The sequence below is a fragment of the Kitasatospora sp. NPDC054768 genome (genome assembly GCF_053612025.1).
Window position 1 is genome coordinate 1 of record NZ_JBSHBN010000010.1, and the last position, 50,671, is coordinate 50,671.

57 protein-coding genes are annotated in these 50,671 nt (G+C 70.7%); 46 read left to right on the plus strand and 11 right to left on the minus strand.

Going from position 1 to position 50,671, the window contains the following annotated elements; genetic code table 11:
* Positions 1 to 550 (minus strand): Scr1 family TA system antitoxin-like transcriptional regulator (locus ACWGKU_RS04785; RefSeq protein WP_452191343.1); only part of this gene is annotated, 550 nt, incomplete at its 3' end.
* Between the two features lie 354 nt (positions 551 to 904).
* Between ACWGKU_RS04785 and ACWGKU_RS04790 the strand changes: the two genes are divergently transcribed.
* The 16 genes from ACWGKU_RS04790 to ACWGKU_RS04865 all read left to right on the plus strand — a co-directional run bounded on the left by ACWGKU_RS04790 (position 905) and on the right by ACWGKU_RS04865 (position 17,267).
* Positions 905 to 1,498 (plus strand): ATP-binding protein, encoded by a 594-nt coding sequence (locus tag ACWGKU_RS04790; protein ID WP_452177129.1) that lies wholly within the window; start codon positions 905 to 907, stop codon positions 1,496 to 1,498.
* Between the two features lie 455 nt (positions 1,499 to 1,953).
* Complete coding sequence (locus tag ACWGKU_RS04795) at positions 1,954 to 2,391, plus strand: hypothetical protein (RefSeq protein ID WP_452177128.1); 438 nt, start codon at positions 1,954 to 1,956, stop codon at positions 2,389 to 2,391.
* Between the two features lie 277 nt (positions 2,392 to 2,668).
* Complete coding sequence (locus tag ACWGKU_RS04800) at positions 2,669 to 3,166, plus strand: hypothetical protein (protein WP_452177127.1); 498 nt, start codon at positions 2,669 to 2,671, stop codon at positions 3,164 to 3,166.
* A 154-nt stretch (positions 3,167 to 3,320) separates the two neighbouring features.
* Positions 3,321 to 4,754: a Scr1 family TA system antitoxin-like transcriptional regulator gene (locus ACWGKU_RS04805; protein WP_452177126.1), complete on the plus strand. Its 1,434-nt coding sequence runs from the start codon at positions 3,321 to 3,323 to the stop codon at positions 4,752 to 4,754.
* Positions 4,748 to 6,820 (plus strand): NB-ARC domain-containing protein, encoded by a 2,073-nt coding sequence (locus ACWGKU_RS04810; protein WP_452177125.1) that lies wholly within the window; start codon positions 4,748 to 4,750, stop codon positions 6,818 to 6,820. Before ACWGKU_RS04805 ends, ACWGKU_RS04810 begins: the two co-directional genes overlap by 7 nt.
* 68 nt (positions 6,821 to 6,888) lie before the next feature.
* Positions 6,889 to 7,401, plus strand: coding sequence for a hypothetical protein (locus ACWGKU_RS04815; RefSeq protein ID WP_452177124.1), 513 nt, complete (start codon positions 6,889 to 6,891; stop codon positions 7,399 to 7,401).
* A gap of 174 nt (positions 7,402 to 7,575) precedes the next feature.
* Entirely contained in the window at positions 7,576 to 8,496 is a 921-nt protein-coding gene (locus ACWGKU_RS04820) for a phosphotransferase (RefSeq protein ID WP_452177123.1), read from the plus strand.
* Complete coding sequence (locus tag ACWGKU_RS04825) at positions 8,493 to 8,786, plus strand: hypothetical protein (RefSeq protein ID WP_452177122.1); 294 nt, start codon at positions 8,493 to 8,495, stop codon at positions 8,784 to 8,786. The genes ACWGKU_RS04820 and ACWGKU_RS04825 overlap by 4 nt, the downstream gene beginning before the upstream one ends.
* A gap of 23 nt (positions 8,787 to 8,809) precedes the next feature.
* Entirely contained in the window at positions 8,810 to 9,706 is an 897-nt protein-coding gene (locus ACWGKU_RS04830) for a hypothetical protein (RefSeq protein WP_452177121.1), read from the plus strand.
* A 187-nt stretch (positions 9,707 to 9,893) separates the two neighbouring features.
* Positions 9,894 to 11,108, plus strand: a complete 1,215-nt coding sequence (locus ACWGKU_RS04835; RefSeq protein ID WP_452177120.1) for a radical SAM protein — start codon at positions 9,894 to 9,896, stop codon at positions 11,106 to 11,108.
* 23 nt (positions 11,109 to 11,131) lie between these two features.
* Complete coding sequence (locus tag ACWGKU_RS04840; protein ID WP_452177119.1) at positions 11,132 to 12,328, plus strand: SPASM domain-containing protein; 1,197 nt, start codon at positions 11,132 to 11,134, stop codon at positions 12,326 to 12,328.
* On the plus strand, positions 12,325 to 13,485 hold the full coding sequence (locus ACWGKU_RS04845) for a UDP-galactopyranose mutase (RefSeq protein WP_452177118.1): 1,161 nt from the start codon (positions 12,325 to 12,327) through the stop codon (positions 13,483 to 13,485). The genes ACWGKU_RS04840 and ACWGKU_RS04845 overlap by 4 nt, the downstream gene beginning before the upstream one ends.
* 28 nt (positions 13,486 to 13,513) lie before the next feature.
* The gene (locus ACWGKU_RS04850) at positions 13,514 to 14,245 is read left to right on the plus strand and encodes a WbqC family protein (RefSeq protein ID WP_452177117.1); all 732 of its coding nucleotides are present in this window, start codon (positions 13,514 to 13,516) and stop codon (positions 14,243 to 14,245) included.
* Positions 14,242 to 15,354 carry a DegT/DnrJ/EryC1/StrS family aminotransferase gene (locus tag ACWGKU_RS04855; protein WP_452177116.1) on the plus strand — a complete coding sequence of 371 codons (1,113 nt, stop codon included), beginning with the start codon at positions 14,242 to 14,244 and terminating at the stop codon, positions 15,352 to 15,354. Before ACWGKU_RS04850 ends, ACWGKU_RS04855 begins: the two co-directional genes overlap by 4 nt.
* A gap of 2 nt (positions 15,355 to 15,356) precedes the next feature.
* Positions 15,357 to 16,076, plus strand: a complete 720-nt coding sequence (locus ACWGKU_RS04860; RefSeq protein ID WP_452177115.1) for an NTP transferase domain-containing protein — start codon at positions 15,357 to 15,359, stop codon at positions 16,074 to 16,076.
* Positions 16,077 to 16,097: 21 nt separating this feature from the next.
* A complete protein-coding gene (locus ACWGKU_RS04865; protein WP_452177114.1) occupies positions 16,098 to 17,267 on the plus strand; it encodes a UDP-N-acetylglucosamine--N-acetylmuramyl-(pentapeptide) pyrophosphoryl-undecaprenol N-acetylglucosamine transferase in 1,170 nt (389 codons plus the stop codon).
* Between the two features lie 17 nt (positions 17,268 to 17,284).
* On the opposite strand, the gene ACWGKU_RS04870 is transcribed toward ACWGKU_RS04865, so the two are convergent.
* Complete coding sequence (locus tag ACWGKU_RS04870; protein WP_452191344.1) at positions 17,285 to 17,809, minus strand: NUDIX domain-containing protein; 525 nt, start codon at positions 17,807 to 17,809, stop codon at positions 17,285 to 17,287.
* A 146-nt stretch (positions 17,810 to 17,955) separates the two neighbouring features.
* On the opposite strand from ACWGKU_RS04870, the gene manB reads away from it, so the two are divergent.
* Positions 17,956 to 19,335, plus strand: a complete 1,380-nt coding sequence (manB, locus tag ACWGKU_RS04875; protein ID WP_452177113.1) for a phosphomannomutase/phosphoglucomutase — start codon at positions 17,956 to 17,958, stop codon at positions 19,333 to 19,335.
* A 49-nt stretch (positions 19,336 to 19,384) separates the two neighbouring features.
* Here manB and ACWGKU_RS04880 read toward each other — a convergent pair whose 3' ends face one another.
* Positions 19,385 to 20,071, minus strand: coding sequence for a nucleotidyltransferase family protein (locus ACWGKU_RS04880; protein WP_452177112.1), 687 nt, complete (start codon positions 20,069 to 20,071; stop codon positions 19,385 to 19,387).
* Positions 20,072 to 20,295: 224 nt separating this feature from the next.
* Between ACWGKU_RS04880 and ACWGKU_RS04885 the strand changes: the two genes are divergently transcribed.
* Both ACWGKU_RS04885 and ACWGKU_RS04890 read left to right on the plus strand, forming a co-directional pair.
* Positions 20,296 to 21,555, plus strand: coding sequence for a hypothetical protein (locus ACWGKU_RS04885; protein WP_452177111.1), 1,260 nt, complete (start codon positions 20,296 to 20,298; stop codon positions 21,553 to 21,555).
* A gap of 329 nt (positions 21,556 to 21,884) precedes the next feature.
* Entirely contained in the window at positions 21,885 to 22,331 is a 447-nt protein-coding gene (locus tag ACWGKU_RS04890) for a hypothetical protein (RefSeq protein ID WP_452177110.1), read from the plus strand.
* A 23-nt stretch (positions 22,332 to 22,354) separates the two neighbouring features.
* On the opposite strand, the gene ACWGKU_RS04895 is transcribed toward ACWGKU_RS04890, so the two are convergent.
* The 5 genes from ACWGKU_RS04895 to ACWGKU_RS04915 form a co-directional block, all read right to left on the minus strand.
* Positions 22,355 to 22,486 (minus strand): hypothetical protein, encoded by a 132-nt coding sequence (locus tag ACWGKU_RS04895; RefSeq protein ID WP_452177109.1) that lies wholly within the window; start codon positions 22,484 to 22,486, stop codon positions 22,355 to 22,357.
* A gap of 143 nt (positions 22,487 to 22,629) precedes the next feature.
* The gene (locus ACWGKU_RS04900; protein WP_452177108.1) at positions 22,630 to 23,175 is read right to left on the minus strand and encodes an SUKH-4 family immunity protein; all 546 of its coding nucleotides are present in this window, start codon (positions 23,173 to 23,175) and stop codon (positions 22,630 to 22,632) included.
* 38 nt (positions 23,176 to 23,213) lie between these two features.
* On the minus strand, positions 23,214 to 23,756 hold the full coding sequence (locus tag ACWGKU_RS04905; RefSeq protein ID WP_452177107.1) for a hypothetical protein: 543 nt from the start codon (positions 23,754 to 23,756) through the stop codon (positions 23,214 to 23,216).
* Positions 23,753 to 24,547: a hypothetical protein gene (locus ACWGKU_RS04910; protein WP_452177106.1), complete on the minus strand. Its 795-nt coding sequence runs from the start codon at positions 24,545 to 24,547 to the stop codon at positions 23,753 to 23,755. The genes ACWGKU_RS04905 and ACWGKU_RS04910 overlap by 4 nt, the downstream gene beginning before the upstream one ends.
* The gene (locus tag ACWGKU_RS04915) at positions 24,528 to 25,217 is read right to left on the minus strand and encodes a WXG100-like domain-containing protein (protein ID WP_452177105.1); all 690 of its coding nucleotides are present in this window, start codon (positions 25,215 to 25,217) and stop codon (positions 24,528 to 24,530) included. Before ACWGKU_RS04915 ends, ACWGKU_RS04910 begins: the two co-directional genes overlap by 20 nt.
* A gap of 199 nt (positions 25,218 to 25,416) precedes the next feature.
* Here ACWGKU_RS04915 and ACWGKU_RS04920 point away from each other — a divergent pair, with 199 nt between their 5' ends.
* Positions 25,417 to 25,863 carry a DUF6093 family protein gene (locus ACWGKU_RS04920; protein ID WP_452177104.1) on the plus strand — a complete coding sequence of 149 codons (447 nt, stop codon included), beginning with the start codon at positions 25,417 to 25,419 and terminating at the stop codon, positions 25,861 to 25,863.
* On the plus strand, positions 25,860 to 26,279 hold the full coding sequence (locus tag ACWGKU_RS04925) for a DUF6093 family protein (RefSeq protein ID WP_452177103.1): 420 nt from the start codon (positions 25,860 to 25,862) through the stop codon (positions 26,277 to 26,279). Before ACWGKU_RS04920 ends, ACWGKU_RS04925 begins: the two co-directional genes overlap by 4 nt.
* A gap of 189 nt (positions 26,280 to 26,468) precedes the next feature.
* Here the strand turns inward: ACWGKU_RS04925 and ACWGKU_RS04930 are convergent, their stop codons facing one another.
* Positions 26,469 to 26,813, minus strand: coding sequence for a hypothetical protein (locus ACWGKU_RS04930; protein WP_452177102.1), 345 nt, complete (start codon positions 26,811 to 26,813; stop codon positions 26,469 to 26,471).
* A gap of 257 nt (positions 26,814 to 27,070) precedes the next feature.
* The gene (locus ACWGKU_RS04935) at positions 27,071 to 27,676 is read right to left on the minus strand and encodes a GIY-YIG nuclease family protein (RefSeq protein ID WP_452177101.1); all 606 of its coding nucleotides are present in this window, start codon (positions 27,674 to 27,676) and stop codon (positions 27,071 to 27,073) included.
* A 118-nt stretch (positions 27,677 to 27,794) separates the two neighbouring features.
* Between ACWGKU_RS04935 and ACWGKU_RS04940 the strand changes: the two genes are divergently transcribed.
* The 13 genes from ACWGKU_RS04940 to ACWGKU_RS05000 all read left to right on the plus strand — a co-directional run bounded on the left by ACWGKU_RS04940 (position 27,795) and on the right by ACWGKU_RS05000 (position 40,574).
* A complete protein-coding gene (locus tag ACWGKU_RS04940; protein WP_452177100.1) occupies positions 27,795 to 28,202 on the plus strand; it encodes a hypothetical protein in 408 nt (135 codons plus the stop codon).
* The gene (locus ACWGKU_RS04945) at positions 28,202 to 28,606 is read left to right on the plus strand and encodes a hypothetical protein (protein WP_452177099.1); all 405 of its coding nucleotides are present in this window, start codon (positions 28,202 to 28,204) and stop codon (positions 28,604 to 28,606) included. The genes ACWGKU_RS04940 and ACWGKU_RS04945 overlap by 1 nt, the downstream gene beginning before the upstream one ends.
* Complete coding sequence (locus ACWGKU_RS04950; protein ID WP_452177098.1) at positions 28,603 to 28,875, plus strand: hypothetical protein; 273 nt, start codon at positions 28,603 to 28,605, stop codon at positions 28,873 to 28,875. Before ACWGKU_RS04945 ends, ACWGKU_RS04950 begins: the two co-directional genes overlap by 4 nt.
* Positions 28,876 to 29,313 carry a hypothetical protein gene (locus ACWGKU_RS04955; protein WP_452177097.1) on the plus strand — a complete coding sequence of 146 codons (438 nt, stop codon included), beginning with the start codon at positions 28,876 to 28,878 and terminating at the stop codon, positions 29,311 to 29,313.
* Between the two features lie 175 nt (positions 29,314 to 29,488).
* Positions 29,489 to 29,980, plus strand: coding sequence for a phage tail tube protein (locus ACWGKU_RS04960; RefSeq protein ID WP_452177096.1), 492 nt, complete (start codon positions 29,489 to 29,491; stop codon positions 29,978 to 29,980).
* Positions 29,981 to 29,991: 11 nt separating this feature from the next.
* Positions 29,992 to 30,600: a hypothetical protein gene (locus tag ACWGKU_RS04965; protein ID WP_452177095.1), complete on the plus strand. Its 609-nt coding sequence runs from the start codon at positions 29,992 to 29,994 to the stop codon at positions 30,598 to 30,600.
* A 26-nt stretch (positions 30,601 to 30,626) separates the two neighbouring features.
* The gene (locus ACWGKU_RS04970; RefSeq protein ID WP_452177094.1) at positions 30,627 to 30,932 is read left to right on the plus strand and encodes a hypothetical protein; all 306 of its coding nucleotides are present in this window, start codon (positions 30,627 to 30,629) and stop codon (positions 30,930 to 30,932) included.
* A 10-nt stretch (positions 30,933 to 30,942) separates the two neighbouring features.
* On the plus strand, positions 30,943 to 35,121 hold the full coding sequence (locus tag ACWGKU_RS04975) for a phage tail tape measure protein (RefSeq protein WP_452177093.1): 4,179 nt from the start codon (positions 30,943 to 30,945) through the stop codon (positions 35,119 to 35,121).
* Positions 35,121 to 36,029 (plus strand): hypothetical protein, encoded by a 909-nt coding sequence (locus tag ACWGKU_RS04980; RefSeq protein WP_452177092.1) that lies wholly within the window; start codon positions 35,121 to 35,123, stop codon positions 36,027 to 36,029. Before ACWGKU_RS04975 ends, ACWGKU_RS04980 begins: the two co-directional genes overlap by 1 nt.
* 27 nt (positions 36,030 to 36,056) lie before the next feature.
* Complete coding sequence (locus tag ACWGKU_RS04985) at positions 36,057 to 36,983, plus strand: hypothetical protein (protein WP_452177091.1); 927 nt, start codon at positions 36,057 to 36,059, stop codon at positions 36,981 to 36,983.
* Positions 36,983 to 38,074 (plus strand): hypothetical protein, encoded by a 1,092-nt coding sequence (locus ACWGKU_RS04990; protein ID WP_452177090.1) that lies wholly within the window; start codon positions 36,983 to 36,985, stop codon positions 38,072 to 38,074. Before ACWGKU_RS04985 ends, ACWGKU_RS04990 begins: the two co-directional genes overlap by 1 nt.
* 2 nt (positions 38,075 to 38,076) lie before the next feature.
* Positions 38,077 to 40,089, plus strand: coding sequence for a hypothetical protein (locus tag ACWGKU_RS04995; protein ID WP_452177089.1), 2,013 nt, complete (start codon positions 38,077 to 38,079; stop codon positions 40,087 to 40,089).
* 353 nt (positions 40,090 to 40,442) lie between these two features.
* Positions 40,443 to 40,574, plus strand: a complete 132-nt coding sequence (locus ACWGKU_RS05000; RefSeq protein WP_452177088.1) for a hypothetical protein — start codon at positions 40,443 to 40,445, stop codon at positions 40,572 to 40,574.
* A 59-nt stretch (positions 40,575 to 40,633) separates the two neighbouring features.
* Here ACWGKU_RS05000 and ACWGKU_RS05005 read toward each other — a convergent pair whose 3' ends face one another.
* Entirely contained in the window at positions 40,634 to 41,701 is a 1,068-nt protein-coding gene (locus tag ACWGKU_RS05005) for a trypsin-like serine peptidase (protein WP_452177087.1), read from the minus strand.
* Positions 41,702 to 42,197: 496 nt separating this feature from the next.
* Between ACWGKU_RS05005 and ACWGKU_RS05010 the strand changes: the two genes are divergently transcribed.
* From ACWGKU_RS05010 to ACWGKU_RS05065, 12 genes are all read left to right on the plus strand, one after another.
* Entirely contained in the window at positions 42,198 to 42,497 is a 300-nt protein-coding gene (locus ACWGKU_RS05010) for a hypothetical protein (protein ID WP_452177086.1), read from the plus strand.
* A gap of 59 nt (positions 42,498 to 42,556) precedes the next feature.
* Positions 42,557 to 43,411 carry a peptidoglycan-binding protein gene (locus tag ACWGKU_RS05015; RefSeq protein WP_452177085.1) on the plus strand — a complete coding sequence of 285 codons (855 nt, stop codon included), beginning with the start codon at positions 42,557 to 42,559 and terminating at the stop codon, positions 43,409 to 43,411.
* Between the two features lie 29 nt (positions 43,412 to 43,440).
* Positions 43,441 to 43,692, plus strand: a complete 252-nt coding sequence (locus tag ACWGKU_RS05020) for a hypothetical protein (RefSeq protein WP_452177084.1) — start codon at positions 43,441 to 43,443, stop codon at positions 43,690 to 43,692.
* Positions 43,693 to 43,882: 190 nt separating this feature from the next.
* Positions 43,883 to 44,473, plus strand: coding sequence for a hypothetical protein (locus ACWGKU_RS05025; RefSeq protein ID WP_452177083.1), 591 nt, complete (start codon positions 43,883 to 43,885; stop codon positions 44,471 to 44,473).
* Positions 44,474 to 44,690: 217 nt separating this feature from the next.
* Positions 44,691 to 45,056: a hypothetical protein gene (locus ACWGKU_RS05030; protein ID WP_452177082.1), complete on the plus strand. Its 366-nt coding sequence runs from the start codon at positions 44,691 to 44,693 to the stop codon at positions 45,054 to 45,056.
* A gap of 37 nt (positions 45,057 to 45,093) precedes the next feature.
* Positions 45,094 to 46,191: an AAA family ATPase gene (locus ACWGKU_RS05035; protein ID WP_452177081.1), complete on the plus strand. Its 1,098-nt coding sequence runs from the start codon at positions 45,094 to 45,096 to the stop codon at positions 46,189 to 46,191.
* Between the two features lie 175 nt (positions 46,192 to 46,366).
* The gene (locus ACWGKU_RS05040) at positions 46,367 to 47,506 is read left to right on the plus strand and encodes a PD-(D/E)XK nuclease family protein (protein WP_452177080.1); all 1,140 of its coding nucleotides are present in this window, start codon (positions 46,367 to 46,369) and stop codon (positions 47,504 to 47,506) included.
* A gap of 48 nt (positions 47,507 to 47,554) precedes the next feature.
* Positions 47,555 to 48,457 (plus strand): hypothetical protein, encoded by a 903-nt coding sequence (locus tag ACWGKU_RS05045; protein ID WP_452177079.1) that lies wholly within the window; start codon positions 47,555 to 47,557, stop codon positions 48,455 to 48,457.
* 91 nt (positions 48,458 to 48,548) lie between these two features.
* A complete protein-coding gene (locus tag ACWGKU_RS05050; protein WP_452177078.1) occupies positions 48,549 to 48,929 on the plus strand; it encodes a hypothetical protein in 381 nt (126 codons plus the stop codon).
* 90 nt (positions 48,930 to 49,019) lie between these two features.
* Positions 49,020 to 49,424 (plus strand): hypothetical protein, encoded by a 405-nt coding sequence (locus tag ACWGKU_RS05055; RefSeq protein ID WP_452177077.1) that lies wholly within the window; start codon positions 49,020 to 49,022, stop codon positions 49,422 to 49,424.
* Positions 49,425 to 49,456: 32 nt separating this feature from the next.
* The gene (locus ACWGKU_RS05060; RefSeq protein WP_452177076.1) at positions 49,457 to 50,290 is read left to right on the plus strand and encodes a hypothetical protein; all 834 of its coding nucleotides are present in this window, start codon (positions 49,457 to 49,459) and stop codon (positions 50,288 to 50,290) included.
* Positions 50,283 to 50,567, plus strand: a complete 285-nt coding sequence (locus ACWGKU_RS05065; RefSeq protein ID WP_452177075.1) for a hypothetical protein — start codon at positions 50,283 to 50,285, stop codon at positions 50,565 to 50,567. Before ACWGKU_RS05060 ends, ACWGKU_RS05065 begins: the two co-directional genes overlap by 8 nt.
* Positions 50,568 to 50,671 lie beyond the last annotated feature (104 nt).

The window sequence follows — 50,671 nt, forward strand, 5'->3', positions numbered from 1 at the left end:
CGACATTTATCGCCAGGGCCGATTCATGAACAACCGCGCACAGCTTCACCGGGTTCTCCACGCGCGTCAGCACTCGCTGCCGTGCGATGCGCACACCGACCATGGCATCCACGCCTGTGGTCACGGCGGAGAGCCTGGAGATGATCGCGGTCGCGTAGTCCGGCGTCTGGAGAAGGCCCGGGACGAAGGTGAGCTCGAAGGACTTGATCTCCACGGCCTGCGTCTCAAGGGCGATCAGGTCGGTGTAGAGCGGGTTGATGGCGTCGCTGTAGCCCTTCCACCAGCCACGCGGGTCCTTCTGCCGGGCGATCTCCAGCAGAACTTCCCGTAGTCCCTCGTCGCAGTCGTAGAGATCGAGCAGGGATTCGAGGATCTCGGGCTTGACCGATGAGCGAGCGTTCTCGTACCGGGACAGCTTCGGCAGGTTCAGGAGGTCGGGGAGCTTGCTGACGACCTGCTCGGCCGACAGCCCCGTCCGCTCACGTAGACGGCGAAGGTCAGCGGCGATGCGGCGCTGGCGCACGGTCGGTACGCGGTCGCCTGTAGCCATGGGGTGCCTCTCCTGAGTGTCAGTGGACCAGTGTGCCCGTCCGAAGAGCCTGCACGCCACCGTGGGGTGAGTCCAGGGCGCTCGGAATCAAGTTCGAAGTGAATGTTTGCATTTTGCCCATCGTATGGGTTGCGCTGAAGCCTCGTCAGACGACATCCTGTGACTGCCGGGTTACGGAGTAGCGGCTGACAGGCTTCGCATCCATGCCCGTCTTGATGTGTTTTGCATGCACTTGCGAACAAGTAAGCGGTCGTTGACGGGCCTTGAGTCGCCAACGGCCACACGGCGGCCCCTCTGCGGCCGCTTCCCCGGAACCACCTATGCCGCCTCACCGGCGCCCCGGAGGAACTTGTGATGCTCCGCGCCTTACAGATCGCGAACCCGCTGAGAACCGCTTCGGCGGACGCCGTCCGCAACCTGCTCCTCGAACGGGTGAGAAGCCTCGACGGGGTCACCCTCGATGTCGACCAGGCGTACACCGTCCGCCTGTGCACCTCGGAGTTCGTCGACAACGCGCTGAAGTACACCGACGCCGACCCCCACGCCGAGCTGACCATCGACGTCGACCTGGACCCCCGGCGGAGCCGACTCCGGATCACCATCACCGACCCCCGCCTGACGGTGCCAGACATGGGCAATCGGGACGAGAACCTGACCGCCCCCGGCGGCCGAGGGGTCACCGTGGCGATCGGCTACGCCGACGACGCCGGTTGGCACCAGCGCCGCGACGCTGGGGGGAACCCCACGGGCTGGTCCGTCTGGTTCGAGGTCGGCGTGGAGCTCGATTCACGGGTCTTCGGCGAGGTCACCGCCACCACGGCGGAAGTGCCACTGGAACCCGTCCCGGCCCCGATACCGGCCCTGCGCGTCGTCTCCCTGCTCGGCCGCGGGGGTACGACCAGGTTCCACCGGCCCGGGCGACGCCCCCGGGGGCGCACCGCCGCGTAGCCGGCGGCCGGCATGTCCGGCACGTGCCGGACATGCCGAAGCTCCCGACTGGCCTCCACCCCGCCGGTAGGCCAGTCGGGCCCGCGCCGCCCTGCCGAGGGCAGCCGCGCAGAGGATGTCCGGCCGCCCCAAGTCCTCTTCGGCAGAGGCAGCCGGGCAACCCCCGTGGGTCCTCTGGCGGAAGTACCGCGATGGTCACCCGGATCGCGTCGAGCGTGCGGGGAAGACGCTGGCTCGCCAGGGTCAACGGTACCCCGCGCATGATCACGGACCTGTGGAGGAACGGCCGCCTCGCCCAGGTGCAGCTCAGTCAGGCCCCTACACCCCCCTCGTGGATGGAACAGCCGTCCATGCCCGTGTGGCCGCCCCGGCCGCTCCGACAACTCGCGTTCGCGGAGGTCGAGATGAGATCAACGCCCGTTTCGGCCCGGCCCCTGGGCCAGGTGGTCTCGGGTATGCGGTGGCTCAGCCGCCGCACCGCCGACCCGGCGGCGACCTGGGAGGCCTGGGCGAAGGGCACGGCCGTCCCGGTGCCCGTCGGAACCGGCTTCGTCGTGGTGCGCCTCCCGAGGGGCCTGGGCGCCGACGCCTTCGCCGACCTGGCCGGCACCGTGCCGCACCTGCTCGGCCCGGTCCTGGCCAGCGCCTCCGCCGTCGAATTCTTCCTGCCGATCGCGCCGGCCGTGTGGCTGGGGCGCGGCGCGGAGCTGATCGACGGACGCAACGCGTCGGAGCGGGCCGTCAAGTGCCCGCCTGCGGGCCGGGAGGCCGACCAGCGGCGCTGGTTGTTCCCGCCGAGGGCGCTGTCCGGCGCCGATCTGGTGCTGACCGACCCCTACTGCCTGGCGATCGCCCTCGACCGGGCCCGAACACGGAACTTCGCCGGCACCTGAGAATCCCGCTGCCAGCCGCCGCTTGGCTCGCGGCCGGCAGCGGGGAACCACCGCCACCTGCGCCCACCGATCGCCACCCACACCGGCGGGCACGCCGGTCACGGCCACACCACCGAGACGGACCGGGCAGGCCACATGCCCCGATGCGGGGGAGACCATCCCCGCTCCGCGAGGACGGCCCAGACCAGCTACGCGGCTCCGAACGGGGCCTTCCCGGAAACGGCCTCCGTGCTCTCCAGCTCGGGCCGCCAACCAACTACTCGACACAGAGACCGAGATGACACCCACCCCTGTCGTTCCACAGAACCACTTGCGTCAGGTGATCGAGGGCATGCGCTGGATAGCCGGCCTCACCCGCGACCCGGAGGGCACCTGGCTGGCCTGGGCGCAGGGTCACGCAGTCCCCGTCCTGCTTGGCGCCACCGCTGCGGTCGTCCGAATACCGGAACCGCTGGGCCGAGCCGCCGTCGCCGTGCTTGCGGCCCATGCTCCCGGCCTGGTTGGGCCGGTGATTCTCGACGAGTGGGCCGGCGTCGTCGACGTCTTCGTGCCCGGTGCCCCGCTGTTGCGGCAGGGCGGTGACGTCGAGCTGATCGGCCGGTACCAGGATCCGCCGCCGGTGGTCATGTGCCCGTCGCCCGGCAGGCGTGCGGTCGGGCGCAGGTGGCTGCGTCCGCCGAGGGCGCTGCCGGGCCACTGCGCGGTGCTCACCGACCCGCACCGCCTCGCCGAAGCCCTGGCCCTCTCCCGTAGCCCGCTCGCCGCGGCCGGGTGACAGGCCCGGCCCGGTGATCTCCCGCTGCTGGTTGCCCCAGGTCGTGGCCGGCGGCGGGACAACACAGCCCGGCCCGCCCTGGGGCGGGCGAGCCATCTCCCCCTTCTCACGCTGATACAGGAGAGCATCGGTGACGACCGACAGTCCGCGCTTAGTGGTCCTTCAGCTATGGGCCGCGCAGAAGTTGGGGGACGTGCGGTTCGCGGACGGCGTGCCGTTGCTGTCGCTCGGAGCCGCGCTCGACCGGATCGCAGACGAGGTGCCGCGCCTGGGCGGTCCGCACCTGGGTGATCCGTCGGTGGAGCGGCTTGCCGAGGCACTGCAGATCACTGCCTGCCGACTGCGCCGTGACGAAGGCGACGGGCCGAGGCCCGCGCTGCTGATCATGCTGGCGCACGAACTCGAAGAGGCCGACGAGGCGTTGCGGCAAGGCGAACATCTGGTGGCGCTGGACCTGGTGCGCCGGGTGTGCGTGACGGTGGTGTGCCTGGACGAGATCGCCGCCCACACCACCGGGCCGGGCGCCGGGCGAGCGCACCTCCGCGCCGTGGAGCACCGCGTGCCGTCGATCACGCTGCCATCCCCGCCCGCACCGCAGGGAAGCGCGCCGCTTCCCGAACTTCCCTGGCGCGGCGGGACACTGGGGGACGCCGTGCTGGGCAGTCACCTGCGTCACCTGCGCGAGTGCCAGGGCCTGGCCCGGGCCGACGTCACCGCCCGGCTGCCCGCCGGCCTCCAGGGCATCGACGTCGAGGCCCTGGAGGCAGGGAGCCGCCCGGTTCTGCGAGAGGAGGCGGCGTGCGGGCGCCTGGCCGCGGTCCTGCACGCCTACGGCGCGGGGGTGATCGCCGCAACCGACTTCGAGCACTGCGTCGCGGCCAACATCCACGCCAGGCCCGGGTACTTCATGGACCGCGGCCCCGGCCGGGCACACCGCTACCAGCTCCTGGAGCAGCGGGCTTCGGCCGTGCTGCTGGCCGGATCGCTTCTGGTCCCGGCGGCCGTGCGGGTGCCCGCCTACGAGCAGGCCGTCGCGCGGAAAGAGGCCTCCCGGCTGCGCGTCGCGGACAACGTGGCGACTCGCCCGGCCGCGCCTGTGCCGGACCGGGGCTGCCCGCTGTGCCGGGCCTACCGTGCGGACCTGCTCGACCGCCCGCGGGCGGCGACGGCATGGCTTCGGCAGGTGGGTGCCGTGCGGGCCGAGGCGTTCGAGGCCCGCCTGCGCGCCCCGGAGGCGCCGCCCACGACGGTGCTCCTCTGCTCGGACCTGCTGCGCCGCCCCGACGACGACCCCGGTGTGCACGCCGCCCAGATGCTCCACCTCGCCCACCTGGCCCGCACCACCGCGCTGCGGGTGCGAGTCCTGCCCCTGGCCGCCGGCGCCGTGCTGACCTCGGACACCGCCGAACTCGCCTTCCCCGACGGCCGGATCGTGACAGCGGTCTGGGGCCTGTTCGACATCACCTACCAGCACGGCGACGACCCTCGCCCGCACACCGCACTGGAACGCGCCCTGCCCCCCGCGGAGAGCATCCGGCTGCTGGAGCGCGCCGCCGCCGCAGACCTCCCCCGGAGGGCGCCGTGGTGACCCGCAACTCGATCACCGGCGCCACGGTGCTCGGCGCGGCGGTCCAGGCCCGGACCGTGTACGGCGGCATCACCCTGCACACCCCGCCCCCGCCCCCGGTACCGCGCCAACTCCCGCGCCGCCGCCCCCTGGTCGACCGCCACGACCTCACCACCGCCCTCGCGGACCTACTCGGCCACGACGACCCGCGGCCCGTGCTGATCACCGGCCCGGCCGGCATCGGCAAGACCACCCTCGCCCTCCACCTCCTCCACCAACACGGCCACCCGCCCGGCGGGCAGCTGTATGCCGACCTCGGCGCCCACAGCACCACCAGTCCGGCGCACCCCGACGACGTCACCGCCCGCCATCTGCGCGCCCTGGGCATCACCCAGCCACCCGCCGACCCCGAGGAAGCCCGCGCTCTGCTGCGCACTCTCACCGCGTCCCGGCCGGTGGCCGTGTTGCTGGACGACGCGGCCGACGAGGACCAGGTGCGGGCGCTGCTGCCCGCCGACGGGTCGCCGGTCATCGTCACCTCCCGCCGCCCGCTGGCCGGCCTGCTGGCCGACGGCGCCCACCACCAGGTGCTCGGCCCGCTGCCACCCGACGCCGCCCACCAGCTCCTCGCAGCCACCGCCGGAGCGGCGGGCACCACCCGCGACCTCGCCGTCCTCGCCGCATCCTGCCGCGGAGTGCCGCTCGCCCTCACCCTGACCGGCGCCCGCCTGGCCACCGGCCACCCCGTCGCCCCCCTCGCCGCACCACCGACCGGCACACCCCTGGAGACCATCGTGACCACCGCCCTGGACCAGGCCTACGAAGGCCTCGCGCCGGACACCGCCGCCGTCTACCGGGCCCTCGGGGTACTGCCACTGCCCTCGACCCGGATCGACACCGCCATGGCAGGCGCCGCCACCGGCCTCGACCCGTCGGCCACGAACGGACACCTCACCGACCTCGCGGTGGCCGGGCTCATCCGGACCACCGACGACGGCGAGTACGAGTTCACCGCCGCCGACGGCCGGCGCCACGCCGCCGAACTCGGCCGCCGCACCGACAACACCGAGCAGATCGACACCACCCGCCGCCGAGCCCTGGACTGGCTGCTGGCCGAAGCCGTCCACGCCTCCCACGTCCTGCACCCCTTCCGCCCCACCGCCGAGACCCACCTCCTCCACCCGCCAATCCACCACGCCGACCTCACCACCAAAGCGACGGCCCTGGCCTGGTTCGGGCGCTGCGACACCTACCTGCGCACCGCCCTGGAGACCGCCGACCACCACCGTCTCGACGACGTCGTCACCCACCTCGCCTACGCCTGGTGGCCCTGGCTCCTGCGCCAGCGCCCCTACCAGCTCTGGGAGTGGACCTACGACCTCGCGATCCCCGCCTCCGAGAGGCTGTCCGCCACCCCGGCCCGCCCCCGCGCCAGTCGGCTCATCCAGCGCGACCTTCGCGGCACCCGCGCCACCGTACGACGCGCGCTCGGCGAACACCCCGGAGCCATCGAGGACGCAGGCGTGGCCTACGCACTCGCGCTCGCCGACGGCAACGAACGCGGCCAGGCACAGCACCTCCACGACCTCGCCGTCGCGCTCTTCGACGCCGGCAACCACCAGACCGGGCTCAACCTCCTGGAGGAGGCGCTCAAGCTGCGGGCCGGACTGGGGATCGGGCGGGACACCGGAGTCACCCGGGTGGCGCTCGCCGTCGCCCTGCACCAACGCGGCGAAACCGACCGTCCCCTCGACCAGCTGCGCACCGCCTACCAGGAGCTGACCGACGCCGACGACGGGCTGAACGCAGGCCGCGCCCGCGCCTGGGAAGGACGGATCCACGCCCGCAACGGCGAGTTCGGCCCTGCGGAGAAGGCGTACGCCGAGGCGATGAACCTGATGGTCGCCGAAGGCGCGCGGCCGTGGCAGGGACGCATGCTCCTGTGGTCCGGCGAACTGGCCGCCGCCCAAGGCCACCTGGAGCAGGCCGCCGAGCTGCTGCGCTTCGCCCAGGAGATGTACGCGGGCAGCCCGTCCGACCTGAAGGCCGTCGACGAGGCCGCCAAGCGGATCGGCGTCGACCTGTGACCGCCTCGCGCGCAGCGGTGTACGGCCGGGCCTGCCCGTCGTGCGGTGCCCGCGTGTGCGTCTCGGCGGTGCAGCACGAAGTGCTGCGCCTGATGGCGAGCGGGGCATCGAACGCGCAGATCGGACAGCACCTGCGCAAGGGCCGGGACACGACCGCGGGGAAGGACAAGGAGCGCGGGGCCTACCTCGTGCGCGGCGTGTTCGCCTGTCTTGGCGCCTCACGGCGCGCCCACGCGGTCGACATCGCCTGCCGGCTCGGTCTGGTGGACATGCCGCAGGAGGTCCGCCCGCCGGAACAGGGGATCCCTCCCTACCTGCGGACCTCGGCGGTGCTGCTGGCGAGCGGCCTGTCGTGCAGGCAGGCCGCCCAGCAGCAGGGCCGCAGCCCGTTCACCGTGAGGTCGGACCGGCACCTGCTCTACGACCGCGTCGGCGCCTCGGGCGGCGCCCACGCGGTCCACCTCCTGCACGCTCTCCAGGAACTGCCGGCAAGCCACCCCTGCGCGTGCCTCAAGCCCCCCGGAGCGGAGCAGCCCGGAGGAAGCAGCGGCGCCCCCGGCCGAAGCGGCCGGGGGCGGTGACCGCCCTCCGCTCCCACGCCCACGCGCCCTGCCTTCACGGCCGGGCCGGGCAAGGCGCCGCCCGGTGACGAATGATCACCGCCCGCCTGCCCGGTGCCGCAACCGCCACCCGCCGCAACTCCGGCTCCCGCGTCCTCGCACGCCCACTAACCCCCGACTCCGGAAGGTACAGACGTGACTCCCGACGAAAGCTGCGCCGCGGTCATCGCCACGGCCCGGCGCAACGGCCTCGACCCGCGTGGCGCAGCCCTGATCCACGCCGGCCCCCATCACACATGGCGCCTGCCGCTGTCCGGGGCTGTGGCCAAGGTCTGGGCCCCGGGCACTGCCTTCGAGGCCGCCGCGAGGGACACCCGGATCGCGCGGTGGCTGCTGAGCAACGGCATCCGGGCCCCGCGACCGGTCGGCAACTCCACCTACCCACTGACCCACTCCGGCCGGTACCACCTCCAGGTCGGCTTCGCCGAGGACCTGGGCGACGGCGAGGCCGGTTCGGCCGACCTCGCCGACGTCCTGCGGCGCCTGCACGGCCTGGCTGTGCCCCAAGGCCTGGGCCTGACGCGGTTCGACCTGTGCAGGGACCTGGCCGGGCGCCTTCGGGACCTGCCGCGGGGCACGCTCTCCCCCGAGCAGGAACGACACCTGCGCACGGTGCTGGCCGACACCCGCAAGGCGTGGCGCGCCGCATCCTGGGGCCCGCTGTGCGTGATCCACGGCGACGCGACCCCCTCGAACTGCATCGCGACGCCCGGCGGCCCGGCGCTGATCGACTTCGAGCGCACCGCGACCGGGCCCAGGCAGTGGGACCTGGCCGCTGCCGCATGGGCCCGTGACGCCTACGGCACACCGCCCGAGCGGTACGAGGAGTTCGCGCGCACCTACGGAGAGGACGTCACCGCCGCCGACGCCTACGGCCTGATGACCCCGGCCTTCGCGATCGCGGCGTGGCTCTACCTCGCCGAGTGCGCCCTCACCGAACCCGAACTGCGCGACGAGGCCGACCGGCGCCTGGCCACCGTCCTCACCTCCCCCCTCCCGTCCGCCCCCTGGGGCTGGCTGCCCGCCTCCCGGGCCACGGCACAGGTCGCGCCGTGACCGCCGGGAACCCGCAGCCTGCACCAGCCGCGGGCGACCGCGCACGAGGCCTCGCCGCCCACACCGCTCTGCCCGTACTCCTGCTGGCCGTGTGCCTGGTGGCCGACGTCGCCGACCGGCCGACCCTGACCACCGGCTTCGACGGCGACCCGCGACGCCACATCCCCACCGCGTACGAGGACGGTCAGCGTGCCGAGGTCCCTGCCTCCAGGGGCCAGGACCACGCACAGTTCGTGGCCGCCGTTTCGTCCATCGGCCGCCCCGGCCGCCCCGCCACCCCTGGCTCCTGACCGCGAAGTGGACGTGGACCACGATGACCGACTTCCAGTTCCGCAACGAAGCGCACCTCGAACCGGCCGCGTTCGGCCGGTACGCCGGCCTGATCGAGGCCGCCGCCCAGCTCGTGGCAGACCTGATCGCCGACTTTGCCCTGCCCCACCGCGTCGTCGTGTGCGCCGTCACCCCGGAGCTGTACATCGCCAGGCAGGTCGAGCACAACGTCGCCCTGACCCGCCTCGCCCTGGCCTCCCTGCCCGCCGGCTCCACCGCCACCGAACTCTCCACCAGCCTGGCCGAGATGACCCGCAACGCCTCCACAGCCGCCGCGCGCTTCTACCCGATCTGCCGCGCCACCCTCCTGCGGCGAGATACCGGAGCCCTCGACCTGACCTTCATCCCCGAGGTCTACGACCAGTACCTGCATCCCACCGGCCGCCAGCTCATCACCGTCTTCGCCCACACGCTGGCCTCCCTGGCGCAGTACGAGGCCTATCCCGAGCTGCTGTTCGCGCAGGCCGGGTGCAACATGCTGGACCGCCCCAAGATGCTCCCGGAGGCGCGGCGCCGCAGGCCCGCGGCGCTCGCCCCCGGTTACAGCCAGCACATCGAACGCCTCGTCTCCAAGGCCCTGTGCGGGCAGGCCGTGGTCGGGGCCCTGCCCGACGAGCCGCAGCCCAGCGACGTCTACCAGAAACTCCGGGCCGACCCGGCCAGCCCGACGTCCTCGCGGCAGATCGACCAGGGCGAGGACTTCGTCACGGCCCTCCTCGACGCCGGGGGGCACCCGCTGCTGCGCCAGGTCCTGGGTCGCGAGGACCTGTATCCGACCGTCTCCGATCTCCAAGACCCGACCCAGTGGCTCACCCGCCATAAGGCGGTCGTCGCGGAGGTCACATCCACGGACGGCAGGGGTACCGCAGGCGACGGGTAGCGCCCACACGCCGGCGCGGCCGCAGGCTCTGCGGCCCCGCCCGACACCGTCGGTGCCAGGGCTCTTTCCCGGACATCCACAGGCCAACCCGGCCGTGCAGCCCGGACCTGCGAGGCCGTCCAGGACGGCAGGCCAATTCCCGCACACCCGCTCATCCGATCCACACCCCTTCACATTGGAGGCCCCCGTGAACAGCAAATCCAGCTCGAACGGCACCGAGCCTGCCCGTCGCCGACGACCGCTCCCGGTCGTGTCCACCGCGGCGGTCGTCAACGAGGACGTTGCCGTGCTGACCTCCGGCGCCCGCACCGCTGCCGAGCGTCTCGGCTACCGCTACGCCGAACTCGCGAAGAACCACCAGGTCCGGCACATGTTCCACCCGCTTCGGCTGCTGCAGCAGAAGCCGGTGATCGACGCCTACCTCGCCGGCGAGGACCCGTTCCCGACCTCGGTCGAGATTGACCCGGCCAACAGCTGCAACCACCACTGCAGCTTCTGCATCTACAGCAGCCTGCACTCCAAGGAGCGCAGCGAGCGGATGGAATCGCAGCGGTTGCTCGGCCTGGTCGACGAGTTGGCCGGCCTGGGCGTGACGTCGATCCTGTTCGTCGGCGGCGGCGAGCCGATGACGCACCCGGCCACCGTGGACGCCATCGAGCTGGCGGCCGCCCACGGAATGTCGGTGGGCCTGGTCACCAACGGCTCACGCGTCTTCCCCGGCCTCGGGAAGCGCCTCAAGAAGGCCGCCACGTACGTGCGGTTCAGCCTCGACTCCTCCGACCCCGACGTGCACTACCGGTTGCACCGCAACGACGACCACCGCCAGATCATCGCGAACCTGCGCGCGCTCGCGGCGGCGGACGGCCCGTGCGCCGTGGGAACCGGGTACTTCATCAACCCCGATAACGTCCACGACCTGGTCGCGGCAGGCCAGTTGGTCAAGGACAGCGGCGCCGCGTACATCCAGTACAAGTCCTACTCGGGCGTCGAGATCCCGGCTGACCTGCACGAGCGGATGATCGTCGAACTCGACAAGGCCCTCGACCTCCAGGACGACGCGTTCGACGTGCACATCGTCGATCGGATCTTCGACAACAACGTCCACCAGGTCCGCGGCTACAGCCGCTGTCACTGGCAGCAGTTCAAGCCGGTCATCGGCGCGGACGGCAATGTGTTCCTGTGCGCCCAGAAGCGCACCCGCACCAAGGACGGCGCCGGCATCGCCGGGGTGATCGGCAACATCACGGACAGCACCTTTGCCGAGGTGTGGCGCGGCGAGCAGCGCCGCCAGGTCCTGGCCGAACTGCAGCTCAAGGACTGCCCGTTCTGCGTCCACGGCAAGCAGAACGAACTCGTGGAGTTCCTCGGCTCGTTCACCGCGCCGCACGGCTCCTTCTTCTAGCCCGCCACTCACAAGGGGTCACCATGTCCGACCCGAGCACGTCCGGCCCCGCCGGATTCGAGCAGATCACCACCACGGCCAAGCCGAGCCCCTACTCCTCGGCGACCAAGGTCCTACACGCTGCGACCGGCCTGTTCCCCGGCCGCCGACTGGTCCGCGAGGTCGACATCGCCCCGGCTCCGCACTCGCTGGAGGTGTACCTGACGATGCGCTGCAACGTCGCGTGCACCCACTGCTACGCCCAGGACCGCAACGAGCAGTACGGCTTCACCGACATGCCGGTGGAGATGGCGCAGCGCCTGCACGCTTCGATCGCGGCGATGGGTGTGCGCGGCGTCCAGTACTGCGGCGGCGGGGAGCCGACGTTGTGGCGCGGTGGAGAGGTCGCCGACTGCATCGCGGGCCTGGACCTGGCCACCACCCGAGCCGGTATGGCCTCCAACCTCGTGCTGGGGAAGGTGCTGGCCCGCCCGGAGGTCCTGGCCCGGATGACCTTTATCGAGGCCGCCGTGTTCGCCCACGACGACGCGAGCTACCAGGCGGTCGCCGGGGGCAAGAAGTCGCACAGCCGGATGGAGGAGTCGGTCCGCGCGATCCTGGCCGCCAGGGAGGCGGCCGGACTGGACGGGCCGAAGGTCAACGCGAAGGTGCTGATCAACAACATCAACTACCGGTGGCTGGAGCCGATCTACGACTGGGCGGCCGGCGTCGGCTTCGACAACATCCACCTGCGGCTGGTCGACGACTACGAGGACAAGGGCGGCTTCACCCTCGATGCCCAGCAGCGCGCAGAGTTCCGCGCCCATCTGACCCGCTTCTCCGCAGACCTGGGCCTGGCGTCCTGGCAGCGGCAGATCGGGCAGATCATGGGCGACACCGACAAGGGCGCGGGCGGCGCGCACACCTGGTGCTGGACCGTCGCCCGGGGCCTGAACTGCTGGGTCGTCGCCAATGGCGAGGTTTACATCTGCGGACCGCAGTGGGGGCGCGAGGAGTACCTGATCGGGGACCTGCGCGAAGCCGACCTGGAGGACATCTGGGGCGGAGAGAAGCACCGGCAGGTCGCCCGCAGGCTCATCTCCAACATGGGACTGTCCGGCTGCTACCGGATGGGATGCCGCCACATCCACCAGACCCGGGCCATCGACGCCTGGGGAGCCGGCGACCTCCCTGACCCGGACCCGGCCACGTTCGAGACGCAGCACGGGTGGTTCCTGTGAGCAGCCCCCGCCGCCGCCCGGACGTGGCGATCGTCGGCGCCGGCCTGGTTGGGCTGGTCGTCGCCGAGCGGCTGACCGCGCTGGTGCCTGGCGTGCAGGTCCTGGTCGTCGAAGCCTCCGGGCGGCTCGGTGGCCTGTGCGCCTCCCAGTGGAACGAGCACCTGGGCGTCAACGTGCACCCGCGCGGCACCCACGTCCTGGCCACCAGCAGCCGCCGTGTCTGGGCCTACCTCACCGCCCAGACCCGCGTCATCCCGTACCGGCACCGCGTCTTCGCCTGCTACCAGGGCGAGTTGATTCCGCTTCCCCTGGGGCTGGAGGCCGTGGAGGCCGTGTACGGTGCCGGGCTCGACCCCGATCAGGCCCGGAGCCTGGTGGAGAAGGACGCCGCGCCGTACCGCGGGAAGGTGCCGCTCACGGTCGAGGAGGTGGCGCTCGCCTCGGTCGGGCCCCGCCTGTACGAGGCGTTCGTCCACGGGCACGTCTCCAAGCAGTGGGGCGTCGACCCGTCGAAGCTGGCGCCGGAGGTCTTCACCAGCCGGTTCGGGCTCACATACACCCGCGACAACCAGTACCACCCCGACGCCCGCTACCAGGGGTTGCCCGCCGGCGGCTGGGGGGCGATGCTGCACCGGCTCGCCGACCGGCCGGGCATCCGGATCGAGCTGGGACGCCAGGCCAGTGCCGACGACCCGCCCGAGTACACCCGGGCCTGCTTGGTCACGTCGCCGATCGACCAGTGGTTCGGCTTCGACCTGGGAGCCCTGGAACGGCGCAGCCTGGCGGTGGAGTGGCGTCGGACCGAGGCGCGCAAGGCGCCGAAGGCGGCCACTATCACCTACCCCGACCTGGCCGTGCCGTACTACCGCACCCACGCGCCGGCGCTGCTGCCGGGCGGCGGGGCGACCGTCACCAGCTCCACGTCACTTGTCGGGTACGAGCGGCACGGGCCGGGCGAGTACCAGGTCGACTTCGTCCTGCGCAGCCCGGCCAACAAGGAGCTGGCCGACGCCTACCGGCAGCGTGCCAAGCACCTGGCCGGCGGCGGGCTGGTCTTCGCGGGCCGTGGCGCCACCTTCTACGACGACATGGGCACCAGCATCGCAGCGGCCCTGACCTGCGCCACCGCCTTGTCCCGGCGTCTGTGCCATACCTGACCGAGTCCGAGAAGGAGACCCGACGACCATGGGCCGCACCACCGTGACGATCCACCAACCGCACTACCTGCCCTACCCCGGGCTGCTGGACAAGGTCGACCAGGCGGACCTCGTGATCTGGCTGGACAACGCGGCCTACTCGCGTGGTGGTTGGCACAACCGCAACCGCATCAAGACCCACACCGGCACCACGCTGCTGACCGCCCCCGTGAACCGGGCCGCGTCGTTCACCGGCGAGATCCGCGACATGCCGCTGGATGCGGCCCGGCCGTGGCAGGCCGTCCACGAGAGGACGGTGCGCCAGGAGTACGCGCGTGCCCCGTACCTGCCGTACTGCGAACCGCTCCTGAACGTGCTCTACCACCGGCCGTGGCGCACCCTGGGCGAACTCGCGATCGCCTGCAGCGAGGTGATGACGGAGCTGCTCGGCCTCGGGACGCCCACCGTGGCGGCCAGCGAGCTGGGAACCGTTACCGCGGTGAAGAGCGCCCGGCTGGTCGAACTGTGCCGCAGGGTGGGGGCCGACACCTACCTCGCGGGCGACGGCTCCCGCTGCTACCTCGACGAGCAGATCTTCGCCGAGGCCGCCATCGACATCCAGTGGCAGGGCTACCGGCCTCCGGCCTACCCGCAACTGCACCGCCGACACGGGTTCGTGTCCAACCTCAGCGCGCTGGACCTGCTCGCCAACACCGGCCCGGGCGCCCTCGACGTCCTGCGCGCTGCCCGCGCCACCACCCCCGCTGGAGCCGCCGCGTGAACACCGCACCGCGCCGAGAGATCCCGCTGTGGAAGCCGCCGGCACTCGACCAGCCCGCCGCCGTGCACGCCTTCGGAAGGCTCCTGGACAGCGGCCGGCTGCGGGACGGCCGCCACACCCGCGACCTGGAGCAGCAGGTCGGCCGGTTCTTCGACCGCCCGTGCGTCGCGGTCGGCAGCGGCATGGACGCCCTCGAACTCCTCCTCGAAGCGGTGGGCGTCAGGGACCGGCGGGTCCTGATCCCCGCCCACGCCTTCCAGGCGATCCCCGCACTCGTCGCCCGTCTCGGCGGACACCCCGTCCCCGTGCCGGTCGACCCGGCCAGCCTCGCTCCCGCCCCCGCCGTCACCGGCCTGACGGGACGCCGCGCCGTCGTCATCTGGATTCACCACACCGGGGTCGTCGCCACGCACGCCCGAGCCACGATCGACGCCTTGCGCGGCCAGGGCGCCACCGTCATTGAGGACGGCGCCTACCTGCTGCCCGTCGACCCGGCCGGCCCCGGAACGTGGGGCGACGCCGCGCTGGTGTCCTTCGCGCCGACGAAACCCATGTCCGCCACGGCAGGCGCCGTCGTCATCATGCGCAGCGAGGAGACCGCCCAGCTCGTCCGGGCACGCCGCACCCACTCCGGCGTAGAAAGTCGCTGGCAGGACGGAGACGTGCTCCTGCGGCAGCGGTCGCTGACCGAAGCCGACGCCCTACTCGCGGGCCTGCAATGGGGTCGCCGCGCCGAAACTGCGGACGGCCTCCGGCGCGTCCAGCATGCCTACACCCACGCCCTGCTGGCCCGCCGCCCCCACCTGCTGCCGGTCGGCCGCCAGCCGCAGCCCACCTGGGGCCGCTACCTGGTCGACCTCGGCCCACTCGCCGCCGCCGACGTCCGCCACCGGCTCGCCGAGCACGGCATCGCCACCTCGATCACCGCCCCTGCACCGTGGACCGCCTACCCCGCACTCACCCCGTACCGGCCGCTGCGCCAAGTCCAGGAAGTCCAGCCGCTGCTGGACCGCACCCTCGCCCTGCCCTACCACCCCGCGCTCGACGAAGACGACGTCCGGTACGTCGCGGACCGCCTCCTCGAAGCCCTCGACGTACCCAAGGAGTAGCCATGACCACCACCGCGATCCTCCTCGCCGCCGGGCACGGCACCCGCCTGGGCCGCGACAAGCCGACGTTCGAACTCCACGGCGAGTCCCTGGTCCGCCGCCACATCCGCCAGGCGCGCACGGCCGGTGTCGACCACTTCGTCATCGTCACCAACCCCGGCAACACCGATGCCGTCTACCAGCAGGCCCAGTCGGCGGTCGGAGACATCCCGCTGACCGTGGTCCTCCAGGAAGGCCCCGACGCCCACGCCGCCGCCCTGACCGGCCTGCACCGCCTGCCCGCCGACTGCGAGCAGCTCTTCCTCTCCGGGATCACCGACATCGTCCCCGACACCGCGTACGAGCAGGTCGCCGCAGCCCTTCCCGGCGGCGGCATTGCGATAGCGTCCGCGGTCCTGGAGCGCACCTTCACCGGCGGGATGCTCGCCTTCCACCCCGGCACCACCAACCTGGCCCGGATCATCGAACGCCCCGAAGGCGGCTGCCCGCCCGGCCACCTGGTGAACATCTGGGTCCACCACATCTCCGGCCGCCAGCACATCGAGCGGATCATCGAGCAGACCGCCCACCACCAGGACTACGAAGACGCCGTCAACGACGCCCTTGCCTCCGGCACCCCCGGAGACGCCGTGGTCCTGCCCTGGTGGGAGGCCATCAAGGACCCGGCCAGCGTCCAGCGCGCCTACCTGCTGCTCGACCCGCCCACCGCACCCGCCGCCTGACCCACCCCCTGGAGCCCCGCCGTGTCCCGATCCCGCCGCAACACCGTCCGCCTCGTCGTCGCCGGAGGCGGCACGGGCGGCCACACCTACCCCGCGCTGACGACCGTGCAGGCCGTCACCAACGCCCTCAACGAGCGCGGCATCGCCCTCGACGCGGTGTGGTTCGGGACCAGCTCCGGACTCGAATCCCGCATCGCCAAGGAGCAGAACATCCCCTTCCGGCCGCTCGCCGCCGGGAAGGTCCGCCGCTCACTGCACCCCGGCGCGCTCGCCCGCACGGTCGTCGACATGCTCAAGGTGCCGTTCGGCATCGCCCAGGCCATCGCCTCGCTCGCCCGGCGCCGCCCCGACGTCGTGCTGTCCACCGGCGGCTACGTCGCCGTGCCCGTGGGCCTGGCCGCCCGGCTGACCGGCCGCAAGCTGGTGATGCACGAACAGATCATGACCCTGGGCCTTGCCAACCGGGTCCTCGCCCACTTCGCGACCACGATCGCCGTCAGCCACGCCACCTCCCTCAACTCCCTGCCTGCGCGCGTGCGCAGGCGGGCCGTCGTCACCGGCAACCCGATCCGACCCGCACTGCTCGGCGGCCACCGGTCCGCCGCCCGCACCCACTACCGGCTCGACCCGGTCCTGCCGCTGGTCTACGTCACCGGCGGCGCCCAGGGCTCCGCGCAGATCAACCGGCTCGTCACCCAGGTCCTGCCCGACCTGCTGGAGCACTGCCAGATCCTCCACCAGTGCGGCCCGGACAACCTCGGCACCATCCAGGCCGCCACCGCGGGCCTGCCCGCCGCACTCGCCGAGCGGTACCACCTGGTGCCCTACGTCTCCGGGAACCTCGCCGACGTGTACTCGGCGGCCAGCTTGGTCGTCTCCCGTTCGGGCGCGGGAACCCTGGCCGAACTCACCGCCCTCGCCCTGCCCTCCGTGCTCATCCCACTCGTGCCCACCGCCGGACACGAGCAGCAGCGCGGAGCCGAAGCCCTCCAGGACGCCGGCGCCGCCCTCGCGCTGGTCGGCGACCAGGCGACCGCGGCGCGGCTGCGCGAGACGCTGCTGCCGCTCCTCAAGGACCCCGGTCAGCTGGCGGACATGAGCCAGGCCGCCCGCACGCTCGGCGCCCCGTACGCTGCCCGCCAGCTCGCGGAACTCGTCATCAACCACACCTGGGCGGGGCGCCGCAGGTGAACGCCGCCGCCGGCCGCCTACGTGCGGGGCCGCCCGTACTTCAAGAACACCGGACCCGACCGGCGCTCGCTCGCGGCGACGGCCTGCTCAAGACGCCGGCCGTCAGGGGCGGCCAGCTTCGCCACGGCCTCCGCCAGCGGGAAGAACTGGAACCCGGCGAGTTCGTCATCCTCGGGAAGGCGGACCCGCTCGCGCGCGGCGGCATCCATCACACCGCAGTCGAACACGAAAATCGCCTCCTCGAAGAACCGGCCGTCCTGCGGAATCCAGTCGACGACCAGCAGGTCACCAACCGGCCACTCAAGACCCAGCTCCTCGGCGACCTCCCGGGCACACGTTGCGTCCGGGCCGTCGTCACCGCGGTCCATCCCCCCGCCGGGGAACAGCCACCGGTCCTTCCACTCGCCCGTGTGGTACGTCGGGTTGACGAGCAGCACCCGCCCGTCCTCGTCCGTGATCAGCGCGCCTGCTGCCATCGGCCACGTCGCCCGGACGTACCCGGGCGCGACCTCGGCGTGCCCCGGCGGCACCTCAACGCTCATGCCGAACTCCCCTCTGCCAGCACCGGAACCGCTCCGGTGCTCCTTCGTGGCCTGCCCCCGCGCACCACGAAGCCGGTCGTGCCCCGCCGCAACCGGGGCACGACCGGATACTCCCACGCCCGTACCGCATCAGGAGGAACGCCATCGTGACGACCGTCGAGCAACCGGGCGCGGCCTGCCACCCTGCGATCAAGACGTACGACATCCGGGGCCGCGCCGGGTCCGAGGTCACTCCCGAGCTGGCACGCGCCACCGGAGAGGCGTTCGCCCACTACCTCCAGGCGACCGAGGTTGTCGTCGGGCACGACATGCGCCCGACCTCGCCCGAGCTGGCGCAGGCGTTCGCGGACGGGGTCCGCTCGCGCGGCGCCGACGTGCTGTGGGCGGGCCTGACGGCCACGGACGTCATCTACTTCGCCGCGGGGACGCTGCACCTTCCCGCCGCGATGATCACTGCCAGCCACAACCCGGCGTCGGACAACGGCATCAAGCTGACCCGGGCCAACGTCGGCCCTGTCGCCCGTGGCAGCGGCCTGGAGGAGATCCACTCCCTCCTCCACGCCGGCCTGCCCGCCCGCGCCGCCGGTGCCCGCCCCGGCACGACGACAGGCATCCACCTCCAAGACGACTACACCGCCTGCCTGCGCGAACAGGTCGACCTGGAGGGCCTTCGCCCGCTGCGGATCGTGGCCGACGCGGGCAACGGCATGGCCGGGCTCACCTGGCCGCCGCTGCTCGCCGGCCTGCCCGTCGAGACGGTCGAGCTGTACTTCGACCTCGACGGGACGTTCCCCAACCACGACGCCAACCCCATGGAGGCGGCGAACCTGCGCGACCTCCAGCAGGCTGTGGTCGAGCACGGCGCCGACCTCGGGTTCGCGTTCGACGGCGACGGGGACCGATGCTTCGTCATCGACGAACTCGGCCGCACCGTGCCGCCCTGCGCGCTGCTGGCTCTCCTGGCCAGCCGCCACCTCGCCGCCCAGCCCGGCGGGACAGTCGTCCACGACCTGCTGACCTCCCACGCCACCACCGAGACCATCCGCGAGTACGGCGGCCTCCCGGTCCGTTCCCGGGTCGGGCACGCCTTCGTCAAGCAGCAGATGCAGGCCACCAACGCGATCCTCGGCGGCGAGGCGTCAGGTCACTACTACTTCGGTCGGTTCTGGCACGCGGACTCCGGCCCGCTCGCCGCCCTGCACACCCTGGCCGCCCTCGGCACCCAGACCAAACCGGCGTCCGAGTTGTTCGCCCCGCTCACCCGCTACGTCACTTCCGGGGAGATCAACATCCCCGCCGCCGACCCGCGCGCCACCGTTCGCCACATCGCCCAGGAGTTCCCCGACACCACCGATTTCCTCGACGGCCTCACGGTGACGTACGGGCCCGGCCGCTGGTTCAACGTGCGGGCCTCCAACGTCGAACCGGTGGTGAGGCTGACGATCGAAGCAGCGTCCCGCACCGACGTCGACGACATCCGTCGGAGCATTCTGCGACTCCTTCCTGGCGGAGATTCCTGGCGTTGACCGTGCCGCGGCACCTCAATCCTCACCGCGGTCTGATCCGCGCGGGAGCCTACCGGCCGGTCGGCTCCACCCACGGCAGCTTCGTCAGCTGCGGCCACTCCTGCATCCACCGCTCGGCCTTCGCCTCGTACACCGCCTGCGGGGCGACGGTCAGCGGGTTCGGCCGCAGCACCAGGCTGAACAGATCGACGAACCCGTGGGTGGAGTGCACGGCCAGCTTCCCGCCGCTGTCCAGGGACAGACCCACGCAGCAGCTGGTCGCCGCGAAGGAGCTGATCGCGTCGGGCAGGTCCCGGTACGGGGCGATCTTCTTGCCCCACTTCGAGTCGTACCAGATGTGCACACGCGCCTGGTTCCGCGGCTCCAGCTCAACACCGAGATCCGCGGCCGCTCCCAGGCACTTCTTGATCCAGACGTCTTCCGCCTGCCACGAGGTGTCCTCGTCGAAGAAGAACAGGTCATGGTCCCGGATCCCCGCCGACAGGTCCGTCCGGCCGGCAGCCGCGTTCCACACCGTTTGGAACAGACTCCCGGCCGTCAGGTACCACGGCGGCAGGGCAAGACCGGCAAGGCGTTCCAGCACAGCCGGCACGGAGGGGTTGCGGAGGACGGTGGCCGCGAACGCCGCGGCCTGGTCCTCGGGCGTGCCCGAGGCAGCCAGGTCGCGCAGGGACCCGGCGGTCAGGTAGTCGAAGTCGCGGTGATCGCGGGCGTCCGCGTAGTCAAGAAAGAGCACCCAGCTGACCCTGCCACAACCGCCCCGTGGATTGCATCACGAACCACGCAGTCCAATACCGAAGTTGACATAGCGTCGGACCGGCCGGTGCTGATGCCCGCTGGGCATACCCATGATTCACCCGCAAGAAGGTCCTGGACCCGAGCCGACCGCTCACTGCCCCATCTGCCCGACACCATCAGAGCCCCCGACCTGCCACTCGGCCATCTGTGTAAGGACATTCCGTGACAGCCAACTCGACTCAGCAGCTTGATCTGATCGAGGACCGCACGCCGATCGGCGACAGGCCCGAGGGCCGGCAATCGCTCAGCCAGGACGAGGTCCGCAAGCGCCTTCACGAGGCCGGTTACGAACTCCTGGAGCCGTACCAGAACCATCACATCCCCGTCGACGTCCGCCGCATAGCCTGCGGTCACCACGCCCGCTCCCACCTGTACACCCTCACCCGTATCGGGCTCAGCTGCCGGATCTGCCTGCCCGACGGACCCGCCCGGCCCACACGTGCCGAAGGCCTCTCACCGGAAGAAGCCGTCGCGTACGTGGCCACCTTCGGCTGGGATCCCGAAGTGGCCTATTCCGGTTCCGTCTCCAAGGCGTGGCCCCTCCGGCACCGTGCCTGTGGCACCGCATCGGACGTCTCCCTGATCGGGTTCGACGGCCACTGCGACACCTGCGCCGGGATCATCACCGCCGCCCCGTCCTCCACGAGAAGCCGCAGGATCGCCAAACTGCTGCACAACCTCGGATACACCCGGGAGCAGCCCCGCCCCGGCTCCGCCTCCGAGCCATGGCGCGTGCGCCACACCGCCTGTGGCCACATCATCACCAAGACACTCAATCAGCTCACCGCCGGCGCACAGTGCCCCCGCTGCGCCCGCCCCGCCAGGCAGCAAGCGGTCCAGAGCAGATCGACCCAGCCCTGGACCAACAACCAAAAACTGGCCCTCAGTGCGAAAGCCGCTGAGGAACTCCTTCTCCTCTTCGGGTACGAACCGTCTGACGATCCCTACCCAGGCGGTGTCACCCGCAAGTGGCGGGTCCGTCACGTCGCCTGCGGCTACATCTCGATCCGCTCCCTTGACACCGTCCGGAGCGTCCACCTGAACAACCGGGACCGCAGGGTCCGCGGTATCAAGCAGAGCGGAACCAAATGCCCTGGATGTCGGGCCCTCAGGGTGCCGCCACCCGCGGCCCCCGGCCCGGGTCCCTCTCGCTCCGGCCCGCCCCGTCTCGACCAGGCTGTGGTCGCAGAGCGCCTCCGCGATTCCGGCTACGAAATCCTGGATCCGTACCAAGTCAGTCGCGTTCCGGTGCGCGTCCGCCACCTTGCCTGCGGTCACATCGACAAGGCCGTCATCCACTATTTCACGACAGGCAGGCGCCGCTGCGCTGGGTGCGCCCTCAAGGCGTCCGGCCGCGATCACGCACGCACCCGTATCGTCCAGCCTGCAGCCGAACCCAGCCTGCGCCAAGGAGTGTTGTGAGTATGTTGGGACACCATCGCCACCATTCCGCTCGACGCGTAGCTCCGGGCCGCTGCGAGAGCCGGAGAACCCTGCCGCGCTGGCGCCAGTGCGCGCCCCTCGGATCTCGTCACGCAGGCCCACTTACTGTCCCCATAGGTAACTGTCCGAAACGGGCCTCGCGCAGCGCCGCCCGGCGGGTGCGTGAGGCCTCCCCGCCGGGCGGCGCGCTGGCTTGAAGGTGCGGGGTGCCGATGCCGTCCCGAACAGGTGAACCAGCCCTGAAACGCCTCCACCACCTCCGCGAGTCTGGTAGGGGTGGAGGCGTGACAGAGACAGGACACCCGTGGATGGTGGACGCGAAATGGCGTGGGATCGACCTGACCCGGGCCTACCTGACGAGGAACCGGGCCCAGGTCGCGGCGTGCCTCGAAGGCCTGGGTACGGAGCGGCTGGAGCTCGTACTCGCCCTGCTGGCCCTCTCCTACGACGACCTCCTCGGCGATCTGGGGAAGCCGCCCATGAACGTGCGAGACCTCGACGAGGTGGCGGCCCTGGCGCCGCCGGAGTCCGAGTTCGCGACGACGGCCGCTGTGCGCCGGGTCGCCGCGAAGGAAGCGGGCTTCGCCGAAGCGGTGGCCGGCCTGGGGCTTGTGGATCAGATCCACGTGATCGCGGTCTGCACTGTGGTCATGCTGCTGGACGCTCACGGGCACGCGGGCGCCGTGGCTCACCTCGACGAGGAAGCGGCCGCTTGCGAGCGGATGGGGTACCCCAGGCCCTGCATGTTCGCCTGACCGCACCCGCCCGGCGGCGGGAGTCAGCCGTCGTCGCCGAGCCCGAGTTCGGCCCACCACGGCTGGTCGGGCTGCTGCTCCCACTCGCGGACGCCGTCGTGGTGGACGAGCGGGCCGGTGCCGTCGGCGCGTTCACGGTGACCGCGAAGACGCACGCAACGGCCGGCACCGGGGCCGCTGTGGGGGCCGGTCGGGTGTTCGTGGCCGCACGTCGGCCACGTGCCGGGCGCTGTGCGGGGGGCGCTGCTGCTCATGGCGCCGATGCTAGCCGTGTACTCCGCCCCGGCCGCTTGAGGGTTCAGGCCTGGAGGTCCTTGCCGAGGAGGTGGTCGAAGACCATGCTCCACCAGGTGTCCTCCGCGGCGAAGGCCTGAGGGTCACGGGCGGCGAGGTAGTCGCGGAGCTTACGGGTGTAGTCGTCAGCTTCGTCGTCGGTCCTGCCGTGGATGTGCTCGTAGCGCAGGCCGATGCGGTACAGGAACTCGGTGAACTGCGCGAGCGAGGTGTTGACGATCTCGGCGGCGGGCTGCTCTCCGAGTTGGAGCAGGATGATGTACCCGTCCTCTAGATCAAGGCAGAAGCGTCCGTCGGTTGCGGCGGGCGGGCCGCCGAGGCACAGCACGTTGACGACCGCGTCGCCGGTGTCGATCGGGACCAGCGTGAACGCGGAGGGTTCGCCGGTGACGTTGATGCTGAAGAACGCGTCGAGGTGGGCGGGCAGGCCGACGTCCGCGAGGGCGTCGATGTCGGCCTGCGGCAGCTTGTTCCGGACGGCTTCCTCACGGGGAAGCGTGATCACCCCCTGGGGGCTGAACAGCTTCGTGAGTTCTGCGTGCGTGGCCACGGTGCTCCTCGGGCGATTGGATGGTTCAGGCAGTGAGGTTACGCGGCGAGGCCGCTGAGCCGCAGCAGCTGGTACCAGTGGCTGCTGTCCAGATTGTCGGGGGCGACGCCGGCGAGGTCTTGGAACCGGGGGGATGCCACCCAGGTCCGGAAGAACTCTTCGACGCTGCCTGCGATCGGTTCGATCCGGCAGCCGGTGAACCAGACGTAGCCCTCGTCAGGGGCCCGCCACACGCTCCCGTCACGGTCTACGAGCAGTGGGTTTTCGCATGCCAGGCCGAAGAAGAAGAACCTGGAGGTGTCTTCGAGGGGTGACCCGTCGGGGAGTTCGGCTTCTTCCAGCCCTTCGGGGAACTGCCTGCTCATCAGCTCGCTGGCTGTGAAGAGCCTTGTGGAGTGGGTCAGGTAGAGGCCGTCGGAGGCTGAGAGCAGGTCGGCGACGCCCGTAGGGATGTTCGGCGGGATTTCGGCGGCGTCGGCTCCGGCGGGAATTTCCGGGTCCCAGAGTTCGAGTTCCTTCTCGTGTGCGGCCAGGGTTTCACGCAGGAGGGAAATCGTGTCGGGAATGTCGAGGTCTGTCATTTCCATTTCACTTTGACTTTGATTGGTGTTCCGTCCGGGACGGGTCTAATGGTTCGCCATAGTTGCACGGTCCCGGTTTCGTAGTTCGTTTTTGTTTCTAGCATTCTAAGGTTCTGCCAGTGGTCGAGTCCACCGGCCTGAAGGTCTATGACGTGGTCCGGCTGCATTGATGTGCGGACAGCATGTTTGGCCTTCTCGGCCAGATCCGGATTGTCCTTGTTGTTCTTCAGGATGAGGTGGATGAGGGCGCCCTTGTAGGTGTCAGTGATTTCGCGATCACGCAGCACCTTGTTGGTCGCCTTGTACGTTTCCCCGCGGCGGCTCGCCCCGGCCAGGCTCTGGGCCTTCCAGGCGAACGCCGACCTTGGCATCCCCGGCTTCCACTGGATTGCGACCGTGACCGGAGGTTTCGTCGGATCGGGACCCTGCACCCGGTCGGGCGCTGCTTTCAGCGCCTTGACCTGGTCCTCCGACCGGCTGTTGATCTTGGCGAGCATGGTCGCCAGGGCCTTGTCGTTCTGGTGATGGTTCCTCGACGTGTGCTCCAGACCCTGCTGGACAAGCCGAAGATGCCGGTGGAGATCTCTCTCGGCTTTCCGAATGACATTCATGATCTGCTCTGCGGCGTTAACCGCAGCATTGGCCAGCGGGTCCTTTCCGCGAGTCTTCTTCAACCTGTTTGCAACGTGACTCGTGTGCCCGCCGGCCGTGGATTCCAGGTGATTCGCATGTTCACCCATGCGCTTCGCGAGCTCTGCGGTCTCCTCGTAGTTATGCCGGATGTCCGCCATTCCCGCCCCCTGTCACAGCCGCTCCGAGATCAGTCTCCTTGGCGCCTTCGACGCCTGAACCAGCCACAGATTTCCAGTTGACGCCGCTCTGGACGCCGGCAGAAATACTCACGGCCTGGACCGCGAGATCCGCCGCCATTCCGGCGAGGGCGTTCATGATCGGAGCCTTCGCGATCTCCATGAGCTGAGCCACGATCTGCTGCTCAGCCTCCTTGAGGAGCTTCTTCACCGCGATCCGCGTGATCTGCGTGGCGCCCAGCGCGCCGAACTCCGACAGGCCGAACGTGAACGGCGCCGCTGCCTGAGCTGCCACCACCTCGCCGGCGAGGATGCCCAGCTGCACGACGGCGGCGCCCTTGGCGCCCGCGATCACGAGGGCGACACCGTCAAGAGCGGTGGCCAGCATTCGTCCGCCCTCGGCAAGGTTGTGCAGATGCGTGCCGTTGAGCTTGTTCCAGTGCGCCTCGAACGCCGTTGTGGCCGCCCCGAGGTTCTCCGCGACCATCCGCTGAACCGCGACGACCGTACCGGCGCGGCCGTTGTCGACCTCGTCGGCGAAGCTGCGCAGAGCGGTCGCCATCTCGTTGAACTCGTCCTCATCCACGTTCGGCCAATGCACGCCGATGAGATCAAGAAGCCATGCCAACTCGTCGGGAAGAACTACGCCCATCTGATCGCCCCCTGCGCCACTGGGCCCTAACTGGCCGACAGGCCACGCTTCAACACTCTGTGTGGCCGCTACGCGGACGGAAGGCTACCAGCCAGCCGTCGGCAAGCGAACGGTGCGTGCGAGCAACAGAGGCGCCCCCGCAGGTCGGAGGGCCCGCTGCCAACCCGACAGTGTCCGCCGTGCTTTCTAGGCTCGGATCATGACCACCCCCACCACAGACCCCGGCACCGCCCTGCCCGAATCCGGCGGCGTCACCGCCATCGTCGAGCGGCTGCTCCTGACCGAGAAGATCCGGATCAGCGGGTCCGGCCCGCAGATCTTCGACCCGACCACCGGCCAGTACGTGCCCGGCCCCGACGTCGTGAAGTTCGAAGGGCCCGGCCTGCACCGGGCGAGCGGCGGCCCGGGGATCGTGCTGCGCCTGGAAGGCCAGCCGTACAAGGACGACGGCGACGGCCGCTACCTGCTGTTCTCCCCGCTGTCCGCGCCGGTCGCCGCCGAGGGCGACACCGTCACGATCGTGGAGAGCACCGACCCGGGCGCCGTCGGCCGCACGTTCAAGGTGCTGGACCCGGGGGAGTCCGGTGGCCTGTCGGTGGTCCGCCGGACGTGGATGCGCATCGAGAAGGCCGGAGGCGCGGCGTGAGCACCCCTGTGGACCTCGATGCCGTCCGTCACACGATGGAGACCGCCGTGATGGTCGACATCGTGGGGATCAGTAGGCCGACCGGCACCCCTGTCCTGGACGTCGACACCGGGCTGGTGGGGCCCACCCCGACGACCACGATCTGGGAAGGCGCCGGCGCGGTGCTGTCCGCGCACGGCCTCGCCGCGGTCGAACACCTCGTCGGCGGCCGATGGCTGGAGGACAACGCCTCCTGGTACGGACTCGTCACCCCACTGTCCGCACCGCTCCCACAGCGAGGCGACCTGGTGACCGTCGTCGCCACGAAGGCACCGACCGCCGGCACCGTCGGCCGCACCTGGCAGGCCCTCGACCCGGGCGAGGCCAGCACGGTGGAAGTCGCCCGCATCACCCGCCTCGACGAAGTTGTGCTGTAGCTGCGACGCCGGGTGGTGACGGGCGCCTGCGACGACCTGCCCACCACCCGGCTGGGTCGGCTCCTCTCGCCGCCGCAGATCGGACGGGGTGGACAGCGACATAGCCGCTGTCCACCTGATCGGGCTCCCGTGCCCGAATGGCCCGCCCTTCGGCCACATGGACCGGCGTGGCTGCGTTCGGGCCTCCGGTTAGCTCTCGACCATGAAGGAGCGCGGGTGCGAGTTGAACCTGACCGAACGGCCAGCCGACACGCTGAAAAGCGCGATGGTGCAGTCCTCTCCCCAGTAGAAGCGGACCGTGCTGTCCGTCGCGTTGTTCACGCCCGACAGCGGCCCCTGCGCCTCCCTCGGTACGTCGTAGCAGCCCGGGGCCGGGTCGACGTACGGCACGCCCGGGCCGACGCCCGACCCGTCAGGAAAGATCACGTTGTGGAACGTCAGAGTGCCCGTGGCGGCCTGGGCGGACGTGGGGACGGCCACGGCCAGCGTCCCTGCGGCGATGAGAGTACCGAGCGTCGTGACGAGGCGTCGCATGATGGGACCTCCTGGACACCGGGTCGCCGAGTGCGCCCCGTGATCGCCACCAACAGTAAGGCTGCGTACGCGAATCGTCACCGGCGCGAAGGGGTGCGAACGGCGCTTGAAGGCTATGGCCGAACCGCGAGTTGGGAGGTCCCGGGGATGGCGCTGCGGTTGGAGAGGGAGTCGGATAAGGGGGGCGGCGGCCAGCCGCCCCGCTGTCCGCGCGCGGCGACCTCGTGACCGTCGTCGCTACGAAGGCGCCCGACGGATCAGGGGCTTCCGTTGGTTTCACCAACGCCGAAGGCGCGGTCGGTTTGGTACTCGATCTCGCGAAGGATCTCCTCGCCCCCCTTCCTCATGCGTTCCTGCCGATCCCACTCGTGGAATCGAACCTGTTCCTCAGTGAGACTGTGCTTCGCGTCCAAATCAGCTGCCAGTGCGCAAATGCTCTCGAAGTCGCCGTCCGGATACTCCTCCCGTCGGTAGCTCGGTTGGTGGCAGATCCTCAGGAGCTTGTGAATGGCTGTCTCCAAGAGATCTGCGTTGAGTAGTGAGTTCGAGATCCATGCATCGATGAGCCCGTGCCCATTGCAGTGGTACTCGTTAAGATGAGTGGCGATGCGTTCGCGAGCGTTGTCTGACCTTCCGACCTTGACCCGCCGATGTGTCCCTGCCACGGAGAGGATGTAGAGTCGGCTCCCCACACTTTCGAACGGGTCCCGGGTCCGGGCCCATGCACGTGCGAGGACGGCCTCCTCCACGGCGGACGCTACAGCCGGGAGCGAGTACGGGGAAAGCATCCCGGCGCGCAGAAGCTGTACGTATTCCCCGCACTGTCTCTCTAGCTCCGGTGTGAGCGGTTGTGGTTGAGCCATGACCTGATTCTCTCCAGTCCAGGTACCCCGCGTCCGGCAGACCGTCGCAACAGAGCGAGCCGACGTTCACCTCCGCCCTTCCGGGAGTGTGTCCGTTGCCCCGCCTAGGCTCGGATCCATGACCCCCACCAGCCCCCCTGAGCAGCGGCATGCCCGCATCCAGGCGACCGGCCCGACCGCCCGCCTGGAGATCGACGGGCACGACGTCGCCGACCAGGTCCGCTCGTATGAGCTGCGGCACACCGCCGGGCAGCTGCCGGAGCTCCAGCTGCTGCTGCGTCCGACCTCCGCCCCCGAGTGGGAGGGCACCGCGCGCGTCGTCGTCGGCGAAGCACCGGACCCGGGCCCCGCGGCCGCCGCGTTCCTGCGCGCCCTGGACCCTGCTGAGACCGAACGCTCCGTCCTCGCGCGGCACGACCTCCTCGACGGCGGCCCGCACGAGTTCGTGCGGGCGCTGCTCGCCCAGCTCACGGAGTGGGCGCTCGGCGTCCGGCAGCCCGGTGAGCTTGGCGTGGTGGACGGCTGATGGCGCAGGTGAGCAGCAACGCCGGGGTCCTGGCCGGGCAGTTGGAGGCGCGGGCCGCCGCCGTGGTGCCGGCGGCAACGGCGGTGGTGCGGCATCACGCGATGATCTTGGAGACCGCGATCCGTGCCGGCGCGTCCGGGCGCCCCGGCCCCGGAGTTCAGACCGGCGATTACCGGCGCTCCTGGACGACGGAGGTCCACGCCACCCCGAGCGGCGTGGAAGCCGTCGTCGGAACCGCCCGCCCGCAGGGCCCGCGCCTGGAGTACGGCTTCTCCGGGGCGGACAGCCTTGGCCGGGTGTACCACCAGCCGCCGTTCCCGCACGTCGGCCAGGCTGTGCAGAAGGTCGCGCCGCTGTTCGTCGCCGGTATGGCGCGGGTCGCGCAGGCGGTGGTGTCCGGGTGAACCAGCAGCTGACCGACGACATCCACCAGGCCGTGGCCGGGGTGCTGAGGGCGCACGGCGCCGGGCTGCTGTCCCGGGCGGTGTTCGTGCTGGAGGTCGTGGAGGAGGCCACGGGGGAGCTGGGCCTGTACCTGGAGACGTCGCCGGTGGATATGCCGATGTGGGACCGGGCCGGGATGCTGCGCTACGCCGACCTCGACCTCGCCGGGCAGATCACGGCGTGCCGGCTGGGCGACGACGCGGGAGAAGACGAAGAGGAGGACGAGTAGATGCCCGTTCAGGGAAGGGTCGTGTCGACGGCGCTACGGGACGCGATCGCCGCGGCGACCGGCCGCAGCTGCGGGTACGGCGCGCCGCCGACGACGGCCGACAAGCCGACGGGCAACGCGATCCCGTACACGGTGCTGTACCCGCTGGGCGGGACCGCCTCCGGGCCGCCGTTCGGCGACCAGGCCGGTGACGGTCGGCTCCTCTACCAGGTGACCTCGGTCGCGACCACCGGTGAGCAGGCGGAGTGGATGGCTGACAAGGTCCGGACGGCGGTCCTCGGCGCGAGCCCGAAGGGTGGCTTCGCGACGCCCATCACCCCGCCTGGGCATGCCGTCATCGGCAGGGAGATCGACAAGGAAGACGGGCAGTCCGTCGCCAACGGCGTATACAGTTACATCGCGCGGTTCGTGCTGCACGTGACGACACCTGACAGCTGAACCCGCCGCCGCCGGCTTCGGCGGCATCTCACCGTGGAGACCCCCGCACGGACGCCCGACCACCGGTACGGGCCGACTCCCCGCCGCCGCCCCGAAGTCGGGTGGTGCGACGAGGGGACGGGTCTCCGGCGGCGCACCGCCCGGGTGATCGGGTCCCCGGAAATGCGAGTCCAGCGTGGCATCCACGCAGCAGCGGTACATGCGCCGCGGCGTCACCCGGATCGTCTTCGTCAAGACGATCCAGGCGTCGACGAACATCCCGACCCGCCAGGAGCTGACCGCCGGCACCGACCTGTCCCGGCAGGTGTCCGACATCGAAGGCTGGAGTTTGGAGAACAGCCCGATCGAGACCCCGGACCTGGGCGCGAAGTTCGCGACGTCCATTCCGGGCGAGGACAAGGCCGCGAACAGCTCGCTGACCTTCTACGAGGACCTGAGCGGTGACGCCATCGAGACCCTGCTCTCGAAGGACACCGTCGGCTACGTCTGCATCCTCCGCAAGGGCGACGTCCCGGCATCCAAGAGCCTCGACATCTTCCCGGTTCGAGTCGGCTCCCGCGCTCCGTCGTACAGTGCCGGTGCCGAGGCCGCGAAGTTCAAGGTCTCGTTCTCGATTTCGGACCTGCCGACCCTGGACGCGCCGGTCCCGGCCGCCGCCGCGGGCTGAGGGGGCGGGCGATGACGACCACCCTGGTGGAACCGCCGGTTCAGGCGGTCGCCCGAGACGCGCACTGGCGGGCCAAGATGGCCCGGCTCCGGTCCCGTGCCCTGCCGGAGCGCACGGTGTCCGTCTGCGACGACGCCGCGGCGCAGCTCGCCGTGACGGACGCGCAGATGAAGGTGGCGCAGGCCCGAGCGGCGGCCCGCACCGCCGCGACCGGTCAGGGCGTCGACGACGACGCGGTGGACGCCTTCGTGGAGGCGCACCCGCAGGTCGTCATCGCCCGCTCGGTCCTGGCGACCGCCGAGCAGGCCCTGGCCGACGTCACCGTCTCACTGACGTTCCGGGCGCTGCCGAGGCCGGCGTGGGAGGCGCTGCTCAAGGCGCACGCGCCGACGGAGGAGCAGGCCGATCACGGCATGCAGTACAACGTCGAGACGTTCCCGGCTGCGTTGGTCGCCGCGTCCTACGTCGAGCGGGACGAGACCGGCGCCGAGGTCGACGGGATGACGGTGGAGGACGCCCAGGTGCTGCTGGACGAGTGGTCCGACTCCGACGCGAAGGTGCTGTTCACCGGGGCGCTCGCCGTCAACCAGCAGCTGCGGGTTGACCTGGGAAAAGGCTAGAGGCCGACGCGCAGCTTCGCGCGGAGATGGAGCTGTGCGAGGCCTACCGGATCCCGCACTCGCAGCTGATGGGCGCGAGTTCGGGCGGTAGGTGGAGCGCGCTGGACCGGGCGAAGGCGCTGGCGTGGGCCGCGTGGCAGCGCGACGTGTGCGGTGGGTGCGGCACGCGGAGCGCCGAGTGGGACGAGCAGCAGGGCGGTGACCGGCACGCCTACGTGGCGCAGACCAGCCGCTGCCCGGGCTGCGAGTTGATCGAGATGGAGTCGGAGCAGGTCCCGGAAGGGGCCGAGGGGCGCGGGGTGCGCATCGGGCTGATCAAGCAGTCCAGTTAGGAGCAGCCGGGTGTCCGGCGCCTACACCCTGTACGTCCAGCTGCAGGCTTCGTTCCCGCAGTTGACCGCTGGGCTGCGCGGCGGCGCGCAGCAGCTCAGGCAGTTCGATGGCCAACTTGCGACGACGAGAGCCGAGTTGGAGCGGGTTGAGGCGGCCGCGGCCCGGCTCGGTCGCGCCCAGGTTGCTGCTGCGCAGCAGGCCGCGGTCTCCCAGACTGCCGTCCGGGAGGCCACGGAACGCTCGGCCGCCGCGCAGCAGGCGGCGACCGCCTCCGCCGAGCGTGCTGGCCGCGCTCAGGTTGTGGCGTCCCAGGCCGCGGCCCGAGCCGAGGCCGAGCACGCTGCGGCGATCGAGGCGACGACCAGGGCGACCCGCGCCCAGGAAGTCGCGCAGACGATGGCCGCCCGCGCCCAGGCCACCACCGGCGCGGGCGCCGTCGCGGCGCAGCGCACCTCCGAAGCTGCCTCCGCTTCGGCGGCCCGCGCCGCCGAAGCGCAGGCGGTGCAGGCTGCTCGGGCCGCCGCCGCGCAGGAGAGCGCCGCCCGCGCCGCCGGGCTGGCCGAGCGCACCAGTGCCATCGCGGCTCAGGCCGGTGCCGCTGCGGCGCAGGCCCGCACCTCGCTCGCCTCTGCCGAGGAGCAGGCCACCCGGCGGGCTGCTGCTGCCGCCGCCGAGGTCAGCCGCGCGCAGACCGAGGCCGCCGCGGCCGCGCAGGCCGCCACGGCGTCCCGGATCTCCGGGTGGGTCGCCGGCGGGTTCGCTCTCGGCGCGGTGCTGGCCGCCGGTGCGCTCGGTGCGATCCGCCTGGAGCGGGAGATGGCGAACGTCCTCACGATCAGCGAGCAGATCGACGCTCGGAACGTCCGCGCGTTCACCGACGAGATCGTGCGGATGTCGACCGAACTTCCGCAGACGGCAAGCCAGTTGGCGCAGGGTCTCTACCAGATCGTCAGCACGGGCTTCGATGGCGCGGAGGCCATGGGGATCCTGCGGGTCTCCGCGATGGGTGCCTCCGCTGGTCTGACCAGTACGGAGACCGCCGCGACGGGCCTGCTGGGGGTCCTCAAGGCCTACGGCATGCCCGCGTCGAAGGCCGCCGACGTGATGGACATTATGTTCCAAACAGTCAATAAGGGTGTCATTTCGTTCGAAGAGCTGAGCATGCAGCTCGGCGACGTCGTCCCGATGGCCGCCGCCGCGGGCGTCTCCTTCGAGGACGTGTCCGCCGCCCTTGCGGCGATCACCCTGGCGGGCATCCCGGCGGCCGAGTCCGCCACCAGCCTGAACATGCTGATGACCCGATTGATGAAGCCGACCAAGGAGCTGGGCGGGCTCTTCAAGGGCCTCGGCTACGAGTCCGCGGCCAGCGCCATCGAGCAGGACGGCCTGTACACCGTCATGAACAAGGTCAACGCGGCGACCGGAGGCCAGGCCGAGGCAACGGTCAACCTGTTCAAGGACATCAGGGCTGTCCGCGCCGTTCTGGCCTTGGCCGCTGCCGACGGCAAGAACTACGCCGACACCTACGAGGGCATCGCCATCGCGGTGAACCGCGCGGACGCCACCCAGCGCGCCTACGCGATCCAGATGAACACCACCGCCGGCCAGTGGGACCTGTTCAAGAACCGGGCCGCCGCGCTGGGCATGGACATCGCCCGCGTCCTGCTGCCCGTCCTCCAGGAACTCGCGCAGGACGCGTCGATCGTCGCCAACGCCTTCAACAGCTTGCCGCCCGGTGTGAAGTCCACGATCGGCGTCCTTGTGGCGCTCGGTGCCGTCGCCCTGGTCACCCGCGCCGGTATCGCCCAACTGGCCACCCAGCTCACCGCGTTCCGCGCCGCCGTCACCGAAGCGCAGGCCGGCGGCTCCATGCTGCCCGCGATCCTGCGCGGCACCAGCCTCGCCGTCACCGGCCTCACCGGCGTCCTCGCCCTCGGCGTGCTCGGCTACGCCGCCTACAGCAGCTCCAAGCAGAAGGCCAAGGCCGTCACCGACGACCTCACCCAGGCGCTGCGCGCCGAGCGGGAGCAGCACGACGTCGGCGCAGGCATGCGCGCCCTCGCCCAGTCCCTCGCCAACAGCGACGACATGAAGAAGCTGAAGGCCGCCGGACTGGAGATGACCGAGGTCATCGACGGCCTCATGAACGGCGGCGACAAGCTCGCCCAGCTCAACGACAAGCTCGACCTGGCCAAGGCGAAGTCGTGGAACCCCGACCTCGGCGGGTACGACGCGAGCTTCGACAAGGCGAAGAAGATCCTCAACGACCGGCGCCAGTCCTGGTCCGACGCGATCAAGGCCGACGCCGAGCAGGCCACCGCCATGGACGTCGTCAACGCCAAGGTCAAGGCGTCGGTGCAGGCCAACTTGGACGTCTGGTCGCCGTCGATGGCGCTGCCGACCGACAAGAACGGCACGCCCAAATGGACCGACGAGATGAAGAACATGGCCAAGGTCATGGCCTCGATCGTCGAACCGGCGGACGCCTTCAAGGCCGCTCAGGACCGCGTCGCCTCGTCCAGCCGTGCCGGGGCCATGCAGCTCGACCTCGCCAAGACGTCCGTGTCCGGCTACATCACGGCCCTCTCCGAACAGGCCGGCGCCCAGAAGGGCTTCCAGCGTGACCTGGAAGAGCTGACCGCGCGCGGCTACGGGCCGCTCGCCGACCACTTCAGCAAGCTCGGCGACGCCAGCGCCGGCATGGCGCACGAACTCGTCGCCAACCTCAAGGCCGGGAAGACCGGCACCGCGCAGCAGCTCACCGAGCTGACCCAGGTCGCCAAGGCAGGGCTGGACGACTACATGGGGGAGATGCGCCGCCAGCTCCAGGCGCAGCGCGACTTCCAGAAGAACCTGTCCGAGCTCGCCGTCCAGGGACGCCTCGACCTGGCCGACCACTTCAGCAAGCTCGGCGTGTCCAGCGCCGGGATGCTCGCCGAGCTCGTCGGCCAGCTCAAGTCCGGCCAGACGCAGGTCGCCGACGAGCTTGAGTCGATCGTCACCGAGGGCACCGCCCGCTCCACCCAGGCCTACCGGGCAGGCCTGGAGCAGGTCCCGATGATCGCCGAGAAGTACGGCAAGGACACGGCCAGGGCGTGGGCGTCGGCGGCGGAGACCGACGACGTCGCCGCGTTCGGACGGCTGATGCAGCAGATGGCCGTCACCGACATGACGAACGCCGCGCGGGCCGGCGCCGAGGCCTCCCGCACCGAGCTGTCTACCGGCCTCGACCTGGTCACCCAGATCGCCGGCCTCAAGGGCCTCGACAGCGCGAAGGCGTTCGCTCAGGCGCTGCTCGCAGGCGACATCAACGCCGCGATGGACATGATCAAAACGATCTGGGGCGCGAAGCAGCCGATCGACGCCCCCGACCTGTCCGCCGTGATCGGGGCGTTCAAGACCGCGGGCGGTGCGGCCAACGCCGAGTGGTCGTCGATGCTGACGCTGATCGCGCAGGTCTCCCAGCAGAAGGGCGCCGCGGCCGCGCAGGCCCTCACCTCCGCGCTTCTGTCCGGAGACATGGCGGCCGTCGAGGCGCAGCTGAACTCCATCGGCGCGTCGGTGAAGAGCATCCCCGGCTCGAAGACCATCAGCGTCAACGTCAACGCCCCGTCGAGGATCGACATCCCGGTGATCCTCTCGCCCAAGGGCGCGGCCAACTTCAACGGCGGCGCCTGGGACTCGCCGTTCGCCGCGGTCAAGGCGGACGGCGGCATCGTCGAGTTCTACGCCAACGGCGGCATCCACGACGGCAAGCTGAGGGCACCGCGCGGCGCGGAGAACCACATCGCGGAGATCGTCCCCGCCGGTACCTGGCGGGTTTTCGGTGAGCCGGAGACCTTGGGGGAGAGCTACATCCCCCTGTCACCGGCCAAGCGCGCCCGCTCCAAGATGATCTTGGAGGAGACCGCACGCCGTTTCGGCGGCACCGTGCTGTACGGCGAGCAGCGGCACTTCGCCGACGGCGGCATCGCCACCGCCCGCACCACGGCGACGTCCCGGCCCGCCGCGGCGAAGCTCGTCCCCGCCCGCACGCCCGGCGCGGCCGTCGTGGTGCGCGACAGCGCCCCGGCGCCGCTGGTCGGCTCCATGACAATCAGCGTCACCGGCAGCAACGTCAGCGGCGAGCAGGTCGCCGACGCCGTGATGCGCAGGGTGCGCCACCTCCAGCGGGGAGGTCGCGCCTGATGGCCGCCGACACGACCCAGCTGGCCGACTGGCAGATCGACGTCGCCGGCGTTCTCATCGGCCACGGCACCGACGTGCTCATCGAGGACATCGACGGCATCGGCACCCCGGAACGGCGCACAGGGGACCGGCCCATCCCCGGCGAAGACGGCAACTACCCGGGCCGGGACACCTACGCGCCGCGCACCCTGCGCATCACCGCCGGCATCCGAACCCCCGGGAACCCCGGCGCGGCGCTCGACCGGCTCGCCGAGCTGGAACGGGCGGCTGACACCAGGGTGCGTCTCACCCCCGGTGCCACCGACGTGCTGCGCATCCGCAGGCCAGGCCAGCCGGTGCGCCGCCAGTACGGGCGCCTCGCCGGAGTCGAGGCCGTCAGCCTCGCCGACGCCGCGTTCGGCTGGATCCCCATCCACGTGACCTTCGTGGCGCTCGACCCGGCCTGGTACGCCGACGCGCCGTCCGCGTTGAACTTGGGGCTCGACGTGTCGGGCCAGCGCGGCGAGGGCTTCGGTGCGCCGCTGCGCGCGCCGATGACCACCGGCGCCGCCGACCCGAAGGCCCGGCCCGGCTGGGCCCTCAACACCGGCAACCGGCCGACCTGGCCGTCGGTCCGCGTCACCGGGCCCGTGGTCAACCCCCGGGTGTGGATCGAGGGCACGGACGCGGTCCTGGAGCTCGCCGTCGTTCTGGGCGACGGCGAGACGCTCGACATCGAGACCAGGCCCGGCACCCGCACCGTGATCCGCAACAGCCTTGGGTCCGCCGCCGGGGCCCTGTCCCGCGCGAGCCGCCTCGACGCCTTCGCCATCGGCCCGGGCCGCTCCGAAGTCCGCTGGACGGCGCAGGACGCCACCGGCACTTCCCGCCTCGCCCTCACCTGGCGCGACGCCTCCTCCTCGCTCTAACCCTCCGTACGGAAGCTGCACCACGCAATGACGCTCATCCAGCCGCCCCTCATGGTCACCGGCGGCATCCACCCCGCCCGCGCACTGCGCATGATGATCCGGGACCTGTCCCGCGGCTCCCAGGGAGTCACCGAAGGCGGAGACCTTCGGGTCCGCTCCACCCCCACCCCCGGGCCCGGGGTGCGAGTCGGCACCGGCTCCGCGATCGTCCGAGGCGCCACCTGGGGCCAGGGCTCCTACACCCAGTACAACTCGGGCGACCACCTGGTGCCGATCGCCCCGACCGGCGCCACCGGGCGAACCGACCTGCTGGTGCTCCGAGTTGAAGACCCCGAGTACGAGGGCTCGCGCGACCCCGCGACGGACGACATCGGCTACCTCCACGTCATCCCGGGCGTCTCGGCGACGACCTCGGCACCGCCGCCCGGCATGACCGCGATACCCCTGGCCCGGATCACCCAGCCGCCGAACTGCGCCACGGTCACCGACGCGATGATCACGGACCTGAGGCAGGTCGCCAACCCCCGCAGGGAGCGCCGCGTCCGCACCATCGGCGGGTTCGCCGACTCGTCGATCCCCCCGGCGGCGACGTGGCAGGACTGGCCGGCAGGCATCGGCGCGAAGGTCACCGTCGACGTTCCGTACTGGGCGACGGGCGCGATCGTCGTCACCAGCCTCCACGGCCTACGGGTGGCCGGCTCGGTGAACATCGCGTGGCGGCAGGTCCTCGGCGGCGGCCCGGGCTCCGACAGCTACCTCGACACCGACGCCCTGACCGTCGTGTCGCGGGAGTCCATCACCATCGTCGACAACTACACGTTCCGCCTGGACCAGCGCGGCACCACCCTGCCCCTCGCCGTGCAGGCCCTGCGCCTGGACACGAGCGGCAACGTCGACCTCAACAACGCGACGACCATGCACGTCGACGTCGACTTCGTCGAAGGCACCTACTGATGCCCCCCGCGTACCGGTACTTCACGACCCACGCCCTCACCGGTGAGGTCCTGGCGTACGAACTGCCGTTGGGCGGCGTCTCCTTCGGCTTCGAACGCAACGGGCCCGGCCAGATGCGCGGCACCCTCGATCCCCGGCTCGCCCACCTCGCACCCAGCCAGGCGGAGGCCGGCACCGTGCTGCTGTGGGCGGCACGTGACCAGCAACTCGCCTGGGGCGGCCAGATCTGGTCGGCGAAGCCCGAGGGCTCCGCCTTGACGCTGGAGGCCGCCGGCTTCGGCGCCTACCCGACCCGGCGCCACGACCTGCACGGCAACCTCGGCGGCCGCGGCCCCTACACCGGAGCCGACCCGTGCCAGGTCATCGCCGACACCTGGGCCTACCTCCAAGAGCAGCCCGACGGCGACCTCGGCGTGCACGTCGACCTGCCACCCGGCGGCTGCCCCGCCCGTCTGGGCGACGCCGAACACCCCTACACCACCAAGGAATGGGAGGCGCCGCCCCTGTCCGGGGTGATCCGTGACGCCACCGCCCTCGACGGCGGCCCCGAGTGGACAGAGACCGTCGCCTGGGAGGGCGAGCGGCCGGGGCGGCGCATCCTCGTCGCCTGGCCGCGACTGGGCACGCGCCGCACCGACCTGCACTTCGCGAGCGGCGTCAACATCGTCAAGCCCGAGCCGATCACCAGCAGCGCCGACGACTACGCCCAGGTCGTCGTCGCGCTCGGCGCCGGCGACGGCAGCGCGAAAGTCAGGGCGGTGGACGCGGTCCGCGACGGGCGGCTGCGTCTGGAGCACGTCCTCGACCGGCCTTCGGTCACCGACCCCGCCGCCCTTGCCCAGATCGCCCGCACGGAGCGCGCCCGCCGCCAACAGCTCACCACCGTCGACGAGATCACCGTCGTCGACCACCCTGCCGCGCCGATCGGCTCCTGGCAGGTGGGTGACGACGTGCAGGTGTCCCTGCACGACGAGTGGGCCGACTTCGACAGCTGGTGCCGCATCACCGGCTGGACCCTGCACCCGGCCGAAGGCGACCAGCCCGAAACCGCCACGCTGCGCCTCGACCGCGCCTACACGACCGGAGCCTGATCGTGCCCACAGCCCTGGATGCCCTCGCCACGCGCATCGCGACGCTGGAAACGGCCCTCCTCGAACTGTCGCGGTCCTCCCGGCTCTCCCACAGCAGCATCGACGACGGGGCCCTCACCGTGACCTCCGGCGGCCGGCTGCGCGCCATCATCGGCCAGCAGCCCGACGGCACGACCGCCGTCACCGTCGTCAACGGACCTGTCCCGCCCACGCCGTCCGCGCCGACCGCGGCGCCAGCCCTCGGCGGCGTCCGCGTCGGCTGGGACGGGCGCTTCGCGAACGGCTCGCCCAGCCCGCTGGACCTGGCCCGCATCGAGGTACACGCCTCCAACGCCGCGGGCACCACCCCGTCGCCCGTCACCCTCGTCACCACCATCGACACGCCGCAAGGGGGAGTCGTCACCGTCCCTACGACCGCGCCGGTGTGGGTCACCCTGGTGGCGCGCAGCACCTCCGGCAAGGCGTCGGCGCCGTCGGCCAGCGCATCCGCCGGGCCTGCCCCCGTTGTTGCCCAGGAGGTACTGGACGGCATCGTCGGTGAGCTCCAGCTCGCGGCCGACGCCGTGACCGCCGCGAAGGTCGCCGCCGGGGCGATCGGAGAGAAGGCCCTCACCGACGCCGCGGTGACCGCCACGAAGCTCGGCGAAGCGGCCGTTGTGGCCGGGAAGCTCGCCGCCGACTCCGTCACCCCGGGCACGGTCGCCGCCGACGCCATCACCGCACGGGAGATCGCCGCCGGGAGCATCAGTACCGGAGAGCTCGCTGCGGGGGCGGTCACCACGGCGAACCTCGCCGCCAGCGCCGTCACGGCCGGGCAGCTCGCCGCCAGCGCGGTCACCGCGTCGAAGCTCGCCGCCAACTCGGTCACCGCGGTGAACCTCGCCGCGGACGCCGTGGCGGCGGGGAAGATCGCCGCCGACGCCGTCACCGCCAGGGAGTTGAAGGCCCTTGCCGTCACAGCCGACAAGATCGCCGCCAGCGCCGTGACCGCAGACAAGCTCGCCGCCGGGAGCATCACCGCCGCAGCCCTGTCAGCCGACGCCATCGACGGGCGCACCATCAAGGGCGTCACCATCACCGGCGGCACCGTCACCGGCGGCACCCTTCAGACCGGCACGACCGGCCGACGGGTCGTGCTGGTCCCGACCGACCCGGTGAACGGCACGTCCGCCCCGTCCACCCTCCTCTACTCGGGCGCCTCCGCCGAGCGGGCGCCGGCCCGGCTGACCGCCAACGTCCAGGACACCCCCGACGGAAGCGCGCCGAGCAGCACCCTGTCCAGCCCACAGGTGACACCCGACGGAGCACACACCAGCCGCCTCGTACTGTCCGCGGGCGGCCCGGACGCCGGATACGCCCCCCAGGGCCGCGCCACGCTGGAAGCCGTCGGCGGCTGGCAGTCCGGCGGCGCGTCCGTCACCACCACCGCCGGAACGACGTCGGGCTCCGCCGAGGCCACGGTCGTCGCCACCGCCCGACGCCAGGACAACGCCAAGTCCGCGATCCAGCTGCTCAGCTGCTCCCAGCACATCGTGCAGCTCGTCGACCAAGTCGCCGCCACCTACCTCGACAAGACGGGCCTGACCGTCAAGGCGCTGGCCGGCGGAATGCTGCTGCAGAGCAGCACCGGCCTGCGCGTACAGGGCGGAGACATCGTCGTTACCGGCGGTACCGTCCGGCTGGAATCGGCGTCGTGGACGACACCGACCTTCCAGAACGGCTGCACCTCGCTGACCGGCTGGCGCTCGGTCGGAGCCAAGAAGAGACCCGACGGTACGGTGATGCTGCGCGGAATCGCGGCCATTCCGACATCGTTCAGCGGAGGGGTCGTCGCCGTCATCGACGACCCCGCAATGAGGCCGCGGGTGGGAGAGGTATTCAGTCTCGCTGGCGCCAACGGGCAGGTCACGTCACTCTGGCTCCAGCCCAACGGGAACCTGGAAGTCGGAAGTGCATCCGGATCGCTCGGTGGCTGGATCAGCTTCAGTGGGGTGGAGTGGTCCTGCGTCGACTGACCGTACTTCGGCGTCTCACGGCGACGTCACTGGGCGGAGTGTTGGAGGCGGCTGTCGGGTTGGTTTCCAACGCAGGGAGGGCAGTTCGTCGGGGGAGCGCAGTTGTTCAAGTGCTCACGGCATGGTGTTTGTCCGCCTACATTGTTGAGAGGCGGCTTCGAGTGCCCGGACCGTCTGTGGCCTGGGGGTCGTGTTGCGGTACGCCGATGACAGGCCGGGGTTGGTGTAAGCAGAGAGGGGAGGCCAGTATGGCCGTGGGACGTGCAGGGACAGTCGTGTTGGCGTTGGGGGGAGTTCTGATCGCAGCTGGCGGTGTCAGCGCGGCGGTCCTTGCTCGGGACACAGGAGGGGTGGTGACGCAGGAGAACCTGCCGGTCACCTCAGAGATGCAGAAGTATGTCGAGACTCCGGCGGCGTTTGAGGACTACCTGCGTTCGCACCCGCCGAAGGCCTTGATGGGTGAGATCCGTGGGGGAGGAAAGTAGCGCACAGGAGTGGGACTGCGCAGGTCGAACGCGCAGTCCCACCCCGACGCCGGTAGAGGTCAGTGAGAGTTGAGCCAGCTCATCACACCGGCGGCGCTGCTTCCATGGTTGGACGAGTACATGTAGTTGTCGACCCAGTTGTTGTTGCCGTCTGCCAGCCGGTGGCTGTTGACCCCCACGATCTGGCTGTTCCCGTCGAGTCCGGCCACCATGGGACCGCCGCTGGCGCCGTGCCCCATGTCACAGGAGAGCTTCAGTCGGTCGTCGAAAGGGTTCCAGTTGCCCGCGTCGAAGGCGTTGCCGTGGCAGTACATCGGCTTAGCTCCGTCGTGGAAATCGGAACTGGGGCGGTTGTAGCCGTCCACCGGGTACCCGATAGCAGTGACCCCGGCGATGTCGGATTCGCTGTTGAAGCGGTATCCATAGGCGCCGACCCATTCCTGGAGGTTTCCGTACTGGGATAGCGGTGCGACGATTCCACCACCCATGTCACCCCAGAGATTGTCACTGTCATCGGCCCATGCGGACGAGACAATGATGTTCTTCAGCGGCCAGAATCCCCAGGGAGCGGTTTCGTCGTACCCTGGCGCGAAGACGAACTTCGAGAAGAAGTTTCCTCCCTTGCCGCTGTGCAGGCAATGGCCGGCCGTCCAGATCGAGTTCTTGTTGTTCGAGACGATGACGGCGGCGCTGCACGTACCGAGCGTCTCACCGTCGACGTCAAAGAAGAGCCGACCGGTGATTTTGGTCTTCCCACCGAGGGTAGCGGCGAGGTCCGAACGAGAGAGGTCCCCGATTGAGGTGGTGGCAAGCGGTGATGCCTGCGCAGTGTCCTGCCGGGGCCTGAGCGGTGCGACGGCGTCTGCGACGACCTCTTTCGTCTTCCGGATACTGGTGTCTATGTGCTGAGCTGCCAGTTCACGAGCCTTGTCGGCGGCTTCCTTGGACACCGTCTGCACAGGCAGCGGGTTGGCGGCTGCTTGACGGACCCGCTCGGGCGTCCAGAAGTCGAGGACGGCTTGCTCGGACCCGGATGCGGTCCATGAGGTGACATCGGCTTCGGCTGCCCCTGAAGCGGGAGGGCCTTCAGGGGCAGCCGTGGCGATACTTGCTCCGACTGCCGACATGATCAAAATCGTAGCGACAACGAAGGTTCGACGAAACTGCAACTCCAACTCCGTTCAATCCGATTTGCGGAGCACCGTTTGCCCACGGCGCATTCTGACCATAACGGAGCCCTGTTGATCAAATTGATGCACTCATGTCGTTGTCCGAATCTCTCGCCAGCGTGTCTCAAATCTTCCAGGGGATATTTGAGGGCAACCCGGGCGGCGGCTCGATTATTGATCGGGAGGCAAATGTGATCGATGTGGGTATTCCATAGCTTGGGCCGGGTGTGCGAAATGTCTGATTTCTCTCGTTGGGCATTTGGCCCCAAGGGCAGGATCGATTTGAAGAAAACCTGGGCAAAGCACATGTAATGCGCAAGGTCGACATCGGGATGGTGTGCGCCGGAAGCCGTATAATGACTTCCGGCGCGGGGAACGCCTGTTGGAGTCTGTTGTGAGCGTCCCGCCAACTGTCGAGCCCACGCTGGGGGAGCTTCAGCGTGCTCTGCAACAGATGCGCGAGGATCAGCGGGAGGGCATCGCAGGCCTCCGTGAGAATCTGCGGGCCGACCTCCAGGTCCTGGCTGGTCGGATCGAGCAGGCCGTGACCAAGGACGTGTATGTCGCCGATCAGCGGCTGATCGACCAGCGGCTCGTCGTCATCGAACGGGACCTCACCGCGGAGGCCCGCGCACGGGAAGCAGCCGAGGCGGCAGCGGTCGCCAACCGGCGGTGGCTGATCGGCGCGTTCCTCGCACCGCTTGTCGTCGCGGCCGTGCAGCTGTGGCTGCTCTCCAAGGGTGCACACACGTAGGCAGCTGGCGCCGAGTTACACCACCACCTGGTGCGCGGGGGAGAAACGCGAACCACATCTTGGCAACGCCTCTGAGCGCCGATACCTTCCTCAACTCCCTTCGCAGTGAGGGACTTTCCGTCACCGAGGTCGGTGACTGGCGCAACCACAACCGCGACTCCAAGGGCGCGTGGGGGCCGGTGCACGGCATCGTGATCCACCACACCGCCACCTCCGGCACCTCCAACTCCGTGCAGATCTGCCGGGACGGCTACGCCGGGCTGCCAGGCCCGCTGTGCCACGGCGTCATCGACCGTGACGGCGGCGTGCACCTGGTCGGCTACGGCCGGACCAACCACGCTGGCGCGGGCGACGGCGATGTCCTCCAGGCCGTCATCGCCGAGCGGGCCCTGCCCCCGGTCGACCAGAACAACACCGACGGCAACTCCCGCTTCTACGGCTTCGAGTGCGTCAACAGTGGAACCGGCTCCGAGGGTTGGCCGGACGGCCAGGTCGAGGCGATGGTGCGGGCCGCCGCCGCGGTGTGCCGGGCGCACGGCTGGTCTTCGCGGTCCGTCATCGGCCACAAGGAGTGGCAGGTCGGAAAGCCCGACCCGGTCGGCATCGACATGAACGACTTCCGCGCCCGGGTGGCCGCCCGGCTCGGCAACGGCCCCGCCCCGCAGCCGTCCGGCCCGCCGCCGTTCCCCGGCCGGGACGCCTTCGGGCCCGGCCGGGTGAACGACTCGATCCTCGCCCTCGGACAGCAGCTCGTGCGCAAGGGCTTCGGCGGCGCCTACAAGGTCGGCCCGTCGCGGTCCTGGGGCGAAGCCGACCGGGCGAACGTCGCCGCGTTCCAGCGCGCCCAGGGCTGGAGCGGCGCCGATGCCGACGGCCTGCCCGGCCCGTCCACCTGGAGCCGTCTGTGGTCCTGACCGACACCCCCGCAACCGAGAGGAGCCCGGTGAACTTCTACCTGTCCCTGCTGCGCACCGGCGTGCCCGCCCTGGTGGGCTGGCTGGTGGCCGCCGCCGCCCGCTACGGACTCGACCTCGACGCCACCGCCCTCGCCGGAATCTTGGTGCCGGTGGCGTCCTTCACCTACTACGCGGTGTTCCGGGCGGCGGAACACTACCTGTCGCCCCGGTGGGGCTGGCTGCTCGGCTACGCCAAGCCCCCGGCCTACCCGGCGGCGAAGGCGGCGCTGCCGCAGTAGGTAGAGAGGACGGCGCGTGCTGCCGTGCGCCCGGCGCCGTGCCGGAGAACAAGTTGGGCCCCCGTTCCTTGCGGAATGGGGGCCCGACCTCTTGGACTTCATACTCTATCACTGGGGCTCGATACCAGGTTTTCCACAGCCTGGGCATAGTCTTAATACTCACTTTTCACGATGGCAGGGAGTGGCGGAAGTGAGTGTCAAGAGGCGGCCGGTGCTCGTCGGCCAACAGGAGTTCAGCGCGATCTACGACGGGACGGCCCGCAATGTCGCGCAATGGATCCAGCGCGGGCAACTGGACTACAGCGAGGCGGTGATCGTCAGCGGCCGGGCCTACTGGACGATCGGCTTCGCGGTTGCCCAAGGCGAGCGGTTCGCGCGCCCGAAGGAGCCGAACATGGCCGTCGTCGAGCAGTTGGTGGAGGAGCAGTCCCCGGGGCGGGGTCTCGTGTCCGCACTGACGGTACAGCGTGCCGACCTGCCGCCGATCGTCGGCCAGCAGGAGATCGCCGCCATCGTCAGCGAGGATCCCGGGGCCTTCCTGCCCCGACTGAGCGCCGCGATCAAGGCGAGCGCGTTCCCGGCGCCGGACTGGTCCCTGTCGGGTTCGCCGCTGTGGTTGCTGAGCAGCGCCATCGACGGTCTGGAGAGCACGGACCGCTTCTCCAAGATCAAGAGCAAGACGCCCGAGATCAGCAGTGAGGTCGTGGAGAGGCTCAAGAGCGGCCAGTACGGCGGTCCTGGATCCAAGATCCTCACGAGGGGAGTCAAGAAGAAGAGTTGACCACCCTCATTAATGAGTATAAAATATAAACAAGAGGGTGAGTGAAGGGCTCGCCCCCTGAGGATGGGGTCGTTCGTGAGGGTGCGCTCGCCGCCGTGTGGTGTCACAGCAGAAGGCGCTCGGCCACCCCCTCTCCGCGGAGAGGGGGTAATCAGAAATTCGACTTGTATGGGGACTCTTGCTTAGTATCCCCATCAAGTTGAGGGGAGAGAGCGCCGTGTCCGCTGTCACTCAGGACCACCTTCCTGGTCTGGAAACCGTCCGCCGCATCGTCGTGCCCGCAGCCGGGACGCCCCGCGCGGGGACGATCCAGGAGCGGTTCGAGCAGTTCCACGGGGAAAACCCGTGGGTCCTATCCGAGCTGGAGCGGCTCACCGCGGAGTGCATCGAAGCGCGCTTCGCCACGATCAGCCTCGGCATGCTCTTCGAGCTCGTCCGCTACTCCTACGGCCGCGCCACCCTCGGCTCCGACGGCGACTTCCGGCTGAACAACGACTTCAGGTCGCGCTACGCCCGCCTTCTCATCGAGCTTCACCCCGAGTGGGCGCCGCGCATCGAAGTCCGCGCCCTGCGTACGGACTGAAGCACCGCACCGTCATGACCTCTTGGAGAACCCACCCGTGCCACCGAAGATCAAGTCCCGCAAGCCCACCTGCGTCATCCCCTTCCCCTTCATCTTGCTGGAAGGAGAGGAAGGCGCCGGAAAGTCCTACACGGCCGTCGAGTTCACGAAGTCCGAGCGCGTCGGCAGTTGCTACGTCCTCGACCTGTCCGAAGGATCCGCCGACGAGTACGGCGCGATCCCCGGCGCCAGGTTCGAAGTGATCGACCACGACGGCACCTACGTGGACATCGCCGAGCAGATCGAGGCTGTCAAAGAGGAAGCCCGCCGGGCCGCAGCAGCCGGCGAGCCCCCGGTCGTGCTCATCGTCGACTCCGGCACCGCCCTGTGGCGGATGCTGTCCGACTGGGCCCACGCCCGGGCCCGCCGCTCCAAGCGCAACCGGGACAAGCTGCGCGACGACCCCGACGCGAACATCGACGTCACCCGCAACCTGTGGAACGACTCCGTTAGCCGCTGGGAGAGGGTCATCCGCGCCATGCAGACGTTCCCCGGCGTAGCGATCATGCTCGCCAGAGGCAAGGAGATCTCGGCGACGAACGAGGATGGCCAGCCCCTGCTGGACGACCGGCGCCGTCCCGTGCGCGAGTGGAAGGTCGGCGCGCAGAAGGACCTCGGCTTCGACGTCACCACGTGGGTGCGGATGCGGCGCGACCACACCCCTGAGCTCGTCAAGGCCCGCACCCTCAAGTTCCGCGTCGAGAGCGGCAAGCCCATGCAGCTGCCCGACTTCACCATCGAGCGGCTGGTGTTCGACCTGCTCGGCTGTTCCACCGCCAGTCAGCCCCGACAGATGCCCGTACTGGTTGGCGACCGCACCGGGCCGTGGATGGAGCGCATCGCCGCCGCCGGCGACCGCGAAACCTGCCTGAAGCTGTGGGACGAGCTGGATGCCGGGTCGAAGACCGGCCTGTCTGAGATGGAGTGGCACACCGTCCGAGGGGCGGTCAAGGCCCGCGCCGCCGAGCTCGCCGCCCCGAAGGCCGGCATCGACGACGTCCCGGAGAGCAACGCCGCCCGCCTGCGTGCCGCCGCCGAGGCGCAGCAGGCCGAGGCCGACGCCGAAATCGTCGGCGAGACCCCAGCCGCCGCCTGACCGACACGGCCGGGCTTCCTCGCCAGGAGCCCGGCCCCGTCGTCACCACGCGCACCGTACCCCGGCCGGCACGCCGCACACCGCAGCCGCGCTGGCACCTCGGCATGCCCTCCTGCCGACGGCCCCGCCCCTCGCGGGCCTCTGTGCCGTCACGACCTCTTGGAGCAGTACACCCATGTCCACCCCCGTCCTCGACCTACCGGAGTCGCCGTCCATCTGGGTCGCGGCCGACGCCGTCGACCAGGCCCGACCGCGCTCCCGGCAACGCCAGCTCGGCGCGTCCGATCTCGTGTGCGAGCGCCGCGCCGCGTACATCCACCACGGCCGAGAGCCGACCGACCACGTTGTCAGCCCGGCCGCGATGCTCGGCACCTACATCCACGAAGGCCTGACCACCGCCGCCCGCCGCGAGTTCGGCTGGCTCGTCGAGAAGCGGGTCGCCGACGCGACGATCCGCGGCAGCATCGACATCGTCCAGCTCGACCGGGCCACCGCTCGCCAGCTCCCGCGCCGCCTGCGCCCCACCGTGCCCGCCGACGTGAACACCGTGGAGGACATCAAGACCCGCACCATCTACCGCTGGGACGAGGTGCGGCGCTACGGCGCGACCGCCGGAGAGCTTCGGCAGGTCATGACCTATGTGCGGCTGCTGCGCACCGGAGGCTTCGCCGACGTCGACGGCCAGCGGGTCCTGGCCCGGCTCGGCCCGATCGACGTCGAGCGGGTGCGGATGCGGTTCATCTCCCGCGACTCCGGCGAGGAGTTCATCCAGGAGTTCCCCTACGACCCGGAGATCGCCGAAGAGGCGGTGTGGTGGCTGGAGCGGATCACCGAGACCGAGCACCCCGAGCAGGCCCCCCGCTCGTTCTACGGGCCCGGCATCGACACCGTGTGCGACTACTGCCCGTTCGCGACGGCCTGTTGGGGCGTGCCGGCGTCCGGGCGGCCGGTACAGGCCAACATCGTGCACAACCGTGAGGACGTGGCGGTGCACCTGGCGGACTACGCCGACGCGCACAAGGACTGGGCGGAGGCCGACCGGATCAAGAAGTTCGTGCGCAAGGCCGTCGACGGCACCGAAGCGGGGACGTACGGGCGCAACGTCCTGGGGTGGCGGGGCGAGGACAAGGAGGTGGAGGAGCCGGACGTGCGCGCCATGATCGAGCTGTTCGACGACTTCGGCGCGCAGATACCGATGGTCCCCGACGCGGACCGCATGGTGAAGGCCCTCGTGACGGCCGGCATCGCGGTGCCCACGCGCAAGGTCGTGAAGAAGGGCTCCCGCCGGATCGAGGTCAAGGCGGCCCCCAAATGAGCGCGGTGCAGCACCAGTTCGCACCGTGCCGCCGAGGGGGAGTCCCGCATGTCGATACAACTCATGGTCGCCGCCGCATACCTGCCGCCGGCGGTGATCGGCAACCCGACCGAGAAGCTCGCGTTGATGAAGATCTGCGACAGTGCGGACGACGAGAGCCGCCTGTCGAGCCCGGGCATGCACCGCATGGCGGCGTGGACCGGCGTGTCGGAGAAGCGCACGATCACCCTGGTCACGGCGTTGGTGGCGAAGGGTCTGGTGGAGCGCGTGGAGGTCGGCAAACCCGGTCGTGCCGCGGTATACCGAGTGTTCCCGGCCGGGGTGCCGCGGACCCCGGATCGGGAGGAGCTGCGCGAGCGTCAGCGTGCGGCGGTCGCCGCGCCGCGGAACCCTCGCCTGGCGCGGCCCCGGACCCAGCGTGCTGCCCCGGCAGCCCCGGCGCGTACCTCCCGCGACATCGAGGAGCGGGAACTCCGGGCGGCCGAGCGCCGTGGGGCGCCCGAAGGGAACCCACCTCCGCCGAGGTCGAAGGTTCCCCCGGGGGAACCCACCACATCGCCCGAAGGGAACCCACCAGGTTCCCCCGGGGGAACCCCTTCCTTTCCTTCTCCTACCTACGTCCTACCTACCCCCCTACCCCCCACGGCTGGCGCCGCGGGGGAGCTGGCGGATCCGGAGGAGTCGCAGGCGCGGCCGTGCTCGCGTCACCGGAGGGTCGCGGCGAACTGCCGGGCCTGCGGAACCAGCGCCCGGGCGCAGCGGCAGGCCGAGGAGCGGGACCGCACGGCGGCGCAGAGGCAGCGGGAGCAGGAGTGGCTGGACGGTTTCCGGAGGGACGCGCAGGTGCGGCGAGAGCAGGCGGAGGTCAGCGCGGACGCGGTGCAGTCGGCGAGGCGGGAGGCGTTCGAGGCGGTCAAGGCCGCGCGCCAACGCGCCAAGTATCACGAATAGGTAACCGGCTGGCGGAACTTGTGCCCCCCATTGAATGAGTATAGAATTTAAACACGAAGAGGGGGGGGACCCCCGGACGAAGGGAATCGAAATGCTGCCCACGCTCATCGCCGTCAAGGACAACCAGGGGCGCCCCACCTATGCCCTCGACTACTCCAGCATCCTCGACCCGCTCGTCCGCGCCATCGCCACCGAGCGCGCCGAGAACGAAGAGATCGACGACGAACTCGACCAGATCGCCGCCCTCGCCCAGAGTGTCAACGCCGCCCCCGACCGGGACGCCGCCGACGCGGAACTGTCCAACCATGTCGACGACTTCCTCGACTCCCTCGGTCACCGCCGCCACGAACTGCCCGCCGAACCCAACCAGTTCGACATCCGAAACGCCCGGCGCCTCGCCGCCCGGCTCCGCGCAATGGCCGCCACGCTCGCCACCTGGTCCGACCGGCACTCCGCCGAGCGCGCCGCCTAAGCCCCCCTGCGGCCGGGGGTTCACGCCCCCGGCCGTCCCAAACTTGTATGGGAACTCATGCAAGAGCGCCACATCATGTACGGAGGAATCGTGTCACCGCTCGACACCCCCACCCTCGCCGACACCTACCGGCCGATCACGGACCTCGCCCGCCGGGCCGGCATCCCCTTCCACCTCGCCGCCAACAGTCGGCACGCCAGCCTGCACCTGCACCTGCCCGACGGCGCCCTCCTGGCCGTCACCGACGACGGCATCGGAGGAGCCGCCGCCCGCAATCCCAGCGGCGCCACCGGCTGGCAGATCACCCGAACCCTCCCCACCGGCCAGCGAGCCGTCATCTACGACTCCACCCTCCTCGGCGACCACCACCACCTCGGCACCAACCCCAGCCCCGTCCTCGGCGCCATCGCCCGCTACCTGCCGCCCCCACCCTCCCCGAAGCCCACCCGCACCCGACGGCGCGGCCTCCTGACCCGCCTGCTGCGCCTCACCTGACCCACCGGCCGACACGACCTCTTGGAACCCCGATGACCTTCGCACCACTGCCCACCCACCCCCGCGTCGCGGACCCCGACTGGCAGGCCCGCTACGAGGCCTTCGCACCCCTGACCGCCGCGCTGCGCCGCCGCGGCTTCGTCACCGACATCACCTCCGACAGCGGCACCGAGGCGATCACCGCCGAACTGCCCGACGGCACCTACCTGCACATCGACACCGGCGAAGCCGACGGCCTGCCCGACGACATCGACACCGCCACCGACTGGCGGGTGCGCCGGAGCAGTAGCGACAACCCCACCATCGGCGACACCGTGTACGACTCCACCGCAGACGGAGCCGACAGCCTCCAGGGGGCCCTCCTCTCCCCGCTCCTGGTTTCGATCGACACCTACCTCGAAGCCCGCGGCATCGCGCTCCTGACCATCCCGCACACGCACCCCGTTGTCGTTGCCGTCACCACGGTCCACGACCACGGCCCCGCGACCCACAAGCTCAGCGACGTCTTCCCCGACCCCGCCGGCGCGGCCCGCTATGTCGAGGACGTCGCCTCCCGCATGGCAGCGGCCCCGGGGCTTGCCCTGTGCCACACGAGCCGTGCATGGCCCCGGTACATGCTGGCCAGGCGCGACCACACACTGGTCATCCAGGCCACCCTGGCGGAACTCGTTTCCGACGGCCGAGCCCTGCAGGGCCGGTGCACCTGCTGGTTCGTCCACCCCCAGACCCCGCAGGAGGACGAGCAGCTCGGTCGCGAGATCGCGCACGCCATCAAGATCGGCGACGCGTCCGGCGCCTACCTGGCCGCGGCCCGCCTCTTCACCGCGCCCCACTGCCCCGCGCGGATGGCGGGCTCCCGTGGCTGACCACTCCGACAGCTGGCTGGGTGACGACGACTTCGAACCGCCCTTGGACTTCGCCGAGCTCTTCTGGGCGAGTCCGCCGGTGCCGCCCAGCTGGTCCTCCGCAGGGCCAAGGAAGCGATGCGCCACCCCCACGGCGACCGCCGACACCACTGACGAACCCGGAGCGGAACAGCCCGTGAACGCTATCCAGATCACCGCCCTGGCCCTGAGCGCCACCGGCTTCGCCTTGTCGCTCTGGGCGGCCCGCACCGCCTTCCGCGCCCGCAAGCGCCCCTGAGCAGCCGACCCGCCTCGGGGGCCGGCCCCCCCCCCCGCCCCCGGGCCCCCCCCCCCAACCCCCCCACAACCACAACACCCCCCACCCGCCGGGCGACCACCCCC

Coding starts and splice junctions, on each gene's coding strand:
- ACWGKU_RS04790 (WP_452177129.1), top strand. CDS start 905: ATGCTCCGCGCCTTACAGATCGCGAACCCGCTGAGAACCGCTTCGGCG.
- ACWGKU_RS04795 (WP_452177128.1), top strand. CDS start 1,954: ATGCGGTGGCTCAGCCGCCGCACCGCCGACCCGGCGGCGACCTGGGAG.
- ACWGKU_RS04800 (WP_452177127.1), top strand. CDS start 2,669: ATGACACCCACCCCTGTCGTTCCACAGAACCACTTGCGTCAGGTGATC.
- ACWGKU_RS04830 (WP_452177121.1), top strand. CDS start 8,810: ATGACCGACTTCCAGTTCCGCAACGAAGCGCACCTCGAACCGGCCGCG.
- ACWGKU_RS04840 (WP_452177119.1), top strand. CDS start 11,132: ATGTCCGACCCGAGCACGTCCGGCCCCGCCGGATTCGAGCAGATCACC.
- ACWGKU_RS04850 (WP_452177117.1), top strand. CDS start 13,514: ATGGGCCGCACCACCGTGACGATCCACCAACCGCACTACCTGCCCTAC.
- ACWGKU_RS04860 (WP_452177115.1), top strand. CDS start 15,357: ATGACCACCACCGCGATCCTCCTCGCCGCCGGGCACGGCACCCGCCTG.
- ACWGKU_RS04870 (WP_452191344.1), bottom strand. CDS start 17,809: ATGAGCGTTGAGGTGCCGCCGGGGCACGCCGAGGTCGCGCCCGGGTAC.
- ACWGKU_RS04890 (WP_452177110.1), top strand. CDS start 21,885: ATGGTGGACGCGAAATGGCGTGGGATCGACCTGACCCGGGCCTACCTG.
- ACWGKU_RS04905 (WP_452177107.1), bottom strand. CDS start 23,756: ATGACAGACCTCGACATTCCCGACACGATTTCCCTCCTGCGTGAAACC.
- ACWGKU_RS04910 (WP_452177106.1), bottom strand. CDS start 24,547: ATGGCGGACATCCGGCATAACTACGAGGAGACCGCAGAGCTCGCGAAG.
- ACWGKU_RS04915 (WP_452177105.1), bottom strand. CDS start 25,217: ATGGGCGTAGTTCTTCCCGACGAGTTGGCATGGCTTCTTGATCTCATC.
- ACWGKU_RS04920 (WP_452177104.1), top strand. CDS start 25,417: ATGACCACCCCCACCACAGACCCCGGCACCGCCCTGCCCGAATCCGGC.
- ACWGKU_RS04930 (WP_452177102.1), bottom strand. CDS start 26,813: ATGCGACGCCTCGTCACGACGCTCGGTACTCTCATCGCCGCAGGGACG.
- ACWGKU_RS04935 (WP_452177101.1), bottom strand. CDS start 27,676: ATGGCTCAACCACAACCGCTCACACCGGAGCTAGAGAGACAGTGCGGG.
- ACWGKU_RS04940 (WP_452177100.1), top strand. CDS start 27,795: ATGACCCCCACCAGCCCCCCTGAGCAGCGGCATGCCCGCATCCAGGCG.
- ACWGKU_RS04945 (WP_452177099.1), top strand. CDS start 28,202: ATGGCGCAGGTGAGCAGCAACGCCGGGGTCCTGGCCGGGCAGTTGGAG.
- ACWGKU_RS04955 (WP_452177097.1), top strand. CDS start 28,876: ATGCCCGTTCAGGGAAGGGTCGTGTCGACGGCGCTACGGGACGCGATC.
- ACWGKU_RS04965 (WP_452177095.1), top strand. CDS start 29,992: ATGACGACCACCCTGGTGGAACCGCCGGTTCAGGCGGTCGCCCGAGAC.
- ACWGKU_RS04970 (WP_452177094.1), top strand. CDS start 30,627: ATGGAGCTGTGCGAGGCCTACCGGATCCCGCACTCGCAGCTGATGGGC.
- ACWGKU_RS04980 (WP_452177092.1), top strand. CDS start 35,121: ATGGCCGCCGACACGACCCAGCTGGCCGACTGGCAGATCGACGTCGCC.
- ACWGKU_RS04985 (WP_452177091.1), top strand. CDS start 36,057: ATGACGCTCATCCAGCCGCCCCTCATGGTCACCGGCGGCATCCACCCC.
- ACWGKU_RS04990 (WP_452177090.1), top strand. CDS start 36,983: ATGCCCCCCGCGTACCGGTACTTCACGACCCACGCCCTCACCGGTGAG.
- ACWGKU_RS05005 (WP_452177087.1), bottom strand. CDS start 41,701: ATGTCGGCAGTCGGAGCAAGTATCGCCACGGCTGCCCCTGAAGGCCCT.
- ACWGKU_RS05010 (WP_452177086.1), top strand. CDS start 42,198: ATGCGCGAGGATCAGCGGGAGGGCATCGCAGGCCTCCGTGAGAATCTG.
- ACWGKU_RS05040 (WP_452177080.1), top strand. CDS start 46,367: ATGTCCACCCCCGTCCTCGACCTACCGGAGTCGCCGTCCATCTGGGTC.
- ACWGKU_RS05045 (WP_452177079.1), top strand. CDS start 47,555: ATGTCGATACAACTCATGGTCGCCGCCGCATACCTGCCGCCGGCGGTG.
- ACWGKU_RS05050 (WP_452177078.1), top strand. CDS start 48,549: ATGCTGCCCACGCTCATCGCCGTCAAGGACAACCAGGGGCGCCCCACC.
- ACWGKU_RS05060 (WP_452177076.1), top strand. CDS start 49,457: ATGACCTTCGCACCACTGCCCACCCACCCCCGCGTCGCGGACCCCGAC.